Here is a 57671-nt window from a genome sequence, read left to right on the forward strand (position 1 = left end):
GATTTCAGTATCGATAATTGGCGATTGCTTGTTATTCAGCATGGCCACTTTTTCAGGGATGATATCGACCGCCACCACTTCATGGTGTTGGGACAGTAACATGGCGTTAGACAGACCGACATAGCCGGTACCTGCGATTGCTATTTTCACAGTAAACCTCTAATCAATAAATTATTAAATTTTGTAGTATGACTTATACCAGTCGACAAACGCCTGTACACCTTGTTCTATGGTAACGTGAGGGCGGTAGCCCGTTGCCTTAAAGAGGTCTTCGGTATCAGCCCATGTCGTGTAAACATCTCCGGCTTGCATCGGTAAAAAGTTTTTGATGGCTTCTTTGCCTAATGCTTTTTCCAGCGCTGAAATAAATTCAATTAATTTAACCGGCTGACCATTACCAATATTATAAATACGGTAAGGCGCACTGCTTTCAGCGGGAGAATCCGAACGGTTTTGCGGGTCTGCTTGTGGAATGATATCTGAAATACGGATCACTCCCTCGACAATATCATCAATGAAAGTGAAATCACGGCTCAGATCGCCGTTATTATAAACATCGATGGGTTCACCCGCTAAGATAGCCTTAGTGAACTTAAACAGTGCCATGTCCGGGCGACCCCATGGACCATAAACGGTGAAAAAGCGCAGTCCCGTCGTCGGCATCTGATAGAGATGTGAATAGGAGTGAGCCATCAATTCATTGGCTTTTTTGGTTGCCGCATACAATGAAATAGGATGGTCCGTTGGCATATCGGTGGTGAATGGCATTTTATCGGTCACACCATACACTGAGCTCGATGAGGCATATACCAAGTGCTTCACTTTTGCTTGGCGGCAGCCTTCTAAAATAGCCAAATGCCCATTGAGATTGCTGTCTGCATAGGCAAAAGGATTTTGTAATGAATAACGCACTCCAGCTTGCGCAGCAAGATGGATAACACGGTCAAAATTTTCTTGGGTACACAGCACCAACACTTTTTCGCGGTCTGTAATATCAAGAGGAATAAAACGGAACTGTGGATATTGCTCAAGAATATGCAATCGAGACTGTTTTAATCCCTGATCATAATAGGCATTCATATTATCGATACCGATAACTTCATGCCCACTTTCTAGCAGTCGTTGGCACAATCTAAATCCAATAAAACCGGCACTTCCCGTGACCAAATATTTCATATTCGTTATCTTCTTGCGTTAATCAAGTTGTGGCTTATCCGCATTCTAGCATTATTTATGCATGACTACTTTGCCGCATCTTTGTTGGCAACATTTAATACGTTGTAAATATAATGGCGATAACCATCCAATAACTGCTTATCTTCACAGTCATTCAGTTTACCATCACATAAGTGACGCATTTTAATGTTCGCTTCATAAAATGGCGAAATTTTCAGGTTTGCCCGCTCTAATAAAATGCCACCAAGGAAAGAGATATCGGTTAACTCACCCACGTTAATTGGTGTGGCAGCTTTAAGATTATCCCTGAGAGTAAACTGCGTAAGATAAGCTGGCGTAGGGAATGTCGATTTATACTGGTTTAAGCTAATTCCCGGTTGGTGATCCCCAAAATATAAGAACATCAGCGGACGCTGGCGTTTTTCCATGAAGGAGACAAAATCACGGATAGAGGCATCTGAGTGAACGATTTTCTCCATATAATGGCTAAATTCACCCGCAGCCTCTTTATTGTCTAATTTATCTTTGATGCCATAATCATCACTGTGCCCCTCTTTATAAGGGCCGTGCTCATACATGGTTAACGAGAAAATAAACACGGGCTTATCTGTTTCTTTCTCCAAAATTTCTTTCACGTACTTCAGCATATCTTCTGTGCTGATCGTCCATAAATTATCTTGTAATTTACCCGGATACCCCAACTCTTGAGGTTGGATAATGCGGTCTACACCGAGGGTTTCGTAAGCATGTCCAGAGTGATATGCCCCTTTATTAAAGGGTGTCAGTACCACGGTATAATAACCGTTGGCTTTCATCTCTTTAAACAAACCGTGGTTTAAATGGTCGACAACAAAATAGAAAACACCGCTTTTTTGTGAGCCAAAATCATCACTGTTTAAACCCGTTAATGCAGAAAACTCAGATAACCACGTTCCTCCACCAAAGGTTTGAACACGCATTGGGCTATGTGCAACAACGTTTGCATCTTGCTGGAACATAAATAATTCCGGCAATTTAACGCCTTCAGGTAAATCATAGACTTTGGGATCAACAGAGGATTCTTGCAGTAACAGAACGATATCTGGCTTTTCTGATTCGCCTTGATTGTTAAGAACCACATCCGTCGCTTTTTTCTCAAAATAGCTTGAGTCACCGACAAAATGAGGGGATTTATATTTGGCATTATTTGCCGACATCACTAAGTTAGTGACCGTACCACGCCCTTTTGGCAACGTTTGAGACCATCGATCGTAATAATGAGCACTGGCCCAATCGGCGCCAAAATAACCCGCAACCACCATGAGTATACTCACTACCCGAGAAATCCATCGTTTGCACGGTGTGGATAAACGCCAACTAATGATTCCGTTAATGATTAAGACGATAAATAACCCGATTACCGCCAAACCCGCTAACCAATAGTGACCTAAAGTGCCCAAGTTGGAGGTATCGGTCATCAAATTAATATCAGTGAAAAAAAGCTGCTCTTTGTAATAATGAACTTTTAACTGATTAAATATTTTGATAATGATAAATAGTGTACTGGTTACAATCACGGAGAATAGCCAGCGAGCTGTCAGGGTGAATAAGACACCAAAGATGATGGCGAAGACACTGACGGAAATCAGCGCTGGATATATTACGCTACTTTTTTCAAAAACAAGAAAAAGGGAGCCTATAAAAATGAGCGCCAGATAAATACTCGCAATGATCTTTTTATTCATTCGACTTACCAAAATTCCAATGTGATGTACTAAGTTGGATAACGTTAGGGTTGATAAAAACTGGCGGTATTATACTGGGGGAAACCACACAATTTACTCAACAAAAATGCCTTTGTCTCGTAAATAATGACCATCCTCTTTACGTCGAGTAAATCCACTTTTATCAAAAAACTCTAGAATTTGAATCGCTAATTTACGGCCGATCCCTAATTCATTACGGAAATCTGCTGCAAAAATAGCATCATGTTCGGCACAATAGCGCAGAATTAATGCAGCAAATTGGCGAATTTGTTCGCTGCTATAATAGCGGTCACGTACAATCGCAACAATCAGTCCCATCTGAGCCGCTTTTTTCAATGTTCGACGCGTAGTATCTTCATCCTGACCGATTTCTATTGCGATATCGCGAACCCACCAGGCTTCTGGCGTCGTAAACAGCCCTTCAATTTGCTGCCAAATTTGCTGCTGCTGGGCATCAAATACTAATCCATGTTGTGGCATATGCAGCCAACCACGGGTTTGCTTGATGGTTCCATCAGTAATCAAATCATTAATCAGTTTGAAAACCAAAGGCTCACTCATCGTTGGTAAAGCCATTCGTTTTAAGCGAGCCTTACCGACACCGATTTGGTCACTATGCACTTCATTAAAACTTTCAAGAGATTGAGTTAGCTTGTCTTTTGCAATCTGCGCTTTGAATTCCGATAAGACAACATCGCCCACTCGAACTACATTGACCTGAGCCAATAAACTTTCAAGTGCCGCCGATGTTAACTGACGCGCCCAACGATAACTGTTTAAGTCTAGCTCACCGCTGGGTAATTGCAGATTAAGCTGAGTAAGTTCATCATTCGCTGAACACAAATGTGCCAACCAATCGAGGAATTCAGGCTGTCTCTTTCCTCTTCGTGGAGAAACTAAGCGGATCACTCTTGCCCCCGCTAACGTTTGTCGAGCGCTAATATCACGAATAATTAATCGGTCATTATCCACCAGCCAGAGCGGTGTATCTAAGATTAACTCGGCAAGGACAGGGGTTTCACCAGACTCTGTCAATAACGAAACTCGCCCTGTGATATGGCTTGCGCCATGGTATAAATGCACAGGTTGCCAATGTTTTATCGGTAAGTCACATTCCAATTCCACAATCACACGAGTTGCAACAAACGCAGGTTGTTCGGCAAGCAGCCAATCTCCCCGCGTGATCGATTCTTTATCAATATTACCCGTTAAATTTAGTGCAACTCGGTCACCAGCCTGAGCAAACTCTGCCACTTGATTTTGGCGATGAATTCCTCTGACTCTGACGGGAGTTTCAGCGCCAGTCACCCACAATGATTCACCGATATTAACCCGACCCGCTAACGCCGTTCCGGTCACCACAACCCCTGCACCTTTAACATGGAAAATACGGTCAATGGCTAAACGGAAACGATGTTGGAGATTAACCTGATTGTCTTGTTGCTGGTGAAGTTGTTGAAGATAGTGGCGCAAAGTATCAATACCCAGCCCACTATTGGCAGACGTAATGAATAACGCCGATTCTGTCCAACCTTGGCGACGTAATTCGGACTGAATTTGTTGAGTCACCTCGTCTATCCGTGCCGTATCCACCCTATCTGCTTTGGTGAGGGTCACACTGATATTTTGGCAACCTGCAAGTCTTAAAATTGCAAGATGCTCAAGGGTTTGTGCCATTACGCCATCATCACAAGCCACCACCAGCAAAGCATGATTGATCCCACCGATACCCGCCAACATATTCGCGAGGAATTTTTCGTGTCCAGGAACATCAATAAAACCGATGGAGCTACCATCTGACTGCGGCCAATACGCATAGCCGAGGTCAATCGTCATTCCACGTTTTTTTTCTTCAGGAAGGTGTGCGGTATTCACACCCGTAATGGCCTGAATAAGGGAGGTTTTGCCATGGTCAACATGGCCAGCAGTTGCGAAAATCATGACAATAAAGCCTGTACTAATCCATGTTCATCATCGAGACAACGTAGGTCTAGCCACAGTTTGCCTTCTTTCAAACGGCCAATCACAGGCTGAGGTAACTGGCGCCAACGTGCCGCTAAGCGTTCCAAACCACTACCTTTGCCGTTTAAAGGTGCGAACGTAATGGCATAGCTTGGTAATCGGTCAATAGGTAATGAACCGCTTCCAATTTGAGATAAGCAAGATTCGACTTCAACAATGAAATGATCACCGTAGTAAGCCTGCATTTTGACTAAAATGTTTTCGGCACTGCGCCTGATCTCTTCTGGAGATCGCGTTAACCAACGCAAGGTCGGTAATTCTGTGGTTAATTTTTCAGGCGTTAAATAGAGTTTTAGCGTCGCTTCCAGCGCAGCTAGGATCATTTTATCTACACGTAAAGCGCGCTTTAGAGGGTGTTTTTGAATGGCATCAATCCATTTTTTCTTCCCTAAAATAATCCCTGCTTGGGGACCTCCGAGAAGCTTATCTCCAGAAATGGAAACTAAATCAATACCTTGTGATAAGTAAGTTTGCGGCATAGGCTCCGCAGGCAGGCCATAAGCGGTCATGTCGATCATCGAGCCGCTACCTAAATCAATCGCTGTCGGTAATTGGTACTTTTTACCCAGCTCCGCCAGCGCTTCACCATCCACTTCGGCGGTAAAGCCTTCAATGCTGTAGTTACTGGTATGAACCTTCATTAATAAGGCCGTATCCTCATTAATGGCTTTTTCATAATCCCGCAAATGAGTACGGTTAGTGGTACCAACTTCGACTAACTGGCATCCCGCTTGCTCCATCACATCCGGCACACGAAAAGCCCCGCCAATTTCGACTAACTCACCGCGGGAAACAATCACTTGCTGATTTGGTGCAACGGTCGCGAGTAAGAGTAAAACAGCGGCAGCATTGTTATTCACAATACACGCATCTTCCGCACCCGTCAGTTGACAGAGTAAGTCAGCAATCGCACGGTCACGATGTCCGCGCATTGCGCCATCCAGAGAGTATTCTAACGTCACGGGAGAACTCATGACCTGCGCCACGGCAGTAATCGCCGATTTGGACATGACAGAACGCCCCAGATTGGTATGCAAAACTGTACCCGTTAAATTGAATACATTTTTTAATGCGCTTTGTCCGAATGCATGATGTCGTCTGGATAATTCGGCTAACCAGTCATTATGCCAATCCGGTAATCGTCCTTCATCCGCAATACAAGTTCGAGCTTGTGCCTGCATTTCACGCAAACATTCCGTTACCCAGTGCAGACCCGACTGCTCGACCAAAATTTGGGCTTCATCGAATTGCAGTAACTTATCGATAGCGGGAAGTTGGCGATACAAAGTCGGTTCAGCCATAGTCTCTACTCTCTTTGCTTACTCTGTTACCGGTCGATTATTTTTCGCCGGGAAACAAAAATGGGTTAATGCTGCTACGAGCAAAACCTTCTTCTTCCATACGTGCATCTAAAATAATCGACGCTAAATCATCGGCGACCGGTTCAACTTTAGACTCTTTTTCTTGGTATAGCACTTTAAGATAGCTGCCACAATCGCCACAACTTTCTGCTTTTACAGCTGCATTTTCATCATCTAATGACCAATAATTGAGGTCACGAGTTTGCTCGCAGTTACTGCATTTCACACGTACCATATGCCACTCGGTTTCACACAAGGTGCAGTGTAAATAACGTAAGCCTTGGCTAGAACCAATTTGAACAATACTAGAGACCGGCATGCTGTTACATACTGGGCAAAAATGACGATGGTCACCATGTTCAGCACGGGCTTTACCTGGAATGTTTGCTGCCATTTGTGCCCAATAAACCGATAATGCCGCCCAAATAAACATTGATTTGTCTGCTGGGACTTTTTCAAAATGTTCATTTAGCAACGCCGTTGCCATCTCTTCCAATTCAGATTCAGAGGCTTTTTCTAGATTTTCTAATGCTGTACGCACTGAGTCAGGGACGATTGGCATTAACTCTGCGATGATCGAGCTTAATAATTTGTGCCAATGATTCGTACGAGGAAATGTTTTTGCATCTAACGGTGGCGTATTCGTTACGGTTGAACGCGCCAGTACTTCAGCCATGTCCATTTCTAATGGGTTGTCATGCTGCGCATTATTTTGTGCCGTTGCCACTTCCGCAGCAAAATTCAGATAATCTGCAAAAGGATGTTCACCCACGCCAAGTTCTTTTAATCGTTCCGCGCGACGTTGATAAAGGTTTTTTAAATTCGGGAACAGAACAGGTGGAATAAACCCAATTCCTTTTTCTTTCAATCTTTCTTGACCTAATTCTTCTTTAGGGACGATACGAATACCCATTGCTCTCTCTCTTTTATATTTTTTATAACCTAGTTCGAGAAACCGACGTGTCACATTTTCCCGAAAGTGGTAAAGAATAGACATAATCAGCGGTCAGAATAAAACAAAAGCGTCTGATAGGCTACCGCTGGACTCGATTATTCGAGGTAGGGTGCTTACGGGTAGATATTGTGATAACAAAGCCGCTTTGTGGCTGTTCTATTTAATCTAAAATCTATTCTCATCACTCCATTTTAGCGCATGAGAATACTAAACATTTAACATCAGTAACCCGAAGGAAATCAATCTATCATTGGCTTGTTAGGATTTTGTGCACAAAATGCAAATATCCTCTAGCCAAAAATGTAAAAAGCCCACAAACAGTGTTGTGGGCTTGATTCGTCAAAACAAAAACGCTTAGTTTTTATCTTGCTGCTCTTGTTGCTGTTTCTCTTTGGCAACAATTTCACGGTACCAACGTGGGTGGTGCTTTCTCGCCCAACCACGGGTTACCCATCCTTCCACCATCGCACGAACTGAGCCTTTCACCCAGATTGCCGCATAGGCATGTACGATAATCATCAGAATCAAACCAATCGCCGACAGTGAGTGAATGATAATCGCTGCACGGTACACTGGAATTGGGAAATAATCAGCAAAGAATGGACGCCACATAATCACGCCGCTCACGACCAAAGCCAGTAAGCAGATAGTGACAACCCAATACACCCCTTTTTGACCGAGGTTATATTGACCAACGTCGCCAGCTTCTTCGTTTTTCAGTACCTTACCGATATTTTTTGCCCACTTAATATCATCTTTATTGATGAAGTTATGGTGGAAATAACGGAAGAACATGAATACGAATAGCAAGAACATCGCCGTGCCCACAAAGGGATGCAAAATTCGAGACAATTGTGGCGTGCCTAAAATGTTCATGAACCAGTTCAAGGATGGGAAGAAAAAGCCCAATCCGCTGATAGCAGTGAACAAGAAGCAAATCACAACCGCCCAATGATTGATCCTTTCAATCGGCTTATGACGAATAATTTTGTCATTATCATCTGGCATCATTTCTGATCCTCCCCTTCTTTTGATTTTGAAGAGTCAGATGACGTTGCGTTATGCAAATCTTCTAAAGCTTCTTCTTCATCTTTTTTGGAGACGCGGTTCGGACCAATACCCACATAGTGGAAGATGGCCGCCGCAAATGTTGCAGCAAAACCAACCGCTGCCATCGGCTTCCAGATACCTTTCCAGAAGGTGACTGTTGGGCTGATGGTCGGATTTTCTGGTAGCCCATGATACAGCTGAGGTTTATCCGCATGGTGTAAAACGTACATAACGTGCGTACCGCCCACACCTTCAGGATCGTATAAACCTGCGTTTGCGTAACCGCGAGTTTTCAGCTCTTCAACACGGTCACCTGCCATGTTAATCATGTCTTCTTTGCTACCAAAGTGAATCGCACCTGTTGGGCATGTTTTCACACACGCAGGTTCTTGACCCACTTCAACACGGTCAACACACAGCGTACATTTGTATGCACGGTTATCGTCCTTGTTGATACGTGGTACGTCGAACGGGCAACCCGCGATACAGTAACCACAACCAATACAGTGTTCTGATTGGAAATCAACGATACCATTTTTGTACTGAACGATTGCGCCTTCTGCTGGACATGCTTTCAGGCAGCCAGGATCAGCACAGTGCATACAGCCATCTTTACGAATCAGCCATTCAAATCTATCGTTCTCTTCAACTTCAGAGAAACGCATAACTGTCCATGACTTGGCGGTTAAATCCGTCGGGTTATCATACACCCCAACGTTAGTACCGATTTTGTCGCGAATATCGTTCCATTCGGAACACGCAACCTGACAAGCTTTACAGCCAATACAGGTTGTGACGTCGATTAGCTTTGCAACTTCTTCCTTATAATCCCGCACCTGAGGTGCGGGAGTCAGGGAATTGGTGGCAGAGCGACGAATAATGTCCTGTGATTGCATTGACATAATTTATCTCCTTACACCTTTTCCACATTGACAAGGAATGATTTAAATTCCGGCGTCTGAGTATTCGCATCACCCACGTATGGCGTTAGCGTATTGGTAAGAAAGCCTTTAACTGCTAAACCTTCAAAGCCCCAGTGAATTGGAATACCGATAGTATCGATATCTTTACCATGCACCTTCAGCGTCTGAATACGTTTCGTGACAACGGCTTTCGCTTTGATGTAACCCCGTTTAGAGCTCACTTTAACCGTGTCGCCCTGCTCGATGCCTTTCTCTTTCGCTAAACGCTCACCGATTTCGATGAACTGCTGCGGCTGAATAATGGCATTTAACAGTGCATGCTTGGTCCAGTAGTGGAAATGCTCGGTCAAACGATAAGTAGTACCCACGTATGGGAACTCTGTCGCTTTACCCATTTGCGCCCAGTCATCTTTAAACACACGAGCCGCAGGGTTTGACACCACGCTTGGATGTAGAGGGTTAGTATCCAGCGGCGTTTCGATTGGTTCGTAATGCTCAGGGAATGGACCTTCCGCCATTTTATCCAGAGCAAACAAACGACCCATACCTTCAGGCTGCATGATAAATGGACCTACACCGCTACCCGGCGCCGCATTGCTGTAGTCAGGAATATCCATTCCTACCCACTTGCTACCATTCCATTCAAGAATTTGGCGCTTCGGATCCCATGGTTTACCCATTGGGTCAGCAGATGCACGGTTATAAATAACTCGGCGGTTCAATGGCCATGCCCATGCCCAACCTAATGTGTTACCCAGACCCGTTGGGTCAGAGTTATCACGGTTAGCCATTTGGTTACCTTTCGGTGTCCAGCTACCGGCGAAAATCCAGCAACCACTCGCCGTTGTACCATCATCGCGTAATTGAGCAAATGAGCTAAGCAGTTCGCCTTTTTTCACGATGATATTGCCATCAGCATCTTTTAAGTCTTCTAATGCATAACCGTTGCTTTCTTGAGCCACTTCTTCCGGTGTTGGATTATCACGATCGAAGTAGTTCCAAGTCATGCTCAGCACCTGTTCAGGAGCTGCGCCGCCTTCGGTTTCATACAGTTGACGCAGGCGATGATAGATACCTGACAGGATTTCACCATCACTGATAGCTTCGCCCGGGGCATCCGCACCTTTCCAGTGCCACTGTAACCAACGCGCTGAGTTAACAATTGAACCATTTTCTTCAGCAAAGCAGCAAGATGGCAGACGGAACACGGTAGTTTGGATCTCTTCCGGTTTCACATCATTCATTTCGCCATGGTTTTGCCAGAAGTTTGCAGTTTCTGTGTTCAGCGGGTCGATAGTAATTAAGAATTTCAGTTTAGAAAGTGACTTCGAGACTTTGTTCTTGTTCGGGAATGAGGCTAATGGGTTAAAGCCTTGGCAGATATAGCCATTAACTTCGCCCTTATCCATCATTTCGAAATAACGCAGTACGTCGTAACCCTGATCCCATTTAGGTAACAGGTCAAAGCCCCAGTTATTTTCTTTCTGCGCTTTGTCACCATAGAAAGTCTTCATCATGCTGACAAAGAATTTCGGGTAGTTACTCCAGTAGTTAACTTGTCCCGCTACCGTCGCTTTTGGCGTATTGGCCGCTAAGTAACTTTCTAGCGTAGTTTGTTTCTCTGACGGCAAAGTCAGATAACCTGGCAAACTTTGAGATAACAAACCTAGGTCAGTCAGGCCTTGGATATTGGAGTGACCACGCAGTGCGTTAACGCCACCGCCTAACATCCCCATGTTACCCAGTAGTAACTGGATCATCGCCATAGTACGAATATTTTGCGCACCAACGGTGTGTTGGGTCCAACCCAGTGCATACAAGAATGACGCTGTTTTGTCTTTTGCACTCGTTTCTGCAAGGTACTCACAGACTTGCAGGAAGTCTTTGATTGGCGTACCGCAAATGTTGTTAACCACTTCTGGGGTATAACGGCTGACGTGTTCTTTCAATAAGTTAAGGACACAACGCGGGTGTTTCAGAGTCGGATCGCGCAGCGCTAAGCCGTTCTCATCCATCTCGTAGTTCCACGTGGTCTTATCATATTGGCGTTTTTCAGCATCGTAACCTGTGAACAGACCGTCATCAAAACCGTAATCTTCACGGATAACTAAGCTGGCGTTAGTGTACGCCTCAACGTATTCACGTTGAATTTTCTCGTTATCTAGTAAGTATTTGATCACACCCGACAGGAACGCAATATCAGTACCAGAACGGATAGGCGTGTAAAAATCCGCCACAGCCGCAGTACGGGTAAAGCGAGGATCGATAACAATAAGTTTGGCTTTATTATGGATTTTTGCTTCCATCGCCCAGCGGAAACCAACTGGATGCGCTTCTGCGGCATTACCACCCATAACAACAACCAGGTTTGCGTTTTTAATGTCAACCCAGTGGTTGGTCATCGCACCGCGACCAAATGTTGGAGCAAGACTTGCTACCGTTGGTCCGTGTCAGACACGCGCTTGGTTATCCACGGCAAGCATGCCGAGGGCGCGACTAAATTTTTGGGTTACAAAACCTGTTTCATTACTTGCCGCTGATGCACACAGCATACCGGTGGTTAACCAACGGTTGACAGTTACACCATCTTTATTCTGTTTAATGAAGTTAGCATCACGATCTTCTTTCATTAACTTGGCGATGCGGTCGAAGGCTTCGTTCCAAGAAATGCGTTTCCACTCGTTAGTGCCTGGTTCGCGAACTTCTGGATATTTCAGGCGACTTTCACTGTGAATGAAGTCGATTAATCCTGCACCTTTAGGACAAAGTGCGCCACGGTTTACCGGATGATCCGGGTCCCCTTCAATATGAAAAATACTTTCTTTTGCATTTTTCGCGCCATCACCGAGGCTGTACATTAACAGCCCACAGCCGACAGAACAGTAGGTACAGGTATTTCGGGTCTCTTTCGCTCGCAGTAATTTATACTGGCGAGTCGATGCTAGTGCGGTGGCTGGAATAAAACCCAGTGCCGCTGCCGTTGTACCTGCCATACCGCCAGCGCAGATCTTAAAGAACTGCCTTCTGCTGACTTGCATGGGGGATCTCCTCATATACATTGCTCATGTTTACCTAACTTCGTTACATAAATTGAGGTAAACTGTTCTTATTCAACGTCATCCTTACGTATTCAGGTTCATTGCCTGATTAATGGTGTAAATTCTTTTTACCCATATCGAATATTATGTATCATTAGTGATAGGAATTCATCTAATGTATGAAACAAATACTACAAATAACCCCAAATTATCTAAAATGATCGGCGTTAATCACACAACCGTGCAACAAAAAAACAACCTAGGATTATTGGTTAATGATTATGTTGCAGAAGAAATTCCTGTTGCACTTGTATACAACGGAATATCTCACGTCGTAATGATGGCAACGCCAAAAGATTTGAGTGATTTTGCTGTCGGATTTTCATTATCCGAAGGAATTATACAATCCCGAGATGAAATCCGTGGAATTGATATTGTACAGGGCTGCCATCGAGGCATTGAAGTACAGATTGAATTATCCAACCGCCGTTTTATGGAACTCAAAGAGCGCAGACGTAACCTAACGGGCCGTACTGGCTGTGGTATTTGTGGCACAGAACAGCTCGACGAGATTTTCAAACCTCTCACACCGCTGCCATTCACTCAAACCTTCTCTCTATCATACCTCGATAATGCGCTTAATGAATTAAAAAAAGTCCAAGAAATTGGGGCATTAACAGGTTGTACCCATGCTGCCGCGTGGATTTCCCCTGAAGGTTTATTAGTCGGTGGTTGTGAAGATGTGGGTCGCCATGTGGCGCTTGATAAGCTATTGGGCATGAAAAGCCGCTCAGATTGGCAGCAAGGGGCAATTTTAGTTTCTAGCCGTGCCAGTTATGAAATGGTTCAAAAAGCGGCTAGCTGTGGTGCGGAGATTTTATTTGCGGTCTCTGCTGCAACAGCTCTTGCCATTGAGGTCGCCGAAAAAGCCAATTTGACGCTGGTCGGATTCTGCCGCCAAGGTAAAGCGACGGTGTTTACTCATCCGAGTCGGGTGAGGGATTAAATATTTAGGGTGTTAACTAGAAACACCCTACTAGTAACTATTTCTCATCCCACCCTTGAACAAAACCATCATCCAAGGTAATGCGCAGCCCATATCTATTTGATCCGGTTTTATTATATTTCCGTATCTCTCTATATCTTGTCTTCATTACTTTAGAAGAGATATCTAGTGGGCGCCCTAAAGAATCCAATAATTGTTCAGAGGTTTGCCCTATCCAAAAAGTACGTTTCATAATCATATTAACTACGGTTTCGTCACCATACTTATGCAACAAATATTCCCTTCTTTTTTTAGATGAGTACACATTCCAAACAACCATCACTACAAAACCTAAAGTAATTAATGCTATCCATTTCATATAACTAACCTCCACAATAGAATTGTCAATTTTTGATACGAAATTTTGAGTCGAATTTTAGCATATTATTTAAAATTAAATTCGTGCTTTAAAATATCTAAAAATTGAATTCTATTCTGGATAATGTAAATCACTATAATAAAATAAATCACTTTCCAATTTACATAATAACTTGAATTTATCATCAGGCTTATTAACTATTTCATATCAATAGATTAAAAAACAAAAATCATTAACATAATACAATCATCAACATCACTTTTAAATACAGACTTAAAATCTATTATTTATTATTTTATAACCAAGACCACTTATTATGATGAAAAAATAAGTGTAACCACGAAATAAAACCTCGATTTTCCACTTTATTTAGTTTTCAATTTATAATAAAAGCCCATAAAAAAACAATCTAGCATTGCTTTTTATTTAAAAAATCTAATATACTTTTTATGATATAAAAATATTGATACAAAAACGAAACTTTTAATTTCCATCAAAAAACAATTATTAATAAACTAACTTCTCAAAGAGGATAAAAATGAGCATTAACTTCGTTCTAACATCCCAAGATATGAACCAAGAAAAAAAAGAATTAATTAAAAAAATATTAAAAGTTGATGATGCAAGCATTCAAGATACATTGAATAAAATTGCAAAAGCTTCTTTTTTAGAATACCTATCCATGATAACTGAGACAGGGATGCCAAATCGTGCTGATGAAATTAGACAGAATAGATTGCTCCTTTTAATTCAACACTATTTCGGTGATAACCTTCCTACTGAAGCTGACATATCAACTATTTTTCAATTAACACAGAGCCAAAGTAAAACTCTACTTGCGAATACAGTATCTAGATTTAAACATACGTTAGACTCCTCATTAATCAATACAATGAAACGAGTCATTGAATCTGCCGAAAATTCAGATGAATTATACTTAGTAGTAATTAATTCTGATGTTGTAAAAGATGAGCTAAACAAACTAATCACTCAAAGAAAACCTACATTTAAGCCTATCACCAAGAAAAAAGGAAGCGCTAGTCAATTTGAAATTAGTGAAGACTCCTATGATTTACTTTGTGCGGAGTTAAATTTAAATGAAACTGAGTGATATTATAGCCATATCTGGGTTATTACTTACATTGATAACATTTTTATTTAATTTGGCATGGCCAAAAATAAATGATTCATTAACTCAAGATGAGTCAATCGCTGGCGAAAAAGCCAGGGCAAATTGTAAAACTAAAATTCGTAAAACATTATGGTCAATCGTCATTCCTATATTTATATCATTTTTAGCTTTATTTTATATTAATCTTCCTACTGTCATAAAAATATTTATCTCTAGTAAATTATCACTTTGGAGTTTCAACATTGAAAGTACCCTTTATGTTATGGTCGAATATGCTCTTTTAGCATTCATAATTTTCAATTTTTACTTAATTATAAAGCTATGCAAGAAAATAAAAAAATTCAAGTAATTATTATTATCCACTGTAGCCGGTAGTTATCATTCTACCTGCTACAGCAGGTAAATCCATCTCTACACGCAATACTGAGTAGAGACTTCGCAATCAGTATCATCAAAGATGCTTACTTACCAATACAGCAAATTAAAAACACAAATAAATCAAAATATTAGTCATTGGTTTCATCCACATCACCAAGCATCTCTGGGTTCTTAAGTAACTTTTTATCTGCGGATGCTAAACGCCGTTCTACCTTCTTCACATCTTCTGCAGGTGGTAATTGTTCTGGGTGAATACCTCGACTGATTAACGTTTGGCGCACTGCTTGATTGTTGGTTACATGCTCATTAGATATTTGCTCCTCGCGACTCATTTGTTGCGTACGAGCATTATGAATAGTAATTTCAGTAGCAAAATCTTTGGCTTTGAGGACAATCGTTGGCGCAAAATCAGCTAGTGGACGATTATCTGGCACCTCCCATTGGGTTTTCATTGCTTGGGTATTTTTACCAAATAAAGCCATGTCACCTTTGCTACGAATCAATGCAAAGTTTTGGTTTCCTCCCGTTTGTTCAAAGATAATGCTAGATAATTCTTTTTCTGTTGCAGAAAGTTTCTGCCGTGCCAGCACCCGTTCAGCCTCAAGTAAACGCAGCTCTATTAACTCTGCTTTACGAGTTTGCATTGCAAAGTAAGTTTGTGCGAACGCAATTTCTTGCTTACGAGGATCACCGTTCTGAGCAACCAGATAGCAGGCATAACGGGTTAACATAATATCATCTATTTCACGGTGGCTACCAGAACCTAGCTCAACCATTTTCCCGACGTCAGCAAAATGGTCTGAAATAGCATGACCACTAATTTCACATGCTGTTTTAGCCTTTGATATTACACTAACAAAATTATCCCATTTTCCATAGCCTAAGAGATGCTGTAGATCTCTCGCCAGCCAATATTCAACCCCATTTTCTATTTGCTGAGCATGGTCTTCAAAAGCCATTGTGAGTGCTTGAATTTGCTGTTGTTCCATATTGAAATTCCCTTATTCTGCCTAACTCAAATAGTACAGCCTAGATAAATAACCTATCACTTCGTCTTATTGGTTGACTAGTTAAATTCAATATATTTCAATCGTACACAAACAACTAAAAAATCAATTACTTCAAATTATTAGGTTATTTAAAATAAAACATCGTACTAATATTCTCACTTCCCAATACAGAAACTCGAGAAAATACGCCCTAACAAATCATCGGACGTAAATTCGCCCGTGATCTCGCTGAGTTCGAGCTGAGCTAAGCGTAACTCTTCAGCCAATAACTCACCGGAGCGAGCATTCACTAACTGGTCATAACCTTGTGCGAGGTGGGTTGCGGCATTATTCAGTGCTTGTAAGTGACGGCGGCGTGCTAAGAAGCCCCCCTCCGTATTGCCACTAAAACCCATGGTTTCTTTGAGATGATCGCGCAGCAAATCGATGCCTTTCTCTTCGCGAGCAGATAACCGGATTAATGGGTAACGCACATCTGCGACAAACTCAATCGACTCTCCGGTTTTATCCGCTTTATTACGAATGACAGTAACTGGCAACGTTTCTGGTAGGCGCGCCATAAATTCAGGCCAAATTTCTTGCGGCTCGGTGGCGTCTGTCGTCGTACTATCCACCATAAATAATACACGGTCAGCTTGTTCAATCTCGTTCCAAGCGCGTTCTATACCGATGCGCTCAACCTCATCACTGGCTTCGCGTAAGCCTGCGGTATCAATAATATGCAGTGGCATACCGTCGATATGAATATGCTCACGCAGTACGTCACGAGTGGTTCCTGCAATATCGGTGACAATCGCCGCTTCACGTCCCGCCAATGCATTCAACAAGCTGGATTTACCCGCATTTGGACGACCGGCAATCACCACTTTCATTCCTTCACGCAGTAAACTGCCTTGTCGAGCTTGAGAGCGAACCTGCTCCAAATCATCAACCACTTCATTCAGTTTGGCTTCAATTTTGCCGTCAGACAGGAAATCAATTTCCTCATCAGGAAAATCAATGGCAGCCTCGACATAGATACGCAAGTGAGTGAGTGCTTCCACTAATTGGTGGATATGGGATGAAAAAGCCCCTTGCAAAGAGTTCATTGCAGAACGAGCTGCTTGTTCAGAGCTGGCATCAATCAAATCGGCGATAGCTTCGGCCTGTGCCAAATCCAGTTTGTCATTTAAAAATGCGCGCTCAGAAAACTCGCCCGGATTCGCAATACGAATTGCGCCAATCGTCAAAATTCTTCTGAGTAGTAAATCGAGGATAACCGGACCACCGTGCCCTTGTAATTCAAGAACATCTTCACCCGTGAAAGAATTCGGTCCTGGGAAATAAATTGCAATCCCTTGGTCAAGAACAGAGCCATCCACATCACGAAATGGCAAATACTCGGCATAACGCGGCTTTGGTAACTTTCCAAGTACCGTTTCAGCCACTAAGGCTGCCTTTGGACCGGATACACGTAAAATTCCCACTCCACCACGACCGGGAGGTGTTGCCTGTGCGACGATAGTATCGTTGATTTGCATGATGTTTCTCTGTCTCTGCGTAAAAAAATTGAGGCGCTCCGAACTGGAACGCCTCAATGTTACTATAGAATCTGGCTTTGTGAAGCCTTCTAAACTCGTTAAGAATCTAGATTACTTTTTCTCTTTCTTATCGCGACTATGTAGACCACGTTTTTCCAGACCACGATAAATAATCTGCTGCTGGATAATGGTGACTAAGTTACTCACGATATAGTACAGAACCAGACCTGATGGGAACCACAGGAAGAACACGGTAAACACGACTGGCATGTATGTCATGATCTTCTGCTGCATTGGGTCAGTCACAGCTGTTGGTGACATTTTCTGGATAACAAACATCGTCACACCCATCAGAACTGGCAGGATGTAGTACGGGTCTTGTGCAGACAAGTCTTGGATCCAACCAAAGAATGGTGCATGACGCAGTTCAACAGAACCCATCAACATGTAGTAAAGTGCAAGGAAGATTGGCATTTGAATCAGCAGAGGTAAACAACCACCCAGTGGGTTTACTTTTTCTGCTTTGTACATCGCCATCATTTCTTGGCTCATACGTTGTTTGTCATCACCAATACGCTCACGCATTGCAGCCAATTTTGGTTGCAGTAAACGCATTTTCGCCATTGAGGTGTACTGCGCTTTAGTCAGCGGGTACATGATACCACGGACGATAAAGGTAATAACGATGATGGCAATACCCCAGTTACCCACAAAACCGTGAATGAATTTCAACAGTTTGAACAGTGGCTGAGAAATAAACCATAACCAACCGTAATCTACGGTTAAATCTAAGTGAGGAGCAACTTCTGCCATTTCTGACTGAATTTCAGGTCCAATCCACAGTGTCGATGAATAAGTACCTGCACCATTCGCCGCGATAGTGACTGGCTCGCTCTTATAACCAACGATAGCCGATTTTTTATCGAGATCAATGGTATAGAAAGTGCTTTGTTCTGTCGCTTCTGGAACCCACGCCGTTGCAAAATATTGTTGCAACATTGCGACCCAGCCGCCTTTCGTAGTCAGGCTTAAGTTTTTATCTTCGATGTCACTGAAACTATATTTTTTATAGTTGTTTTCATCAGAAGAATAAGCCGCACCACGGTATGTATGCAGAGCAAAGTTATTGCTTCCTGTATCACGCTGTTCTGGCAGTGCAATGGTCTGTTTTAACTGACCGAAGAAAGCAAGGCTCAGAGGCTGTGCTGTTGGGTTTTGAATACTGTATTCAACTTCAACAGTATATTTACCGCGCTTCAGAATATACGTTTTCTGATAGACAACACCGTTGTTATCGGTGAAAGACATCGGAACACGTAATTCATCTTGACCCGCTTGTAGCTCAAAGCTTGCCGAGTCTGCGGTATAAAGAGGACGTTGACCGTTATTGTTCGCTGGGTTGTCTGGACCATGAGGACCAATCAGACCACTTTGAGCCTGATAAACAAAACCTGGTGTGGTTTCTAATAAACGGAACGGGTCTGGTGAGTTCAAGGTTGCTGGATAGGCTAACAGATCAGCCTCATCAATATCACCACCGCGAGTATTGATGCGAACATCAAGTACGTCAGTTTTAACGGCAATAAGCTTACCTTGCTCACTATTTGTGACCGCTTGACCATCACTGTTTGGCATGTCCGTTTTTTGTTGCGAAGTTTGAACAGTTTTGGTTTCCTGAGCAACTTTATCGCTCTCCCAAGCCTGCCAAACCAAAAACGTCACGAACAACAAAGCGATGAGTAGAAGATTGCGTTGCGAATCCATCGTTATAATTCTCTATTATCATCAGTTTTTCTGGGTGGGACAGGATCATCTCCACCAGCGTGTAAAGGGTGGCATTTTAATACGCGTTTAGCAGTTAACCAACTACCTTTTAGCATACCAAACCTGCGCAATGCCTCAATTCCGTAATTAGAGCACGTAGGATTAAAACGACAGCGAGGCCCTAACAACGGGCTAATAGCCAGTTGGTAGCCTCTGATCAGCATGATCAGGATTTTTGAGCCAAGCGACGGTGACGACGCCATAACTTATCCAAGGATTCCGTGATCTGTTGATTGTCGAGATTAGCGACCCCTTTTCTTACCAATACCACAAAGTCCATAGGAGGCAACTCATGTTGATGCAAACGAAAGTATTCACGGGCTAATCGTTTAATACGATTGCGCTCATGAGCTCGTTTAACATTTTTTTTGGCGATGGTAAGACCGATGCGGGGATGCCCCAGCTCGTTAAGGCGACCAAGGATTGTTATCTCTGGGGAACTCGCCCTCTGCGGCTGTTTGAAGACATTGTCGAAATGCCTGGGAGTTAACAAACGTAACTCCCGGGTAAAAGCGAGCGTAACCACTGAGAGGGCTAGCTTTATTACTTAGATGAAACGGTCAGACGAGCGCGGCCTTTAGCACGACGGCGAGCCAGAACCTGACGACCATTTTTTGTAGCCATACGAGCACGAAAACCGTGTGAACGGTTGCGCTTCAGTACGGACGGTTGAAAAGTGCGTTTCATAACGATTTCTACCTAACTTTAAAATTTATTACTGATTCAGTAAACGCGTTTGGCAACCAGTGGAAACTGATTTACACCTGTGCCTCTGTCGCAACAATATGGAAAGAGGCAGGATTGTAATAAAACATAGGGGGTCACGTCAATGAAATGACGCAATCAAACCACTTTTTATTTAAAACCTGGCTGACCGGTTTGCCGATATATGCTGTGACAATCAATAAATGAGCGCATTTTTCGCCTTTTCTACAATACGTTTTACAGTTTAACCCTCAAATAACCCAAGAGTTTTTTGAGGCAGACCACAAAACGACACCATTATAGTGAGTCGTAAAAAGTCACATTCATGAAGTACACAGGGAGGAAGATTATACGGACTCCGCCCTAAAGCGCAAGGATCTTAATAAGATCCAAAAATATTTTTTGATCTTAGAGACAATTTCTATATATAGGCTAAAGTTATCCCCAGACATGTGGAAAATTTGATGTTGCCTGCGATCCTCCAGCGAAATTCTCCCCTACCAGAGTTGCCTTACCACATTTGCCTGTGGATAAAAAGCATAAAAACTGTGTAAAAGAATGGAGATCTTGAGTGATTTTTACGGTATGATCTCCTGTCATATTACTGATCAGTCGATCGGTGATATGTTGTGGATATATAGGGTGAGTTAATCTAAATACTTCTCTGATGCTTTATATACCTTAGTGACTTTCATAAAGTGACTGAGATAGTCGTCATCAGTAAAAATTCTTAGCAAAATCCGTAATTCTTGTTTCATTGACCTTGTTTAGGGGAGTCCAACGTGTCACTTTCGCTTTGGCAGCAATGTCTTGCCCGATTGCAGGATGAACTACCTGCCACAGAATTCAGTATGTGGATACGACCTCTTCAAGCTGAATTAAACGACAATACACTGGCACTTTATGCCCCGAATCGTTTCGTCCTTGACTGGGTAAGAGATAAGTACATCAATAATATCAACGAATTATTGAATGACTTTTGCGGTTCAGATGCCCCTGCTCTACACTTTGAAGTAGGGAATAAACCGTTAACGGTTGCGCCAGTGAGTACTCAAACACGCGCTAGCAATAATAATGCAATGCCGTCGTTCACGATGCCATCAGCCCCCGTAAAACCAAGTTGGGATAACTCCAACAAAGTACAACCCGATGTGGCTTATCGTTCAAATGTTAACCCTAAGCACACATTTGATAACTTTGTTGAGGGTAAATCAAACCAGCTAGCCCGTGCAGCCGCGAGGCAAGTCGCCGAAAACCCAGGCGGGGCTTATAATCCCCTGTTCCTTTATGGCGGAACTGGTTTAGGTAAAACTCACTTATTGCATGCGGTGGGTAATAGCATCATGCAGCACAAAGCTAACGCTCGTGTGGTGTATATGCATTCTGAACGATTTGTTCAAGATATGGTCAAAGCATTGCAGAATAATGCAATTGAAGAGTTTAAACGTTACTACCGTTCTGTTGATGCTTTACTTATCGATGATATTCAGTTTTTTGCTAACAAAGAGCGTTCACAAGAAGAGTTTTTTCATACATTCAACGCACTGCTGGAAGGCAATCAACAAATTATTTTGACTTCTGACCGCTATCCAAAAGAGATAAACGGGGTAGAAGATCGCTTGAAATCGCGTTTCGGCTGGGGTTTAACGGTCGCGATAGAACCACCTGAATTGGAAACCCGTGTTGCCATTTTGATGAAAAAAGCAGATGAAAACGAGATTCAACTTCCGGGTGAAGTCGCGTTTTTTATCGCAAAACGCTTACGTTCCAATGTGCGTGAGTTAGAAGGTGCATTAAACCGTGTTATCGCTAATGCGAATTTTACGGGTCGTGCAATTACGATCGATTTTGTTCGAGAGGCGTTGCGTGACTTGCTAGCACTGCAAGAAAAACTGGTAACTATTGATAATATTCAGAAAACTGTTGCTGAGTACTATAAGATTAAAGTCGCTGATTTACTTTCTAAGCGTCGTTCCCGCTCTGTCGCTCGTCCGCGTCAGATGGCAATGGCGCTGGCGAAAGAGCTGACAAACCATAGTTTACCGGAAATCGGGGATGCTTTTGGCGGTCGTGACCACACTACGGTGTTGCACGCTTGTCGTAAAATTGAACAGTTACGAGAAGAAAGCCATGACATCAAAGAAGATTTTTCTAACTTAATCAGAACATTATCATCTTAATTGCTATGAAATTTATTATAGAACGCGAGCAGTTATTAAAACCGTTACAACAGGTTAGTGGCCCTTTAGGTGGACGTCCAACGCTACCCATTTTAGGTAATCTTTTACTTCAAGTAAAAGAGGGAGCCCTGCAACTGACAGGAACCGACCTAGAAATGGAAATGATGGCCAATGTTCCTCTCACCCGAGAGCATGAAGTTGGTGCAACGACGGTGCCTGCACGCAAGTTTTTTGATATTTGGCGTGGCTTACCTGAAGGTTCTGAAATTCAAGTCGAATTGAATGATGACAGACTGCTGGTCCGTTCCGGTCGCAGCCGTTTCTCATTATCCACATTACCCGCAGCCGACTTCCCAAACTTAGACGATTGGCAAAGTGAAGTAGAATTTTCACTTCCGCAATCCATCTTAAAACGTCTAATTGAAGCAACTCAGTTTTCAATGGCGCACCAAGATGTCCGTTACTACCTCAACGGCATGCTGTTTGAAACTGAAGGTCAATTACTAAGAACCGTTTCTACGGATGGTCACCGCCTTGCGGTGTGTTCTATGGATATTGGTCAGGAATTACCCTCCCATTCAGTGATCGTCCCGCGTAAGGGCGTCATCGAATTAATGCGCCTGTTAGATGGTGGCGATGCGCCATTACAGCTGCAAATTGGGAGTAACAATATTCGTGCGCATGTTGGCGATTTTATCTTTACGTCAAAATTAGTGGATGGTCGCTTCCCTGACTACCGCCGAGTATTGCCTAAAAATCCGGACAAAACATTAGAAGCCCGTTGTGATTTATTGAAACAGGCTTTTTCTCGCGCGGCGATTTTATCCAATGAAAAATTCCGTGGCGTCCGTTTATTCTTTAGTGAAAATCAATTACGCATTACGGCAAATAACCCTGAGCAAGAAGAAGCGGAAGAAATTGTTGATGTCAGCTACCAAGGTGGCGAGATGGAAATTGGCTTTAACGTCAGTTATATCCTCGACGTCCTCAATACGCTGAAAAGTGAAAATGTAACGCTCTTTTTAACCGATGCAGTTTCCAGTGTCCAAATTGAAGACTCGGCGAGTCGATCTGCGGTGTATGTTGTTATGCCAATGCGTTTGTAATTAGTCAGTATGATTCTTTCGCGTTTATTGATCCGCGATTTTCGTAATATTGAAGACGCCGATCTCTCCCTTGCAACGGGGTTCAATTTTCTTATTGGTCCTAATGGGAGTGGCAAAACCAGTATACTGGAAGCTATATACACTCTGGGTCATGGGCGAGCATTTCGCAGTATTCAAGCGAATAGAGTTATCCGCCATGACCAAGAACAATTTATTCTGCATGGTAAACTGGGACACTTAGATAGCGATCGCAAAGCGCTATCACTTGGTTTGAGTAAAAACCGCGAAGGTGATAGCAAAGTCAGAATCGATGGTACCGATGGGCATAAAATTGCGGAACTTGCAAAATTATTACCCATGCAGTTGATAACCCCAGAAGGGTTCACACTGCTAAATGGTGGTCCAAAATACCGACGAGCATTTATTGATTGGGGCTGCTTTCATAATGAAGCCTTGTTCTTTTCTACTTGGTCGGACTTAAAACGTTTGTTAAAGCAGCGAAATGCGGCTTTACGACAAGTGACTCGTTATGAGCAAATCCGCCATTGGGATCAGCAACTCGCACCGATCTCAGAACAAATAAGCCAGTGGCGTGGCGAATATATTGCAGGTATAGCTGAAAACATTGAGCAAACCTGCCAACAGTTTTTACCCGAATTTTCACTTTCAGTATCTTTCCAACGTGGTTGGGATAAAGAAATTGATTATTCAGAACAGTTAGAGCGGCAATTTGAGCGCGATAGAACGCTAACCTATACGTCCTCTGGACCACATAAAGCTGATTTGCGTATTCGAGCTGATGGTATCCCCGTCGAAGATATGCTTTCACGCGGTCAGCTGAAATTGTTAATGTGCGCATTACGATTAGCGCAGGGTGAGTATCTCACCCAACAGAGCGGGCAACGATGCCTGTATCTACTGGATGATTTTGCTTCAGAACTTGATTCTGGTCGCCGGCAGCTTTTAGCGACTCGTCTCAAGGCTACGCAAGCACAAGTGTTTGTAAGTGCTATTACACCAGCGCAAGTCAATGATATGATTGACGCCAACAGTAAGATGTTTAGTGTAGAGCAAGGCAAAATAGAAGTTCAACCTCAGGAATAGAAAGAGCAGGAAACGTTGATGTCGAATACATATGACTCCTCAAGTATCAAGGTATTAAAAGGACTGGATGCGGTGCGCAAGCGCCCGGGCATGTATATCGGTGATACCGACGATGGAACCGGTCTTCATCACATGGTCTTCGAGGTTGTGGACAACGCTATCGACGAAGCCTTAGCCGGTTTCTGTGACGACATCGTCATCACTATCCATGCCGATAACTCCGTCTCCGTACAGGATGATGGACGTGGTATTCCAACCGGTATCCACGAAGAAGAAGGTGTCTCCGCGGCAGAAGTTATCATGACAGTTCTGCACGCTGGCGGTAAATTTGACGACAACTCCTACAAAGTTTCCGGCGGTTTGCACGGTGTAGGTGTTTCTGTGGTTAACGCCTTATCTGAAAAACTTGAATTAGTGATCCGCCGTGATGGCAAAGTTCACGAGCAAATCTACAAACACGGCGAGCCACAAGGTCCTCTGACTGTCGTTGGCGAAACAGACCAAACCGGAACTCGCGTCCGTTTCTGGCCAAGCATGGATACCTTCAAAGGTATCACTGAATTCGAATACGAAATTCTAGCGAAACGCCTACGTGAACTTTCATTCCTGAACTCTGGTGTTTCTATCCGCTTAATTGATAAGCGTGATGGCAAAGAAGATCACTTCCATTATGACGGTGGTATCAAGGCATTCGTTGAATACCTGAGCCGTAACAAAACCCCAATTCATCCATCGGTATTCTATTTCTCGACAGAGAAAGACGGTATCGGCGTAGAAGTTGCCATGCAATGGAACGATGGTTTCCAAGAGAATGTTTACTGCTTTACCAACAACATTCCTCAGCGTGATGGCGGTACTCACCTTGCTGGTTTCCGTGCAGCTATGACCCGTACCCTGAACAACTACATGGAAAAAGAAGGCTATCAGAAGAAAACTAAAGTCAGTGCTACCGGTGACGATGCCCGTGAAGGCTTGATTGCGGTTATTTCTGTGAAAGTTCCAGATCCTAAATTCTCATCCCAGACCAAAGAAAAACTGGTTTCTTCCGAAGTGAAAACTGCGGTAGAAACACTGATGAATGAGAAATTGGTTGAGTATTTATTGGAAAATCCAAGCGACGCAAAAATCGTCGTGGGTAAAATTATTGATGCAGCACGTGCCCGTGAAGCGGCGCGTAAAGCACGTGAAATGACTCGCCGTAAAGGTGCATTAGATTTAGCCGGCCTACCAGGTAAATTAGCAGATTGCCAAGAGCGTGACCCAGCATTATCTGAACTGTACTTAGTGGAAGGGGACTCTGCGGGCGGCTCGGCAAAACAAGGTCGTAACCGTAAGAACCAAGCCATTTTGCCACTGAAAGGTAAAATCCTGAACGTGGAAAAAGCGCGCTTCGATAAAATGCTCTCTTCACAAGAAGTGGCAACGCTGATCACCGCTTTAGGTTGTGGTATCGGTCGCGATGAATATAACCCAGACAAACTGCGCTATCACAGCATTATCATTATGACGGATGCTGACGTCGATGGTTCGCACATCCGTACGTTACTGTTGACGTTCTTCTATCGCCAAATGCCTGAAATCGTTGAACGTGGTCATATCTATATTGCTCAGCCACCACTGTATAAAGTGAAGCGCGGAAAACAAGAACAATATATTAAAGACGATGAAGCGATGGATGATTATCTGATCTCTATCGCATTAGATGGCGCGGAGCTGCATTTAAGTGCCGACGCACCAGCGATGAAAGGTGAACAGCTAGAGAAGCTGGTTATTGAATATAATGCAGCACACCGTATTATTCGCCGTCTTGAGCGTATCTACCCACCAGCGCTTCTTAATAGCTTAGTGTATCAATCGACATTAACTGAAGATGCTCTGAAAGATAAAGCACAAGTTGAAGAATGGGCAAGTACTCTGGTTAAACGCTTAGAAGAGAATGAACAAGCGGGCAGCTCTTACAGCTATATCATTCACGAAAATCGTGAACGTCAGCTGTTTGAACCAACCATTCGTATTCGTACCCATGGTGTAGATAGCGACTATAACCTCGATTTCGACTTTGTACATGGTAGCGAATATCGCCGTATCACCGAGTTAGGTGACATCATCGGTGGGTTAATTGAAGAAGGCGCCTATATTCAACGCGGTGAACGTCGCCAAAATATCGACAACTTTGAACAAGCGTTAGATTGGTTAAGTCGTGAATCTCGTCGTGGTTTAGCAGTGCAGCGTTATAAAGGTCTTGGTGAAATGAACCCAGAACAACTTTGGGAAACCACTATGAACCCGGATACTCGCCGTATGATGCGCGTGACCGTTAAAGATGCGATTGCAACTGACCAGTTATTCACAACTCTGATGGGGGATGCGGTAGAACCTCGTCGTGCCTTCATTGAAGAGAACGCACTGAAAGCAGCAAATATCGATATCTAATCAATCTGATTTTTAGATATAAAATAACCCTATATTTCGATATAGGGTTATTTTTTTTGTTTAATTTTAAGTATCTATTTATTATTAATTACAATTAAAATTTCAATTAAATAAAATGACTAACTAAACTTAATTAACAGAATAAAGAATGAAAATAAAGTTTGTCTTATTTTACTTTTGATTTATAGAAAATTAAAATTACTGCATTAAGATGAAATAGGTTTTATCCTCTCTATAAATCTATAGGTCTATAATGAACAGAATAACTCCCGCTGTATCGCTCAGTCTATTTGCTTTATTTAACGCCCAAATTACCTTGGCAAACTCAGATTATATTGATGCCAGTAAATCTATCATTGATCAGCGAAATCAGCGATTTGACGAACTAAGAAATCAGGTAATCCCGCCGTATCCAACCCCACAGTCCCAAGCTGCACAATGGGATAAAGACGTTAGCCAGCAGGTAATGCAATTAACAGGAAAACGCAAAAAGAGTGCGGAAAAAGATAAACAAAGCACGCCAGAATATATTTTTAATATTTACCGGGAATACGTATTTAATCAAAAAGGATTTAATTATAATGATTTTAAAGAAATTAAAGCCTATAACCGTTTAGAACATTTATTCCATTTAGCTACCTTTGCAAATGACCCAATTCAAAATCGAATTCGCTCAATAGATTTTATTCTCAAAGACTATTATTTACGTGGTCGCCCAAATCAAGTACTCGATCATAAAGGCGAATATCTCCCAAACTATATCGGTATTACAGGCTCTTCTTACCCAAGTGGACATACTTGGAATGGATTTAAACAAGCCGCTATATTTGCCACGATTTATCCAGAAAAAGGCACTCAATTCTTTGATAGAGCCATAGGCTATGGAGAAAGCCGCGTGATTGTCGGTGCGCATTTCCCAACCGATACCATAACCTCTCGCGCCGCCAATTATTATCTTCTCGCTCATTTACTGAAAGAAGATAAAACAGCCAATGCCATGATTAACTTGGCCAAAGAAGTGCGCCAAGATCTACAAAACCAATGCACCATCAGTAATAAAAAATGCAAACCACCGGTAGGCTCTCTCCCCTCTTTTAATGAAAACCTAGGTTATTACGCTAAGCAAAGTGAGCAGCCATCTCCGGCACTTCAAGTTGATCAAGTTCCTGCTGACGCCGCGTATTTGCTACGCTCCCGCTTTGCCTATCTTAACAAATCCCAGTGGCAGCAAATTATTGCAGGCACTGCCTATCCCACAAACTCTTTAGCGGGCTGGGGAGTTAAACAAAATCAACCAGAAAGCCACTGGGGGCTGATTAACTTACCCAAAGCCTACAAAGGTCCCACACATCTTGCTGAAGATTGGGTCGTCAATCAGCGGGTAACTCAAGACGATGTTGCTAACGTCGGCATAGCCGATACTTGGAGCAATAATATTGAGGGCAAAGGGCGCTTAATTAAACAAGGGGAAGGGACCTTAACCTTAACAGGTACTAACCGTTTTGCAGGGCTGGATATACAGCAAGGTCGTGTGATTTTAACGCAAGAAAACCACTTAACAGGCCCCATCAACATCAATGGTGGAGAGCTTAACGTCAAACATATTCTGCATGTGCCAGTCGACGTTACTAATGGTACATTACAGCTCAGTCACAGCATCAGAAATACGGTGACATTAAACCAAGGAGCCCGATTTATTGCTTCTGGCTCGGTTGATGACTTAGTGGTTAACAGTGGCGCTATCTTAACCCCTGGAGATAATACTAAAGACCCAACACGGCGTATAACAGTGAATAATACGGCCACCTTCCAACCCGGTAGTGAATTCCATGTGGATCTTCAAACAACAGACACACAAGAATTTGATGCCCTACAGTCTAGTGATACGGTGGTCATCAACGGCGGTAAGGTCAAAGTGTTCTTCGCTGAAAAATCACCGCCATTCAATGAACGTATACCGAATGAAGATGAAATTCAGAATCGATTTCGCACCGAATATACAATTATTAGTGCTAAAAAAATCCAAGGGAAATTTGATGGTGTAGAACCAAACTACCTGTTCATCGGTACAACATTAGATTACGGTGAAGATCCTCGCTCGCCCACAACGAAACTGGTTACACTCAACGTCGGACGTAGCGACCTTGCATTCGATACATTTGCAAAAACGCCAAACCAAACTGCCGTTGCACACGCCCTTGAAAATCTCTCTCTTAGCAACACCCTGTATGAACGCTTAGTTCTCAGCAAAACCACCGTAGGGGTTAACGACCTTCTTCGTACCCTATCTCCACAAATTCATATCGATACCCTGGCTAGCCAGTTGAATAACCATCGCCAATATCACGGCGCGCTACTGCAACAAACTCGTATATCGGAAAATATCGTCAAAGAGCGTGGAGATAACCGCAGCAATATGTGGGTAAATATTCCCTACCATTGGGATAGAACCCAAAGTGATGGAAACGCTTCCGGTTTTACAAACAGCAATTATGGCGTGTTCTTAGGGGCTGATAAGCATTTCTTTAATGATGACTTTATCTTTGGAATAAGCTCTGGTTTTACCAAAAATTCCGTATCAGGCGGTGTCGGTCATAGCCATAGCAATAATTATTATTTAGCGGCTTATGGCTCTCTGCGATTAGCGCCAATAACCCTCCGTGCAGGGCTGGGGCACACATGGCACACCATCAAAACAGAGAGAACGGTCACCTCATCCATTTATTCCGATCACAATACCGCTGATTATAAAGGCAAAACCAACCACCTGTTTATGGAAGCCGCTTACCCGTGGAAATCTTCCATCATCAATGCCGAACCGTTTGTTAACTTCGCTTTTACTAACGCTGAAAGTCACGGATTCCGTGAAAATGGGGAAAAAGCCTCACTAGTGACCGGTCGCCAATCCCTTGATGCCACGACCACAACTCTGGGATTACGTTTAGATAACCAATGGAAAGTGGGCAATACATCCTCAATCGATGTACACGGGGAACTCGGCTGGCAGCATCAATATGACAAGCGGGAGCGTGAAATGGCATTTCGATTCACCCACCGCAACCTGCTTGCACCACCGCTTAACTATTACGGCGTTAACGCACCACGGGATGGCATGGCAATCAAACTGGGGTCCAGCCTTCAGCTGACAGACAATACCAAACTGTCCATGGATTACAGCCAATTTACTGCCAAGGGGTATTTAGAAAATAATCTTGATGCCAAGCTGTTAGTGTCGTTTTAATCTATTTGATTAAAACAACGGCGTCTTAGCTTCTTCACTAAGACGCCGTTTATCTGAAAATATAACGTGTTTATAACATAATGAATTTCAAATCTGATTTAGATTGCTTCTTTTGATTACTATAGAAATTCTCATGAGAACTGATTCCTAGTAAATAAAGTTCTAATTTCCCTGCAACCCATGAATAGCCTAATAATACTAGCTGTGTATTTAGTTTAAATTTATGAACGCTAAGGTGAGAAAGATCCCCTTTTTTGAGCTCACCAATTAACGGATTTTCAATAATTTTATCAATCTCATTTTCTACTATGCGCAACTCATTTTCTGACAATTTATCACATGATTTTCTAAAGCGGTTTGTTTGGAAAACCTCAACTACGTTTTGTTTTACGGACATATCGAGAAACCTTATTATTTTCGATTTCCGCCTGCGCCAATAACATTTCCTCAATGAAGCTATACGGCAAATCAGGGTTATCTTCAGCAATACGACCTATTTTAGCCCAATGCTCAATTTGCTTCGGAACACTACGACTTTTCGCTTCAGCATGGATCCTCGCATCCGCTACAAATTCATCATCAAGTCTGACTGAAATAGCCATATTTTCCTCTCATTATTAATTAAGTTAAGCGATGTTAACTTTTCACTCTTCTAGTTTTGAATACTGCAACATTACATTGGATATAAATTCATCATTCACACACAATGCGACAATTGATCGCATAACGCAACATAAAAACAAAAAAACCTGCACATCAAAAAATGTACAGGCTCAAAAATAATGACGCTATTTAAACTACAGCAGAATTCTCAACATACGGCGCAGAGGCTCCGCAGCCCCCCACAGTAACTGGTCACCCACAGTAAACGCTGACAGATACTCCGGTCCCATATTCAGTTTACGTAGACGACCCACTGGCGTATTCAGAGTGCCCGTCACTGCCGCAGGTGTTAGCTCACGCATCGTAATTTCACGGTCATTGGGTACCACTTTCACCCACTCATTATGGGATGCCAGTAATTGCTCGACGTCATTCAGTGGGATATCTTTTTTCAGTTTCAATGTGAATGCTTGGCTATGGCAACGCAATGCTCCCACACGAACACATAAGCCATCAACAGGAATAATATTGCTTCCTGTTGCGAGAATTTTGTTGGTTTCTGCCTGGCCTTTCCACTCTTCGCGACTTTGACCATTTTCAAGGGCTTTATCAATCCATGGGATCAAACTGCCTGCTAAAGGAACACCAAACGCATCTGTTGGCATTGAACCACTGCGTGTAAAATCAGTGACTTTCTTTTCAATCTCTAAAATCGCGGAGGCTGGGTTTTGTAGCTCTTTCGCAACTTGAGCATGCAGAGATCCCATTTGTGACAGTAGCTCGCGCATATTTCTTGCACCCGCCCCTGATGCCGCTTGGTAAGTTGCGACAGACGCCCACTCAACCAAATCATTTGCGAATAAACCACCAAGAGACATCAGCATTAAACTCACCGTACAGTTACCGCCGACAAAGGTCTTAATGCCTTTATTTAAGCCGTCTTGGATATGCTGGTGGTTTACAGGGTCAAGAATGATAATCGCATCGTCTTTCATACGTAATGCAGAAGCCGCATCAATCCAGAAGCCTTTCCAGCCTGCTCCACGTAATTTTGGATAGACTTCATTGGTGTAATCACCACCTTGGCAACTGATAATAATATCTAATGCGCTCAATGCATCGATATCAAACGCATCTTGCAATGTGCTGCGGTGGCCACCGAAAACAGGTGCTTCTTCACCTTGCTGGGAGGTAGTAAAAAAAACAGGATGAATAACGTTAAAATCCCCTTCTTCCACCATTCTTTGCATCAATACTGAGCCAACCATTCCACGCCAGCCGATAAACCCTACATTTTTCATTCTTTTCACCCTGTCTGTTTGCGTTCTTTACCCCAAAAATTTCCACATTCGACTCCATGAGTGAAGTTTCTATTGCATCATCACCATCAAAGAAGTCGAAACTGGAAATTTTTTGTGAGTATTAAACGTGACAAAATATGAACCAGTGTGCAAGTGAATTTCATCACTAATAGTAAGAAGATTAGTAATGACGCTAATAATACGAATAAATATATGATTTAGTGATTTCCATATTGGAAAATGCTATTTTCCAATTAATCCATACGCTATCTCATTTATCCCGATTAAAATTAGGGTGTTAATTCTCATAAAGCAGCTTATCTCATGACCAAATATGTCCTTTTTAGTTTCTGGATAGTGCTAATCTATCCTCTCGGCGTCGATCTCCATTTAACTGGTATTCCTTATATTGCTGCGGATCTGAACGCAACCGAAAGCCAGCTTCATGTAGCCTTTTCTATTTATCTCGCTGGAATGGCATCCACAATGCTGGTTGCAGGATGGTGTGCTGACCATATCGGCCGTAAACCTGTCGTATTAGTAGGCGCAACGGTATTTGCTATTTCCTCCATCATGGCGGGAAATTCCACATCGATTGATGTTTTCCTGATGGCGCGATTCCTACAAGGCATCGGTGCTGGCTTCTGTTATGTGGTGACTTTCGCGATTTTACGTGATGTTCTTAGTCCACAAAGACGAACAAAAGTATTGGCGGCAATGAATGGCGTGACCTGTATTGCACCGGTACTCGCTCCTGTGATTGGATTTGCGATTTTGCTCGCCTACCATTGGTCAATGATGTTTTACTTTATGGCAGCCTATGCGGTCATCAGTATTATTGTCTGCTTAGTGTTGATAAAAGAAACCAAACCTGTAGCTCGACAAGAAACCGATGAATCCACATCTCAACCAGAAACGCCTGAAAAAATCTTCAATCATTTCTTTGTCACTCGTTTAATTGTTTCGTGCTTTGGGATGGCAGTGATCCTGACTTATGTGAACGTCGCCCCGATTATTTTGATGGGCAATCTTGGCTTCACGACGGGACAGTATTCTACCGCAATGACCGCATTGGCGATGGTGAGCATGGGAACCTCGTTCCTAATGCCGAAATTAATCTCACAATTTAATAGCCAATCCCTGTTAAATACCGCGCTCGGCTTATTCCTGTTCAATGCTGTGATATTGTCCGTATACCTGTTTGCTTACCCAAATTTGGTGCTACTCTTTATTGTATTCGCTTTCTGTGGAATGGGTTTCTCGATGCAGTTCGGGATTATCATGAGCCAAGCATTATCCCCATTTGCCAGAAAAGCCGGCATTGCTAGCTCCATTCTCGCCATTTCTCAACTCAGCTTTGCCTCTGTATATATTTGGGTGATGGGAGCGATAGGCACCCCATCAATCAGTATGTTATTGATAATCTTGCTTGCCGCTGGGGTGATTGGCATGGCGTTACTGAGAATGCCAACGGCGCAAGCCAGCCAGAAGGTCGTTACATGTGAATAAACAATTGCATCGCTTAGATTTGAACTTACTGGTTATTCTGCAATATCTGATGGAAGAACGCAGTGTGAGTCTTGCCGCTAAGCGCCTTGCGATTACCCCATCCTCGGTGAGTAAATCATTGGCAAAACTACGCCAATGGTTTGATGACCCATTATTTATTCGTAGCCCGCAAGGGCTACTCCCTACCCCATTGATGCACCGCATTGAAAAATCATTACCTGAGTTTTTAAATTTATCCCACTATATTGCCGAGATCCGCGATACCGAAAAACCACGAGGCATGACGTTTCGGCTCATGATGGAAGCACCATTAAACCTCATTATGCTCCATGATTTATCCCTCAATATTCTCAACCAATATCCAGAGTCGGAAGTCATTGTACGGGATTGGGATTATAACTCGTTGGCGGCGCTGATTGCGGGGGATGCAGACATCGGATTAGTGGGGCGTGAAAGCTTTCATTTGTCAAAAGAGTCGATTAACCATTTACCGGATATTCTTAATTTCGAAGTATTATTTACCGATAGACCCCTCGCGTTTATTCGCAGTGACCATCCCATTTTGCAAGAGGAATGGACATTGGCAAATTATTTAAAATATCCCCATATTAGTACTGAATTTGGTAACCGCATTCCATGGGCATTGGATGATTTACTCGAGACCATGGGGCTTCATCGCCAAATTCATTTATCCTTCTCGACCTTTGAGCAATCACTGTTAATGGCTTCTCGCCCTGAACACAACCTTATCACCAGCTCTCCGGGTTATTGCCAACACTATGTTAATGATTTCAATCTTGATTTAGTCTGCCGTCCACTACCTGTAGATGATATTTTATATCAACAACTTGAAATTCCATTTTTAATGCTATGGCATAAGCGCAACTCCTATAATTCCAAAACCCTCTGGTTAAGAGAGCAAATCAAGAGCAGTATTCTTGAGTTTGTGAATACATAAAAAATGCCATGGCAAGGAGTATGAATTACCATGGCAAAAGCAAGGAACACTGAGATACAAAAATAACGGAGGACTACCCTTGAACAGCTTTAAAGCGGGGGTTGGTTTTGCAAATCACATAAATTCGACCGCGACGACGTACCACTTGGCAATCAGGGTGACGCTGTTTGGCGGTTTTTAATGAACTCAGTACTTTCATTGTAACTTCCTTTAAATGTAATGTTATAATATAACAATAAACTAATTAAATTCGTCTCGCAATCCTTTTATGGGAAACTTTTTGTATAATTAGAACATTGCACACTCTCAGTCATTATTTCTCAAATAGATAGGTATCTATTCGAGTCTTAGACCTATAAGAGGAAGATCTAATGTATTACGGCTTTGACATGGGCGGCACCAAAATTGAGTTGGCGGTATTCGACCACGATTTGAATCCTGTTTGGCAAAAACGTGTTCCAACCCCCAAAGATGACTATCAGGCATTATTGAATGTATTTAGTGAGTTAACAGCCGAAGCGGATGCCAAATTCAGTTGCCAAGGCAAAGTGGGCGTTGGTGTTCCCGGAATTGTGAACCACGCTGACGGAATTGTGTTTACTACCAATGTGCCCGCCGCAAAATATAAGCCCCTCGTCCACGATCTGGCTAAAACCTTAAAGCGCCCCGTCAAAGTAGAAAATGATGCTAACTGTTTTGCCTTATCGGAAGCATGGGATCCTGATTTTAAGCGCTATCCAAGTGTGCTTGGTATTATTTTAGGTACTGGCGTCGGCGGTGGTTTCGTCATCAATGGCAAAGTGCTGTCCGGTAAAAACGGTATTGCAGGCGAAATTGGGCACATGAATATGAGTGTCAGAGCAGCAAAACTCTTGGGAGATACCGTTCCTGAAGTTCTTTGTGGCTGTGGGCAAACGGCTTGCTTTGAGACATATCTATCCGGCCCCGGATTTGAGCGTATTTATACCGCTTTTACGGGTGAAAAATGCCCTGCCATTGAAATTATCCAACGCTATCAGCAGGGTGATTTACACGCTAAACAACATGTTGAGCGCTATATGGCGGTGCTGGCAATGTTTATGGGACAAGTGATCACGGTATTTGATCCTGATTTAGTGGTATTTGGTGGCGGTTTATCACAATTTGATGATATCTATCGCTTATTACCTGAAATTCTACCGCAATACCTGTATGGGATCGCCAAATTACCCGCTATCGAAAAAGCTCGTTATGGGAATTCGGGTGGCGCACGAGGTGCAGCTTTCCTCAATTTAGTCGATTAACATCGGACATCAATAATGCAAACTTGGCTAAGCCCACGGATTAAATTACTGATAGCATTAGTGGGCTTACTGGTCATCATTCAGGTAGCCAATAGCCTCAGCGGTAATACACTGGTAGGTTTTGGTATTATTCCAAGAACCCTAAATGGGTTAGTAGGCATTATTTTTGCTCCATTTATCCACGGAGATTGGGAACATTTACTTAGTAATCTCCCTCCGCTTCTAATCCTCAGCGCATTACTACTCCACGACTCTATCAAGGCTTACGCCCGAGCCTCTGCATTTATTATTCTGGTTGGGGGATTAATGGTATGGATCATCGGAAGAAATGCCGTTCACATTGGTGCGAGCGGCTGGATTTTTGGGCTTTGGGGTTTGTTAATCGCCCAAGGTTTTCTACGCCGTAAACTGCTCGATATTATTATTGCTCTGCTAGTTTTGTTCTATTTCGGCGCGATGGCGAGTGGTTTATTACCCGTCCATCAACGAATATCGACTGAATCCCATATTGCAGGTGCATTTTCTGGCATTCTGTACGCATGGTTAATTCATAAAAAATTTAGAATTAAAGCCTCTTAGCCGCTAAAGTTACTCGATAAACACAGCGCCCAGCACCATCCAAAAGATACTGTTCCCGTTCAATATGAGCTTCCTCACCGATGACTTCACGAAATAGCGCTAGCTCAGAACGACAAAAGTTTTGGCACGCGGTTGCAGCAGCACAAATTGGGCAATGGTTTTCGATAAATAACCAGCTATCGCCATCTTGTTCAACTTTAGCCATATAGCCTTCTTCACTGCGAACTTCGGCTAACTCCGCCAAACGTTGTGCTAACGGTAAGTTTTCACAGCGCGCTAAATATTTAGTTCGGCTTTCTGCTTCACGCTGCTCGATCAGTTTCTCAAGCCCATCATCACCAAAAATAGTTCGCACTGAATCAATCAGCTGTAATGCCAGCTGAGCATGGGTATCTGGAAATCGCTGATGCCCTAATTCGGTGAGCACCCAATTTTGCCGTGGGCGGCCAGCTCCTGATTGAGCGGCGCACTGTACCCCTTCCACCAGCCCCAACGAAGTCAGCTTCTGTACATGTTGGCGAGCCGCTTCTCCGGTTAAATTCAGGTCATTTGCAATCACAGAGGTGGAGATTGGTCCTTTAGTTTTAATACAAAACAGGACTTTATCCACTGCCTGAGTAAGATTTAAATTATCAAAGTAATTACTTGCTTTATTCATAGTGTGATTTTATTATCCAAGACAATACTTGGATAATACCTTTTTACCTCTCTTTCGTCTAGCAGGCCTATATATGAGCGAACAACCCTCAACATTACCCCAAGGCACATGGGCCGACTTACTCAGTGGCACCAATGCATTACTTACTATAGCCCTGACCGGTGGCGTTGCATTACATGCTATCAATATTTATATCGTCACAACCATTTTACCCAGTGTGGTTAATGATATTGGCGGGCTCGAATATTACGCATGGAATACCACATTATTCGTTGCTACATCCATTATTGGCTCTGCATTATCAAGCAAAATATTAGACAGCTTCGGTCCCAAATTAGCTTACCTCAGTGCATTAACGCTTTTCTCACTTGGATCAATTTGGTGTGCCTCTTCGCCCTCCATGCTGATATTACTGGGAGGACGAGCACTGCAAGGATTCGGTGGCGGTATTTTATTCGCATTGAGTTATGCCCTAATCCGTATCGTATTCACGCCTAATTTATGGTCTCGTGCCATGGGTGTCGTTTCAGGAATGTGGGGTATTGCGACTCTTTGCGGCCCCGCAATTGGCGGAATTTTTGCACAAGGGGGTCATTGGCGCTGGTCGTTCTGGGCGCTACTGCCTGTCGCGATCATTCTGGCTCTCATTGTTATCAATCAGTTACCCGGGAAAAAAGCCCAGCAACCACAAACAGCTAAAATTCCATTCCTAGCCATTTCATTGTTGGTTATTTCAGTCCTCGTTATCTCCATTGGTAGTTTGTCAGACAGTTTACTGACTAATCTAGGGGGATTACTGGTCGGCATTGCACTGTTAATTACCATTGCCATGATCGATGGAAAACGCGGTAAACGCCTATTACCCACGGGGGCTTATTCGTTAAAAACACAGCTCGGGGTCATCTTCCTGACCATGTGTTTGTTAGTCGGCGGAATGACCACCGAAATTTATGTGCCTTACTTTTTACAGACCATTCACCAGTTTTCTCCATTAATTGCAGGCTATCTGACGGCGGTTATGGCTGCTGGCTGGACGATAGGGGCGCTACTGAGTGCCAATAAAACAGGCTCCATAGTCCTCCATATTCTCAAAATTGGTCCGGTCATCATATTTGTCTCATTGGTTATTTTAGCGATACTCACACCAAACTTAGCATTAGTGAACTCAATACCTTTATTTGTTCTCTACTTATTGGCCATGACAGGAGTCGGCTTAGGAATTGGTGTTTGTTGGCCACATTTGGTTCTACGGGTATTCAATGCTGCGCCAGAAGGGGAAGAGAACTTAGCTTCATCCTCAATTATTACCATTCAACTATATGCAACGGCACTGTCTGCTGCACTTGTCGGCGTGGTCGTCAATAACAGTGGTTTAATGAGTCCGGGTGGATTAGTTGGAGCGCAACAGGCTTCAGTCTGGTTATTTGCCCTATTTGCTATCAGCCCATTACTTGCCGCTATATTAATCCGCAAAGTGAAGTAAACGAAAAAGGGAGCCATTTGGCTCCCAATATTTATTTAGCTTGCGGCTATTTTCTTATTACGAAAGAAAAATGGCAGGATGATTAAGCTTAATGCTAAAACCACTGTCGTTGTCACCATCACCGATAAAAATGCATGGTCGAACGCGATATTAGCCTGACCGATCAGAATATTTGCGCTATCTGATGGTAATTTCTCTGCGACAATCAATGCCTCATCGAGGCTATCATAGGCTTTATCAGCCACTGAGAATCCTTCAGGTAATGCGAGTTTAATGGTATACATCGCCGTCATTAATCCGCCCATAAAGGTTACGCCGAGAACACTGCCTAATTCATAAGCCACTTCCTCAATTGAGGCCGCCATTCCGGCTTTATCATCAGGGGCATTCAACATAATGGTGGTTGATGCGGTGGTAAAAATCGCCCCGAGTCCAAAACCTATAAAAAATAAGAATGACAGTAATACGGCTCCGGTGGAAGTTTCAAACACCCAAGTCAGACCAACCACACCAATTAGCGTACAAGCAAAACCGAAAATCATCATCGATCTATCGCCAATTTTATGCAAATACATCCCCGCGAGTGGTGCAGCTAATACGGAAGCGAGTGGGATCGGAATGATGTACAACGCGGCTTCAAACGGGGTATATCCCAACACTAATTGCAAACGCTGGCTTAATAACAGCTCCACGCCCACAATCACCACTACGGATAAAATCGCCATGATAATTCCCGCACAAAATCGCGGATTAGCCATCAAGCGTAAATCCATCATTGGCATCTCAGCGGTAAGCTGACGGCGGACAAATATAATCAGAGAGACCACACCCACAGCTCCCGATATCACCATAGCCATCCAATCGATATTCAGTTTTCCCAGCTCTTTCAGTGAGTAAATGACACCTACTAATCCCACTAAAACCATTATTGAACCAATAAAATCAATTGGTTGATGGGATTGCCCTGCAATTTTAGGAATTAAACGCAGCGCAAATGGGATCACCAGTAAAACGACCGGAACATTGATGAGAAATACCGATCCCCACCAGAAATGGTTGAGTAATATGCCGCCAACCAGTGGGCCTATCGCTGCACCACCAGATGCGACGGCAGACCAAATACCGATGGCTAATGCCCGCTCTTTAGGATCTAAGAAAACTTGGCGAACGATTGCCAAAGTTGCAGGCATGCTGATTGCCGCCCCAACGGCCAAGAATCCTCGAGATAGAATTAAGCTGAATGCGGTTGGGGAGAATGCCGCACACAGGGACGCCAGTGCAAACAACGGCAATCCCAGTAAGAACATGCGCTTATGACCCACTTTATCACTCAACATTCCCGCCGCAGGTAATAACCCAGCAACAACCAGCGGATACGCATTCATAATCCAGAGTTTTTCAGACGAACTTGCACCCAAGTCATGAGTTAGCTTAGGTAGTGCGGTGTATAGCACTGTGACGTCGATGACGATAAGAAATAGAACACTCGACACTAATAGTAAGATAATCCAACGTTTATAATCTGCTATCATAAAATCTTCTCAATCTGTTTAGTCGATCACCGTGATAGATGATCGTGCTACAATATAATTCCATACGTGCGTATTGAAAAGAGGTTTTTCTAAATGGGACGTCAACGAAAAATCGATCGTGATAAAGTGCTAGAAGCCGCCGAAGAGATCGTTATCCATCAAGGTGCCACTGCACTGACTATCGATGCCGTCGCCAAAGCGATGGGAATTTCTAAAGGTGGAGTCCAATACTGCTTTGGCAATAAAGAGGCACTGATCGATGCAATGTTTGAGCGTTGGAGCCAGTCTTATGATGAGATTTTTAACCGAGCCGTTGAGCAGGATAATTCTCCAGAAGGTCTGGTTATTGCTCATGTAAAAGCCACTGCCGATCATGATAAAACCAGTATTGCCAAAGGTGCGGCATTAATGGCATCTTTGCTACAAACCCCTGAATATTTAGAAAGTACCCGAAAGTGGTATCGTGAACGGATTGAGAATTTAGATTTATCCACAGAAAGCGGTAAGCGAGCCCGAATGATGTTTTTATCCGCCGAAGGCGCTTTTATACTGCGTTATTTTGGATTAATGGAAATTAATGACGAAGAATGGCAGTCAATCTTTGTCGATATGATGACCGTATTTAAAAAGTAACTTTTTTCGCTTAGAGAGGCATATACGCCCATATGCCTCTTATTCATCATCTCTACTCTTGAGCGTTTATCTTGCGGATATGTTTATAGATCGTCGCCGAACTGATGCCTAACTCAACAGAAACTATTTTATGTGCCGCAGGGAATTCAAACATTCCACAGTCATGCAGCTCCTTAATGATTTCATAGTTCTTATTTTTGCTTGGGATATTTTTATTGGAATAAACCGTATTTTTGATCGGTTCAAGGTGGTCCATAATTAATTTGTTAATATCCTGAGAAAAATTTTCATTCTTTGAATTCTGGCTACTGCTCATTAAATCAACCATCGCGTTCATTGGCATATCCAATGCCCAGTTCATGCACACCATACCAATGGGTTGATTTTCTAAGTTAACAATCAATGTTGAGGAGGAACGGAAAGGTCGAATACTTTTAGTATTAAAATAGACATCCCACGACGAATGATTTTTTTTAAAGCCTGCCAATTTTTCCAATGCAATGTTTGTTACCGGTGCCCCTAGGGTTCTTCCGGTTAAATGTCCATTCGCTATGTGAATGACTGAGCTGTGTAAATCTTCAAAACTATGTAGAACAACTTCGCAATATGGCCCCAAAAACTCACCAAGGCACTCAATCATCGGAACATAAGACTGTAAAAGTTTACGATCTTGCTCCGTAAATACATGATTTATACTCGTTTCCATATTTGTTAGCCTGCTGCCAAAAGTTTTATTAATCTTAGATAATTAAGTCAACTATTTCAATCCTAAAAACCAAAACACCTCACTGAGTAAACTATTTTTTTACTTAATCAAATATTAGACGCCTATCACGGTGTTGGATTTTTCCATGTGGTTAAATGCTGATCATCAAGTCGTGTCATTAAAGGAGTGAAAAATGATCATCTCAACAACCAATGCCCCAAAAGCTATCGGCCCTTATTCTCAAGCAAGACAAGTTGGCAACACGGTCTATATTTCTGGCTGCTGCCCTTTTCACCATGAAGATGGCTCGATTGTTGGAACGGATATTACTGAGCAAACACATCAAGTGATGAAAAATTTGCAGGCTATCGTTGAAGCCGCTGGATTGACAATGAATGACATTGTGAAAACCACCTGCTTTATCAGTGATATGAATAACTTTGTGACATTTAATGGGATCTACCAGTCTTATTTCTCTGAAGGCATCTACCCAGCTCGTTCATGTGTGGAAGTTTCTCGTCTACCAAAAGATGTGTTGATTGAAGTTGAGGCTGTCGTTGTAAAACAATAATAACAAGGCGGATGTATGAATAAGTGGATAAGACTTAGTTTTCTCATTCTTGGTGCTGGAACCATTTTCAAGTTATCCAGCATGAAAGATGTTTTCTATGTTCCTATGCAGCAAGATTGGGGACTAACTAATGCCCAAATTGGTTTTGGTTTTACTGTTTACACCATTGTCCAAACCATTGGTCTATTTTCATCGTTATATATTGCGGATAGATTTTCGAAAAAAATCCTTCTACCCGTGGGCTTAATTGGTGTTGGACTCTGTGGGGCATACTTATCCACTCTTCCTCCATTTACAGGTTATCTGATTGCGTTTGCCATCATGGCATTATTTGCAGATGTGATTTACTGGCCTGTACTACTTAAAGCCGTCCGTTTGCTGGGTGATAAAAAAGAGCAAGGGCGTCTGTTTGGTTTCCTAGAGGCAGGTCGTGGCGTTGTCGACGTCATTATTGCTTCCGGTGCACTCTATGTTTTCGTCCTGTTTGGTGAAGGTAAAGCCGGCATGCAAGCGGGATTAATGTTCTACACCATCGTGACGGTACTTATCGGTGTCATCACCTATTTCATCGTAACCGATGATGATAAAAAAGTGGTTGAAAACGCCTCAGAAGCTAACAAACAAGTTATTGAAGGGATAAAAAGTGTCATCAAATGTCCTAACTTGTGGTTAGCCTCGATGACTATCTTCTTTATCTATGCATCATACTGTGGATTGACTTACTTCATTCCATTCTTGAAAGATATCTATGCGCTACCAATTGCGTTGATTGGGGCTTACGGAATTATTAACCAATATGCACTGAAGATGGTTGGTGGTCCAATTGGTGGATTCTTATCCGATAAAGTTTTTAAATCACCGACTAAATTCTTACAGTTCACCTGTTTATTATCCGCGGTTGCAATGGGTCTGTTTATGCTACTGCCCCATGAAACAATGAACGTTTATTTAGGCATGGCGGCAACCTTAGGATTCGGGGCGATTATTTTCTGCCAACGCGCTATCTTCTTCGCACCAATGGAAGAAATTGGAACTAAACGTGAATATGCCGGATCGGCAATGGCATTCGCTTGTATTCTTGGCTATATGCCGGCCATGTTCGCCTACGCTATCTATGGTTCTTTCTTAGATAACTACCCAGGAATTACCGGTTATAACTTTGTTTTTAGCATGATGATCATGTTCAGTTTACTCGGTTTTGTGACAGCTAAAATCTTAACTAAACGCATCAAACAACGCGAAGCTGACACTGCCACAGCGAATGAATAGACTTGAAATCACAGGTGAAAAAAATGACTAATATTGAAGCCCAAAAAATTATTGAACGAATTGATTCAATGCCGCTGTATCTTCATGCTTATGCATTCCATTTAAACATGAGAAAAGAGCGAATTTTACCCGATGATTTATTAGAGATAGCGAAAAAGCTTTATTTAACTGGCGCTAAAATCCATGTTGAAGATGGCGAAACTCAAGCACTGAAAACTATGAGTGACGAGCAATTAGAGGCATTTGGACAAAAAGCCAAAGAGTATAATCTCGACCTTAAAATTGAAACTAGCTCATCCGCAGCTAGCGCTATTGATGAAGCGGTACATATTGCGTTGAAAACCGGGGCAAGTTCTATTCGCTTTTACCCTCGCTATGAAGGCAACCTGCAAGACGTACTTCAAAAGGTCAAAGGAGATATCCAATACATCAAAGATACTCACGAACATACCGGTTTAAAATTTGTCATCGAACAACATGAAGACTTGAAAAGTCATGAGCTAAATCAGTTAGTTGAAGAAGCGGATTTTCCTAACTTTTCCCTACTGTTTGATTTTGGCAACATGTTCAACGCCAATGAACTGCCATTAGATGCTTTCGATAAAATGAAAGATAATATTACTCAGGTTCATATGAAAGATGCGGTTCGTGTTCCTGAAGGCAAAGGTTTTGGTCATAAAGCCAGCCTGTCTGGTGAAGGTGAAGTCCCATTCAAAACATTGTTGAAAAAACTGATTTGTTTAGGTGACGAAAAGCCGCAAGTGGTCTCTTTTGGGTTAGAGGAAGAAGTGGATTATTACGCTCCTGCATTTCGTTTTGATGATGAAGGCGATAACCCGTGGATCCCATACCGCGGTGCAAGTGAAACCCCAATGCCAACTAAAGGGCTTGATGCCCGACTAGAAAAAGAGATGAATGACGCCATAAACCAACTCGCTTTTGTGCGAAATATTGCTGAAGAATTAAAACAAGAAGCGATCGCCGTTCTCAATAAATAGCGATATTTCCACTCAATAAAAAATCCGATTTCGTGATAAACGTTATCGGATTTTTTTATGTGAAAATAGATAGAATTTGTCAGCTATTTTTTATCGTAAACACTCGGTACAAATACGTTTCTTTCGATCATTTTCTCGATTTGTTTATTCAAAATGGTTTCGCGATAGTGTTTATGATTTCCTTGCGGCTCATGTAAATAGGTATTTTTCGGGTAGATTGGGTTTTCATAAATTAGCTGAGCACATTCGGTACGAATATCTTTCAACCAGTTACTCACCGAGGCATTAGAGCGGTGATAACGCATGGCTTCAATATCAATCACCCCATACACATAGGTTGAGCCGTTGGTATCTTCTTGTTTACCAACAATTTTACCCTTGTAATCCACAATCAATGAACGCCCACCACCGCAATCAATTGGCGCTTGCGTGGTTGGGAACATATACATTGAACCGATGTTAGGTGCGACCACGTAGAAGTTATTCTCCAATGCTCGAGCACGGTTAGAAATTTCAAATAGATCATTTTCAGTGAAGGGTGTCGGTAGAGAAGCTCGATAGACAACTTCCGCTCCATTCAATGCTAGACCGCGCCCATTTTCGGGGAAGTTGCCTTCCATCGCCATCATGATCCCTAAACGACCAATTTCAGTGTCAACGACAGGCCAAAAAGATTGTAATGAGCGCCCATATTTTTTTATCCATTCATCGTAGAGATCATGGGGAGAAGCGGAGCGTTCACAAGGTAATAACGATGACATTTTGTGATGCTTAAGAATGATGTTTCCCTTTGGATCAATAACGAAACCAACGTTAAACATAATACCCGGCCAGTCTGGGTCACGGGTTTTTGCCTGAGCCATGATGAACACATTCTGTGATTTGGCCAGCTCCCCTAATCGGTCAGTTTCAGGCCCCGGTATATCAATAGCGCCATCATTTAAGAATTCTGCAATAGGTAAATCTAGCGCTTCATCATTAAAACCTTGTAAAGCCCCTTCAGGGAGAACTAATAATCGAACAGGAAGATCCAACGACGATAACCATAACGCGCCATGGGATAGTTCCTCAAGATGGTCGATATTTTTCATAATATCGCTACGCGTTTTTATTCCCCAAGTGGTCGGAACTAAACCCACAACACCGTATGGCTTGATCATAATTATTCTCCGATTTTATTTTCGCATGGTCTGCATTGCATCATTCAAAAACTAAACTCATCGAATATTATGTATGTGTTAATTTTATGTCAAACAAATATTAAATTAACCATATCGAATGATAAATCATGATATTCACCTGCTTAATTCGCACTATTAAAATAATTATTTATATATTAACAAAATACCAACTGCTTTATTTTTAATAAATATCACCTTACGTTACAGTTAAAAATAAATCAATATTATCAATATGTTGATTGTTTTATCTATATTTTAATTACTAATCTAAATTAATTAAGGAAATTATTTCTATTTTATAAATTAAATTAATAAGACATCAAATCTTAAATTTAATTAATGAAATAACCCAAAACAAAAGCTGCAAAGAATATCCATTAAATGCATTTATTGTACATTTCATTAACATTTCTATTGTGATTTAACCTAAAAAAGTAAAGTGTATTTGCGGCTTCCCAGATTTTAAAAAATAGATTTTCAGATTTAAAAAAATATAAGTACTTGCCATTAAAAATATCAGTCGAATTACGATTAGAGAGTGATTTATGACAATACAAACATCTGAAATTACATCTGTATCCTCCAAGCGTACTACCTTTAAAGTGATGTTAGTTTGCTGGTTAAGCATCCTATTTGAAGGTTATGACGTCGGTGTCATGGGGGCAGTTTTACCAACGCTGTCTGAATATAAAGAGTGGAATTTAACACCAATAGAATTAGGCGCACTCAGTAGCTATACCTTAGTCGGTATGTTTTTTGGCGCATTTATTATCGGTACATTAAGTGAGTTATACGGTCGACGACGCATGCTGTTAATTTGTGTCACGCTATTTTCAACCACCATGCTAGCAACCGCTTTAGCGCCAACACCTTGGTTTTTTGGTCTGATGCGTTTTATTGGAGGGATTGGGCTAGGCGGTGTCATTCCCGTTGCCGCCGCACTAACCATCGAATATTCACCAACTGAAAAACGTTCATTTAACTATGCCATTATGTACTCAGGTTACTCACTCGGTATTCTATGTGCAGCACTAGTCGCCATTGCCATACTGAGCCAATTTGGTTGGCGGGGCGTGATGATTGTGGGGTCATTGCCTTTATTACTTATCTGGCCAATGGCTCGATTACTTCCTGAATCCATTGAATATCTCAATAACCGAGGACAACACGATAAAGCGAAAAAGCTCGCTGAAAAACTCGAAGTGGCTTATCACGAACCCATAAAAAATGAAAAACAATCATCACGGAGTTTAAAAGAAGTCGTCGCCATCATTTTTTCAAAAGACTATCTCCGTGCAACCTGCTGCTTTTGGGTTGCACTATTTTGTGGTGGATTCATTGTTTATGGTTTAAATACGTGGTTGCCGTCAATCATGCGCAAAGAAGGCTACGATCTCGGCTCGAGTTTAACCTTCTTAGTGGTATTTAGTTTATCGTCGGCATTAGGCGGATTATTCCTCGGAAAAGTTGCTGATAGATGTGGAGCCAGAGGTACGGTTGCCTTTTTCTTCATGCTCGGTGCACTTGGCATCGGTTTGATGGTCTTCAAGCAAAGTATCTATATGAACTATCTGCTGGTGGGCATTGCAGGCATCGGATGCATCTCCGCGCCGCTAATTTTGACGGGCTATGTCGCTCATTTCTATCCATCAAGTGTTAGGGCATCAGCGACGGGTTGGACGATGAGTATTTCTCGTATTGGTGCTATGTCAGGGCCGATGTTTGGTGCTTATATTGCGAGTTTAGGTGTTGCCAGCAGCTGGAACTTTGCGGCATTTTCTGCGGTTACGATTATTGGCGGCATTGCCGTGATGCTATTACCAAGTAAACGGCTTTAGAGAGTAAACCGATGATCCCCTCTCGATAACAGAGGGGATTTCTCGATGATTCTTATTTCCAGAAACGTGCTATTTGAGTACGCAATGCCTCCGCCGTTGATTTACCTTTCTCACCAACCAATGCCCGTCCCGCGATAAATGCCTTCGCTTTAATACCTTCAAATAAATGAATATCTTCTGGAACGATGCCCCCGGTGATAGACAGTTCGAGTCCTAAATCTGAAAGCTGGCGCATTTTAGTCAAATCATCAGAAGCCCAGCCAATACCTGCCAGTTCTGCATCTCTAGAGCGGTGATAAATAGCTTGTTTTATCCCTAAATCTACCCATTTTTTAGCGTCATCTAGCGTCCAATTACCATACAGTTCAATTTGAATTTCTCTATCAAATTCGTCGGCAATTTTTTTGCATGCTTCAATGGTCGCAATGTGTGCAGCGGCAGAAACTGTAATCCAATCAGCTCCAGCCTCAAATGCCATACGCGATAAAATTGCGCCGCCATCCGTGGTTTTCATATCGCAGACAATGATATGCGATGGATGATTCTTACGCAGTGTTGAGACGGCTTTCATTCCTTCTGCAAACGCTAAAATAGTACCAATTTCGATGATATCGACAAAAGATTCCACATTATTAGCAACATGAATTGCATCACTAAGATTAGTTTGGTCTAACGCGATTTGAATAAGAGGCTGAGTCATCTGATTATCCTAATTTTTTATTTATAAAATGGCGATACCGAATGGGCACTTACGCTAATGCAGCATCAATAACCTGATAAACATCTTCAGCACTCATGCAGCGACGAATTTTATCGAGGTCGATACCGGTTTCACTCTCTTCATCATCAAGAACTTGAGTGACTTCCATTAGCCCTTCCATATGTTCATCTGACGAGCTTCCCGCTAACGTAATTAACACATCGACGGGCTCATCCTCCCCATCAAAGAAAATAGGATTTTTCAGTGTGACAAGGGCAAATGCCGTTTTTAATACCCCATTTTCAGGGCGAGCATGAGGTAACGCTAAATTAGGGGCAATACAAATATAAGGACCCAACTCTTTCACACTACGAATAATTTCATCATGGTAATCTGATAAAATCGCTCCAGACGCAATCAACATATCCGTACCAATTTTAATCGCATCCTGCCAGTTATCCGCTGAAGCTTGTAGCTGTATAGAATTATTATCTATCAGTGATTGTTTAAAACCCATGGCATTGTTCTCCTTGGTTCATAGATATCAAACTGAATGATATCTATGACTAATTTAGTTATTAATTTTATTTAGAACCGCTAAAGTTATTATGAATAATTGCCAGTAACTCATCACCGAATGAATGGGGATTGAGCATGTTCTGTACACCCAGTACGAATTTACCTTCTCCCGCATCCATTTCAGAAGAAAGGTGTTTTGATGACACTATAATGTCGGTATTAGCGAGTTTTGATTTGTAATCAGAAACAGCACATGAATCCATAACATGCGGGATCCCTTTACCTTCAAGATATTTAGCAATTTTCATCTTCATCATCATCGATGAGCCTTGCCCATTGCCACATACGGCAAGAATACTGACGGGTCTGATAGTGTTTACTTGTGGAGTATCTTGAGTAACAGAGGCGGTGTCGACGGTAGCGTCAGATTGCGTTGAAGATATAACTTCCATGGCAGCTTGCGCATCTTCTTCGGCACGTAATCTTTTTGATGCGAAATACATATAGACAAAAGATAAACCAATTATGACAAAGAAGAAGTATTTGGAGAATGAGAGTCCTTGCATCACAGGCGGGAAAACTAATGCCCAATCAGCCATTCCCATCCAACCACTAAAATCCGTTCCTTGTCGACTAAACAATGAAATTGCCCATGCAGACCCAAACACCTCAATAATTCCCATGACAAAACAGATTTTCATGACCGCTTTCCAACCACCAAAATGGTTGGCAAACACGCCAATAGTGGCGTTGGAGAAGAACATAGGAATAAAGCCAGGAATAATCATGATCGGGGAGCTAAATGCCAACATGGTTAGCACCGCAGCAAATTGCCCTAATGCCCCCCACATAAAGCCGAATACCATGGCGTTTGGCGAAAAGGCGTAGATAGCGGCACAGTCAATGGCTAAAACAGCATTAGGAATAACCCGTTCAGAAATCCCTTTAAATGCTTCAGATAACTCAGCCACAAACATCCGCACCCCCGTCACAATGATTTGAATTGCCACGGCGAATTTCAAACCCGTTTCCAGAATGTAGATACTCCAATGCGTCTTACCTGCCATTTCTTGCAAATTAGTCAGACCAAAAGAGAGCAAAATAATACCGAAAAATACGGTCATTACGATGGCAGTGGCAGCTATACTGTCATGAAAAATGTGTAGCCACTTCGGTAATTTTAAGTTATCAACACTGTCATTTTTATCACCGAGTTTATGCGCTACTTTGGTAGCAACCCATGAAGCAAATTGCTGCTGGTGACCGATAGAAAATCCAGCTCCACCAGTAACCGCCTCTGTAGGTTTAAACATAATATTGGATGAAATTCCCCAATATAACGCCATCAATACCGCGGAATAGATAATGGTTTCCCACATGCTGGTACCCAGCACGAAATAGAATACGGCGATTAACCCCGCTTGCTGGAACATAATATGCCCAGTCAACATGATGGTTCGGATCCCCGTAATACGTCGAAAGAGAACCAATAATATATTGATCGCCAGGGCGATAAGAACGGTGTAACCCACCCACGAATAATTATCCCCCATGGTTTCCATGGTGGCCATCATTGAGGTATAGGGGTCAATAACTGAACCGGTAAGATGATGATATTCAGACATTTTTGCAATGACTGGTTTAAAGCTGGAAACGAGAGTATCGGCTCCAACCTGCACTAACATAAAGCCGACAATTGTTTTGATCGTTCCTTTCAGGATGGTTGTTCCATCTCTTTTTAGAAGCCAGTAGCCAATTAATGTCACCAATCCCAGTAATAAAGGGGCTTTCGTCATCACTTGGCTGTAAAAAATATAGAATGAGTTGTACAGAAAATCCATATTTTTACCCCTAAACCAAATTTAGTTTGAATTATTATCTAATTTAAAAATACATTACCCTGATCCCATACAAGCATTCTCACGCTATAATCAAACTGCTCATCAATTTAATCACTAAAATGCACACAGGAATCACAAGCAATCACCAAATGCTCACTTATGATTATTTTAATTGCTACTTTTTGACCAGTAAAAAACCATACTTTTGTTGTGCTGATCACAACAAATATAGTAAAAATGATATTTTACAATAAGTTATTTATTTTATTTAGCATGGTAATTTTTAAATTTAGCTAGTTGACAATTTTCACAATGATCATATAGAATCAAATTCAATCATTTTGAATCACAACTTGTCATCGCTAAATACTGAAAATGATTATACAGAAATAAGGCGCTAGACATGAATGAGACACAAAGACATTATGAAATTTTGTCTTTACTGAAAAAAAATCAAATCATTAACGTATCTTTTATTACTGACCATTTTAATATTTCCCCAGCAACAGCACGTCGAGATATCGCAAAACTCGATGAGCAAGGAAAACTAAAAAAAATACGTAATGGCGCAGAGCGCATTGAAGAAAAAAGAAATAAATGGTCACCATTGAATAGCACTGACCATTATGAAGAAAAATCACAGATTGCCGTCAAAGCTGCTGAGCTTTGTCAGCCGGGAGATAGCGTTGTCGTCAACTGTGGTTCAACCGCCTTTCTTCTTGGGCAACAACTGTGTGGCAAAGGTGTACAAATAGTGACGAACTATTTCCCGCTAGCCAGTTATTTAATTGAAGAAGAACATGAAGATGTGGTGCTCATTGGTGGGCAATATAATCGCACACAAGGTATTTTCTTGAACCCAGCGCTTAGTACATTAATGGGGTATGCCGGAAACTGGATGTTTACGTCAGGAAAAGGGCTCACGGAAACTGGGCTATACAAAACAGATATGCTGACTGCGGTCGCTGAACAACAAATGTTAGATCGCATAGATAAATTAGTTGTCGTCGTGGATAGCTCTAAAGTGGGAAACCGAACAGGTATGTTATTTTGCCCCACCAATAAAATTGACTATCTGATCACAGGTAAAAACGCCGACCCTAAAATTATCCAAGCCATCGAAGCACAAGGCACTCACGTCATTCTCGTATAATTAGATTTAATTATCTAATTCAATGAATTAACAAATTTATTCTGTATTTCGCCTTATTTCTATAAATAAGGCGCTAATCCCTTACATTTGAAATTCTGGATAGGAAAGGTGTTGCTATGAGTAAAGTAAATGAAATTACCCGTGAATCTTGGATTTTAAGCACGTTTCCAGAATGGGGAACTTGGCTCAATGAAGAGATCGAAAAAACCGTTGTAGAACCAAACACATTCTCAATGTGGTGGCTCGGATGTACTGGTATTTGGTTGAAAAGCGAAGGTAACACTAATATTTCTATCGATTTTTGGTGTGGTACAGGTAAAAAAACCCAGAAAAATCCATTAATGAATCAGCAACACCAAATGATGAGAATGGGGGGAGTTGAAGCATTACAGCCTAATTTGCGCACCTCAATTTTCCCATTGGATCCCTTTGCTATCAAGAATGTCGATGCGATTTTAGCCTCCCATGACCATGCTGATCACATTGATGTTAACGTGGCAGCTGCTGTTCTACAAAACTGTGGTGACCATGTGAAATTTATTGGTCCACAAGCCTGTGTAAACCTATGGACAGGTTGGGGCGTACCGGAAGATCGCTGCATTGTGGCCAAAGTGGGTGATGTCATTGAAGTGGGCGATATGAAAATCCGTGTTCTGGATTCTTTTGACCGAACTGCACTCGTGACGCTACCAAAAGGCGTTTCGTCTTATGATAAAGAGATTTTAGATGGTATGGATGAGCGCGCGGTGAACTACTTGATTGAAACCACAGGCGGTTCAGTTTATCACTCTGGAGATTCCCACTATTCAAACTATTATGCCGCACATGGCAATCGCTATAATATCGATGTGGCATTATTGTCATTCGGAGAAAATCCTCGCGGAGTCACCGATAAAATGACCTCTTCCGATATCTTACGCGCCGCAGAATCTTTAGACTGCACCACCGTCATTCCATTCCATCATGACATTTGGGCTAACTTCCAAAATGATCCTCGTGAAATTGAAGTCTTGTGGAACATGAAAAAAGAGCGCTTACAATATAAATTTGCCCCATTCTTCTGGCAAGTTGGCGGCAAATATACTTACCCAACCGATAAAGGACGCATGCATTATCAGCATTTCAGAGGCTTCCAAGATATCTTTAAAAATGAACCAGAACTACCATATAAAGCCTTCTTGTAAGATTTTTTGCATCGTTTCATTGCGCTTTTTCGACCTGATAATCAACATTATCAGGTCTTTTTCTATCAAAAAATGCCCTAAAAAATATTTTCAATTCCCTGCATCCAAATTCATTTCCTTGTCGTCTCTCTTATTGATACCCATACAACAAGGAAATAATAATGAACATTCGCATCGCAGCCACTCTGTTAAGCCTGTTTGCCTTTTCAGCAACAGCCTCCGATATTTCAACTCAGCAAACCACACTAGGTCAGGTTTATACCAATAACCAAGGTATGACGCTCTATTACTTTGATAATGATAAACCTGATCAATCCGTTTGCTATGATGATTGCGCCAAACTCTGGCCACCATTATTAGTAAACGATGAAACGTCATCCCTGCCCGGTTTAAATAAAATCCAACGTAAAGATGGAAAAATGCAGTGGGCAATGAACCACCAACCTCTCTATTTGTGGAGTAAAGATAAAAAACCCGGTGATATTACCGGTGCAGGCGTTAAAAATATTTGGTCAATTTCTCGAGCAGACAGCATACCCGTCAATGTATATAGCACCAATAACGGTAAGGTTTTAACCAATAAAGCGAAGATGTCTCTCTACACCTTCACTAAAGACAGTGATGGACTATCATCATGTAATGGTGATTGCGCGATTAAGTGGCCACCATTAGCGGCACAACAAGGTGATGTAGCCAGTGCTCCATTTAGCGTTGTCTCTCGCCAAGATGGTACCTATCAATGGGCTTACCAAGGCAAGCCATTGTATACATGGATAAACGATAAGAAACCGGGCGATATCACAGGCGATAAAGTGGCAAATGCTTGGAACTTGGTTGTTTTGCCATAACGTTATGAGGTGAACGTGAGCGCAGAAAGCAATGAGCTAGAAACATTATTTTCGCAGATAAAACTGGGAGATCAGCACGCTTTTGAGCGATTTTATAGCCTAACAAATCGTAAGTTATATGGGCTGTTGGTCAATATCGTCGCCGATCGAGACATCGCGGCGGATCTCCTGCATGAAGGATATCTCAAGATCTGGTTCTCTGCATCGAGCCATTATGTGATATCGCCTTGGGCATGGTGCTGTCAGTTAATGCGTAATTTAGCGATAGATCATGTTAGAAAACAGGGGCGAATGCCGAAGTTTGAAGATATAGATCTCTCTTTAGAAATTGCTATTGATGATCCTGTTACTGAAGCTTCACAGCAGCTTGACCGCTGTTTTCTCGCGCTCACAACCGAAAAACAGCAAGCCATAAAGCTTGCTTATATTCATGGTTATTCTCATGAAGAAATCGTGAAGCGCCTTGCTCATCCTCTTGGCACTATCAAATCATGGATACGACGAGGCTTAAAGGAGCTAAAACAATGCATAAGCGCCTAACACCGCTTCGTTATAGCAACCCAGCCATACGCGAACATTTGGTGAGCCAGTATGTGCTCGGCACATTATCAACCAACGCCAGAAAGCGCTTAGAATCCTTGATGGCTAGCGATACCTCTTGGACTGAATTAGTCACACAGTGGCATGCATACCTTTATAGGCTAGAACCAATGGCAGTAGATAAGCCACCAGCATGGGTATGGAAAGATATCAAATCGGTGATCAGTAAAAAAGAAAAAATACCGTTTTATCACCGTGTTTGGCGATACAAATGGTCACTCATCCCATGGGTGTGTTCTCTCTTTTTGTTCGTTTTTTCCAGCGTGATGTTACTGCAACCAACCCCTCAAGTTGCTACGCCGAGCTATATCGCCACCATGTCATCTCAAGAGAGAAATGACCATTTTGTACTGATGGCATACAAAGGGGATAAACCCGGAAAATCACGCCTTCAGTTGGAATGGAACAGCCAATATCCGTTACCGGAAGGTCATATGGGAAATGCGATGATTTGGGCTAAGAATAAGGTAACAGGAGAAATTTCACTACTGGGACGTTTTGATGAATTGCAGTCCACTCGCTTACTCACCCCAACTGAATGGAAAATGATCAAAAATAGTAGCGAGCTTTTGATCACCGAAAATAGTGAACCAAACAGCACGCTCTTATTTAAAGGAGCATGTATTGAGTTACTAAGTTCCACTTAATACCGCCATGCTTCATTGAAAAAGGTCAGCATTTTTTACAATGCCGACCTTTTTTCACTAAGGGATCACACCCAGTAATTTAAACCAAAAATAATCGAGGGGAACAAGTAAAACAAAGGTCAAAATAAACAGAATGAGGCATAGGCGGATCCCATCCATTAGCGGCACTCTTCCCATTCCCATCGCGACGATAATCGGTGAAGCTTGATAAGGCAGCAGCGGTGTTGAGTAGCCAATCACTTGGATCATTAAAACGGCAATTAACGGTAAGCCCGTCGCCGTAGAAAGCGATTCGGCTAATGGTGTATACAATGCAGGAACGCCGTTAGCTGTGACCACAAAGTTTAATCCGCTGGTTAACCCAACTAGGCTACCGAAATCCATAAATGGGCTATTCGGGTCTAATGGCAACATTTTCTGCAAGTAAGTGCCTACCACCATGCCTACATTTGAGTAACTAACCAACGTAGCAAGGCTTAAGATCCCCGCCACATAAATACAGGTGCGGATATTGACCGCTTTTACAAATTCATCGTTTGTGACGAAGCCCACTTTCGGCAATAAACAGAAACACGCAGCCACCAGCCCAACCCAAGCGGGCGATATTCCATGCGTGGTATCTGTAATCCAAAAAAGTAAGGTTATCGCCAATACAATACCGAGTTTTTTCTCATTACGGGTCATTGGCGGTAAGCTTTTCTGCTCACCAATAGGCTGTAATTTTGCTGGAAAAAGGAAGTAGATGCACAAAACCACCAGCGCCCCTTTTAGCAGCCCCAAAATCGGCATATGGAGAAATAAGTAATTTAGATAGGATAATTTGATGCCGTAAGTGGTTTCTATGGCGCCAGCCATCACTAAATTGGGAACGTTTGCTGGTAAAACCGTGGCAGAAAGTTGGAAAGTGCCAAACCCCACCGCCAACGCTAAACCAATTCGCCCTCGGCTACCACTGACTAACCCCACTTTGTCCGCAATCGCCATCACGATCGGCATTAGTAGCGCAATTCGCCCCATATTTGACGGCATAATAAAGGCTAATCCATACGCCAGAATGACCACGCCAATAATCAATTTTAACCATGAACTGGTGAAACGCCCTGAGATATGTTGGGCAATACGCTCTGCCAACCCCACTTTATTGATGGCAAATCCCAGAATAAACCCACTAAGAACAAGCCAAAAGGCTTCTGAGGTGAATCCCGAAAACAGAATGTTGGTAGGTGCCAGATGTAAACATGCAGCAGCTGTAAAAAACAGCAATGCGACTAAATACTCAGGCAATTTGCCTGTCGCCCAAAACCCTATTGTGATTGCGATGACAACTGCACTGAGCCATTCAAATTCTGCCATCTACTTCGCCCTATTATAATTTTTAGCGGTCAAATTTATTGCTTAATACTACACCAAACAATTTAAGGAGCACTAAAAATTGGTAGGGAATATATAAATACGTAATTAATTAAATATCGTCAGATTTTTATCAATTAACCTGATATTTTTTGTGGCTTATTAGCCCTATTTTAGGTGGGAAAAGCAATAAAAAACCGATATAACTGATTAGGTTATATCGGCTATATATTTAACTTTTTATATCAGCGTGCGATTACTCTACCGTCACCGATTTTGCCAAGTTACGTGGCTGATCGACGTCTGTACCTTTGATTAAAGCAACATGGTAAGACAGTAATTGCAGTGGCACCGTATAGAAAATTGGTGCGATTAACTCTTCCACATGTGGCAGAGAAATAATCTTCATATTTTCACTTGCTACAAAGCCAGCATCTTGGTCAGCGAACACATACAGCAAACCGCCACGAGCACGAACTTCTTCAATGTTAGATTTTAATTTTTCTAACAGTTCGTTGTTCGGTGCGATGATAATTACTGGCATATCCGCATCAATCAGTGCTAATGGGCCGTGTTTTAACTCACCTGCCGCATAAGCTTCCGCATGGATATAAGAGATCTCTTTCAGTTTTAACGCACCTTCGACCGCGATCGGGAATTGTTCCCCGCGACCTAAGAATAGTGCGTGATTTTTATCAGAGAAATCCTCTGCTAAAGCTTCGATCACTTTATCCTGTGACAGCATGCTTTCAATGCGAGCAGGTAGAGCATGCAGGGCATGAGCAATACTTTCTTCCAGTTCAGGTTTAGCGCCTTTTAAACGTCCCATGTATGCCACCAGCATTAATAGAACGGTTAATTGAGTGGTAAACGCTTTCGTCGAAGCAACGCCAATTTCAGCACCCGCTTTGGTCATCAGTGCAAATTCAGATTCGCGAACTAATGAAGAGCCGCCCACGTTACAAATTGCCAACGATGTTAAGTAACCTAACTCTTTAGACAGGCGTAAAGCCGCTAAAGTATCTGCCGTTTCCCCTGATTGGGAAATGGTGATCATCAAACTACCTTTACGGTGAGCCGGTTTACGATAGCGATATTCAGACGCAATTTCCACGTCGCAAGGGATACCTGCTAAAGATTCAAACCAGTAACGCGCAACCATGCCCGCGTTAAAGGATGTCCCACAAGCGACAATTTGGATATGGTCAACTTGAGACAAAATTTCACTGGCTTTAGGACCTAACTCACTGAGGTCGATACCGTTATCTTGGCTAAAACGCCCTTCAAGCGTGTTTTTAATTGCCATCGGTTGTTCATAGATCTCTTTTTGCATGTAATGGCGGTAAGCGCCTTTATCACCCGCATCGTACTGAACACTCGATTCAATTTGCTCGCGCTCAACCGCATTACCCTGCTTATCAAAAATACGCACAGTGCGACGAGTGACTTCAGCAATATCC

At 42.4% G+C, this 57671-nt stretch carries 51 protein-coding genes and 1 pseudogene (1 of these 52 running past the window's edge); 23 read left to right on the forward strand and 29 right to left on the reverse strand.

Going from position 1 to position 57671, the window contains the following annotated elements; translation table 11 throughout:
• The 9 genes and pseudogenes from PR761_RS15410 to fdnG all read right to left on the reverse strand — a co-directional run.
• Positions 1–150: pseudogene (locus PR761_RS15410) on the reverse strand (UDP-glucose 6-dehydrogenase); the annotation flags it as partial.
• Positions 151–174: 24 nt separating this feature from the next.
• Complete coding sequence (locus tag PR761_RS15415) at positions 175–1176, reverse strand: NAD-dependent epimerase (protein ID WP_112837512.1); 1002 nt, start codon at positions 1174–1176, stop codon at positions 175–177.
• A 65-nt stretch (positions 1177–1241) separates the two neighbouring features.
• A complete protein-coding gene (locus tag PR761_RS15420) occupies positions 1242–2900 on the reverse strand; it encodes an LTA synthase family protein (protein WP_126437440.1) in 1659 nt (552 codons plus the stop codon).
• A 93-nt stretch (positions 2901–2993) separates the two neighbouring features.
• The gene (gene selB, locus PR761_RS15425) at positions 2994–4862 is read right to left on the reverse strand and encodes a selenocysteine-specific translation elongation factor (protein WP_126437441.1); all 1869 of its coding nucleotides are present in this window, start codon (positions 4860–4862) and stop codon (positions 2994–2996) included.
• A complete protein-coding gene (gene selA / locus PR761_RS15430) occupies positions 4859–6244 on the reverse strand; it encodes an L-seryl-tRNA(Sec) selenium transferase (RefSeq protein ID WP_126437442.1) in 1386 nt (461 codons plus the stop codon). Before selA ends, selB begins: the two co-directional genes overlap by 4 nt.
• A 37-nt stretch (positions 6245–6281) precedes the next feature.
• A complete protein-coding gene (gene fdhE, locus PR761_RS15435; RefSeq protein ID WP_039855856.1) occupies positions 6282–7217 on the reverse strand; it encodes a formate dehydrogenase accessory protein FdhE in 936 nt (311 codons plus the stop codon).
• Between the two features lie 396 nt (positions 7218–7613).
• The gene (gene fdoI, locus PR761_RS15440; protein ID WP_006816161.1) at positions 7614–8270 is read right to left on the reverse strand and encodes a formate dehydrogenase cytochrome b556 subunit; all 657 of its coding nucleotides are present in this window, start codon (positions 8268–8270) and stop codon (positions 7614–7616) included.
• Entirely contained in the window at positions 8267–9211 is a 945-nt protein-coding gene (gene fdxH / locus PR761_RS15445) for a formate dehydrogenase subunit beta (RefSeq protein WP_039855853.1), read from the reverse strand. The genes fdoI and fdxH overlap by 4 nt, the downstream gene beginning before the upstream one ends.
• An 11-nt stretch (positions 9212–9222) precedes the next feature.
• Positions 9223–12270 (reverse strand): formate dehydrogenase-N subunit alpha, encoded by a 3048-nt coding sequence (gene fdnG / locus PR761_RS15450; RefSeq protein WP_112837516.1) that lies wholly within the window; start codon positions 12268–12270, stop codon positions 9223–9225.
• A gap of 175 nt (positions 12271–12445) precedes the next feature.
• Between fdnG and fdhD the strand changes: the two genes are divergently transcribed.
• Positions 12446–13276 carry a formate dehydrogenase accessory sulfurtransferase FdhD gene (gene fdhD, locus PR761_RS15455; RefSeq protein ID WP_006816157.1) on the forward strand — a complete coding sequence of 277 codons (831 nt, stop codon included), beginning with the start codon at positions 12446–12448 and terminating at the stop codon, positions 13274–13276.
• 37 nt (positions 13277–13313) lie between these two features.
• On the opposite strand, the gene PR761_RS15460 is transcribed toward fdhD, so the two are convergent.
• The gene (locus PR761_RS15460) at positions 13314–13634 is read right to left on the reverse strand and encodes a DUF2845 domain-containing protein (RefSeq protein WP_115164819.1); all 321 of its coding nucleotides are present in this window, start codon (positions 13632–13634) and stop codon (positions 13314–13316) included.
• A gap of 538 nt (positions 13635–14172) precedes the next feature.
• Between PR761_RS15460 and PR761_RS15465 the strand changes: the two genes are divergently transcribed.
• Both PR761_RS15465 and PR761_RS15470 read left to right on the forward strand, forming a co-directional pair.
• Complete coding sequence (locus PR761_RS15465) at positions 14173–14745, forward strand: hypothetical protein (protein ID WP_115164820.1); 573 nt, start codon at positions 14173–14175, stop codon at positions 14743–14745.
• Complete coding sequence (locus tag PR761_RS15470) at positions 14732–15115, forward strand: hypothetical protein (RefSeq protein WP_115164821.1); 384 nt, start codon at positions 14732–14734, stop codon at positions 15113–15115. The genes PR761_RS15465 and PR761_RS15470 overlap by 14 nt, the downstream gene beginning before the upstream one ends.
• Positions 15116–15272: 157 nt before the next feature.
• On the opposite strand, the gene dinD is transcribed toward PR761_RS15470, so the two are convergent.
• From dinD to rpmH, 6 genes are all read right to left on the reverse strand, one after another.
• The gene (dinD, locus tag PR761_RS15475) at positions 15273–16133 is read right to left on the reverse strand and encodes a DNA damage-inducible protein D (protein ID WP_115164822.1); all 861 of its coding nucleotides are present in this window, start codon (positions 16131–16133) and stop codon (positions 15273–15275) included.
• 176 nt (positions 16134–16309) lie between these two features.
• Complete coding sequence (gene mnmE, locus PR761_RS15480; protein WP_112837517.1) at positions 16310–17674, reverse strand: tRNA uridine-5-carboxymethylaminomethyl(34) synthesis GTPase MnmE; 1365 nt, start codon at positions 17672–17674, stop codon at positions 16310–16312.
• 111 nt (positions 17675–17785) lie between these two features.
• Positions 17786–19438, reverse strand: coding sequence for a membrane protein insertase YidC (gene yidC / locus PR761_RS15485; protein WP_006816153.1), 1653 nt, complete (start codon positions 19436–19438; stop codon positions 17786–17788).
• Between the two features lie 2 nt (positions 19439–19440).
• Positions 19441–19701, reverse strand: coding sequence for a membrane protein insertion efficiency factor YidD (gene yidD / locus PR761_RS15490; RefSeq protein ID WP_036959180.1), 261 nt, complete (start codon positions 19699–19701; stop codon positions 19441–19443).
• Entirely contained in the window at positions 19665–20024 is a 360-nt protein-coding gene (gene rnpA, locus PR761_RS15495) for a ribonuclease P protein component (protein WP_006816151.1), read from the reverse strand. Before rnpA ends, yidD begins: the two co-directional genes overlap by 37 nt.
• 17 nt (positions 20025–20041) lie before the next feature.
• Positions 20042–20185, reverse strand: coding sequence for a 50S ribosomal protein L34 (rpmH, locus tag PR761_RS15500; RefSeq protein ID WP_004906236.1), 144 nt, complete (start codon positions 20183–20185; stop codon positions 20042–20044).
• Between the two features lie 800 nt (positions 20186–20985).
• Here rpmH and dnaA point away from each other — a divergent pair.
• The 5 genes from dnaA (at position 20986) to PR761_RS15525 (ending at position 30267) form a co-directional block, all read left to right on the forward strand.
• On the forward strand, positions 20986–22383 hold the full coding sequence (dnaA, locus tag PR761_RS15505; RefSeq protein WP_272519369.1) for a chromosomal replication initiator protein DnaA: 1398 nt from the start codon (positions 20986–20988) through the stop codon (positions 22381–22383).
• A 5-nt stretch (positions 22384–22388) separates the two neighbouring features.
• Positions 22389–23489, forward strand: a complete 1101-nt coding sequence (dnaN, locus tag PR761_RS15510) for a DNA polymerase III subunit beta (RefSeq protein WP_006816149.1) — start codon at positions 22389–22391, stop codon at positions 23487–23489.
• Positions 23490–23498: 9 nt separating this feature from the next.
• Positions 23499–24593 carry a DNA replication/repair protein RecF gene (gene recF / locus PR761_RS15515; protein WP_112835789.1) on the forward strand — a complete coding sequence of 365 codons (1095 nt, stop codon included), beginning with the start codon at positions 23499–23501 and terminating at the stop codon, positions 24591–24593.
• Between the two features lie 18 nt (positions 24594–24611).
• Positions 24612–27026, forward strand: coding sequence for a DNA topoisomerase (ATP-hydrolyzing) subunit B (gene gyrB, locus PR761_RS15520; RefSeq protein WP_006816147.1), 2415 nt, complete (start codon positions 24612–24614; stop codon positions 27024–27026).
• A 253-nt stretch (positions 27027–27279) separates the two neighbouring features.
• Positions 27280–30267 carry an autotransporter domain-containing protein gene (locus PR761_RS15525; protein WP_126436141.1) on the forward strand — a complete coding sequence of 996 codons (2988 nt, stop codon included), beginning with the start codon at positions 27280–27282 and terminating at the stop codon, positions 30265–30267.
• Between the two features lie 70 nt (positions 30268–30337).
• Here PR761_RS15525 and PR761_RS15530 read toward each other — a convergent pair whose 3' ends face one another.
• The 3 genes from PR761_RS15530 to asd form a co-directional block, all read right to left on the reverse strand.
• Positions 30338–30664 (reverse strand): type II toxin-antitoxin system RelE/ParE family toxin, encoded by a 327-nt coding sequence (locus PR761_RS15530; RefSeq protein WP_126436142.1) that lies wholly within the window; start codon positions 30662–30664, stop codon positions 30338–30340.
• Entirely contained in the window at positions 30639–30869 is a 231-nt protein-coding gene (locus PR761_RS15535; protein ID WP_006816144.1) for a ParD-like family protein, read from the reverse strand. The genes PR761_RS15530 and PR761_RS15535 overlap by 26 nt, the downstream gene beginning before the upstream one ends.
• Positions 30870–31064: 195 nt before the next feature.
• Positions 31065–32171 carry an aspartate-semialdehyde dehydrogenase gene (asd, locus tag PR761_RS15540; RefSeq protein ID WP_006816143.1) on the reverse strand — a complete coding sequence of 369 codons (1107 nt, stop codon included), beginning with the start codon at positions 32169–32171 and terminating at the stop codon, positions 31065–31067.
• A gap of 324 nt (positions 32172–32495) precedes the next feature.
• Here asd and PR761_RS15545 point away from each other — a divergent pair, with 324 nt between their 5' ends.
• Both PR761_RS15545 and yidZ read left to right on the forward strand, forming a co-directional pair.
• Entirely contained in the window at positions 32496–33680 is a 1185-nt protein-coding gene (locus PR761_RS15545; RefSeq protein ID WP_006816142.1) for an MdtL family multidrug efflux MFS transporter, read from the forward strand.
• Positions 33673–34638, forward strand: coding sequence for an HTH-type transcriptional regulator YidZ (yidZ, locus tag PR761_RS15550; RefSeq protein WP_126457857.1), 966 nt, complete (start codon positions 33673–33675; stop codon positions 34636–34638). The genes PR761_RS15545 and yidZ overlap by 8 nt, the downstream gene beginning before the upstream one ends.
• Before the next feature lie 73 nt (positions 34639–34711).
• On the opposite strand, the gene ykgO is transcribed toward yidZ, so the two are convergent.
• Positions 34712–34837, reverse strand: coding sequence for a type B 50S ribosomal protein L36 (gene ykgO / locus PR761_RS15555; RefSeq protein WP_006660624.1), 126 nt, complete (start codon positions 34835–34837; stop codon positions 34712–34714).
• A gap of 172 nt (positions 34838–35009) precedes the next feature.
• On the opposite strand from ykgO, the gene nagK reads away from it, so the two are divergent.
• Both nagK and PR761_RS15565 read left to right on the forward strand, forming a co-directional pair.
• Complete coding sequence (gene nagK / locus PR761_RS15560; protein WP_154610836.1) at positions 35010–35921, forward strand: N-acetylglucosamine kinase; 912 nt, start codon at positions 35010–35012, stop codon at positions 35919–35921.
• 15 nt (positions 35922–35936) lie between these two features.
• Positions 35937–36500, forward strand: coding sequence for a rhomboid family intramembrane serine protease (locus PR761_RS15565; RefSeq protein ID WP_126436145.1), 564 nt, complete (start codon positions 35937–35939; stop codon positions 36498–36500).
• Here PR761_RS15565 and PR761_RS15570 read toward each other — a convergent pair.
• Positions 36487–37158 carry a helix-turn-helix transcriptional regulator gene (locus PR761_RS15570; protein WP_154610835.1) on the reverse strand — a complete coding sequence of 224 codons (672 nt, stop codon included), beginning with the start codon at positions 37156–37158 and terminating at the stop codon, positions 36487–36489. The genes PR761_RS15565 and PR761_RS15570 overlap by 14 nt on opposite strands.
• Before the next feature lie 73 nt (positions 37159–37231).
• Between PR761_RS15570 and PR761_RS15575 the strand changes: the two genes are divergently transcribed.
• Entirely contained in the window at positions 37232–38641 is a 1410-nt protein-coding gene (locus PR761_RS15575; protein ID WP_126436147.1) for an MFS transporter, read from the forward strand.
• 35 nt (positions 38642–38676) lie between these two features.
• Here the strand turns inward: PR761_RS15575 and PR761_RS15580 are convergent, their stop codons facing one another.
• On the reverse strand, positions 38677–40173 hold the full coding sequence (locus PR761_RS15580) for an MFS transporter (protein ID WP_006816136.1): 1497 nt from the start codon (positions 40171–40173) through the stop codon (positions 38677–38679).
• Positions 40174–40266: 93 nt separating this feature from the next.
• Between PR761_RS15580 and PR761_RS15585 the strand changes: the two genes are divergently transcribed.
• On the forward strand, positions 40267–40806 hold the full coding sequence (locus tag PR761_RS15585; RefSeq protein WP_154610834.1) for a TetR/AcrR family transcriptional regulator: 540 nt from the start codon (positions 40267–40269) through the stop codon (positions 40804–40806).
• A gap of 52 nt (positions 40807–40858) precedes the next feature.
• Here PR761_RS15585 and PR761_RS15590 read toward each other — a convergent pair whose 3' ends face one another.
• A complete protein-coding gene (locus tag PR761_RS15590; RefSeq protein WP_006816134.1) occupies positions 40859–41512 on the reverse strand; it encodes a helix-turn-helix transcriptional regulator in 654 nt (217 codons plus the stop codon).
• Positions 41513–41705: 193 nt separating this feature from the next.
• Between PR761_RS15590 and PR761_RS15595 the strand changes: the two genes are divergently transcribed.
• The 3 genes from PR761_RS15595 to PR761_RS15605 are packed head-to-tail and all read left to right on the forward strand — an operon-like array spanning position 41706 to position 44350.
• Positions 41706–42083 (forward strand): RidA family protein, encoded by a 378-nt coding sequence (locus PR761_RS15595; RefSeq protein ID WP_006816133.1) that lies wholly within the window; start codon positions 41706–41708, stop codon positions 42081–42083.
• A 15-nt stretch (positions 42084–42098) separates the two neighbouring features.
• A complete protein-coding gene (locus tag PR761_RS15600; RefSeq protein WP_006816132.1) occupies positions 42099–43352 on the forward strand; it encodes an MFS transporter in 1254 nt (417 codons plus the stop codon).
• 23 nt (positions 43353–43375) lie between these two features.
• Positions 43376–44350 (forward strand): sugar phosphate isomerase/epimerase family protein, encoded by a 975-nt coding sequence (locus PR761_RS15605; RefSeq protein ID WP_154610833.1) that lies wholly within the window; start codon positions 43376–43378, stop codon positions 44348–44350.
• An 83-nt stretch (positions 44351–44433) separates the two neighbouring features.
• Here PR761_RS15605 and PR761_RS15610 read toward each other — a convergent pair whose 3' ends face one another.
• Entirely contained in the window at positions 44434–45510 is a 1077-nt protein-coding gene (locus PR761_RS15610) for a nitrilase-related carbon-nitrogen hydrolase (RefSeq protein ID WP_112835800.1), read from the reverse strand.
• Between the two features lie 566 nt (positions 45511–46076).
• Here PR761_RS15610 and PR761_RS15615 point away from each other — a divergent pair.
• A complete protein-coding gene (locus tag PR761_RS15615; RefSeq protein WP_039855842.1) occupies positions 46077–47369 on the forward strand; it encodes an MFS transporter in 1293 nt (430 codons plus the stop codon).
• Positions 47370–47421: 52 nt separating this feature from the next.
• On the opposite strand, the gene PR761_RS15620 is transcribed toward PR761_RS15615, so the two are convergent.
• From PR761_RS15620 to PR761_RS15630, 3 genes are all read right to left on the reverse strand, one after another.
• Entirely contained in the window at positions 47422–48069 is a 648-nt protein-coding gene (locus tag PR761_RS15620; RefSeq protein WP_006816128.1) for a 3-keto-L-gulonate-6-phosphate decarboxylase UlaD, read from the reverse strand.
• A 49-nt stretch (positions 48070–48118) separates the two neighbouring features.
• Entirely contained in the window at positions 48119–48586 is a 468-nt protein-coding gene (locus tag PR761_RS15625) for a PTS sugar transporter subunit IIA (RefSeq protein ID WP_006816127.1), read from the reverse strand.
• Positions 48587–48653: 67 nt separating this feature from the next.
• Positions 48654–50429 carry a PTS ascorbate-specific subunit IIBC gene (locus PR761_RS15630; RefSeq protein ID WP_006816126.1) on the reverse strand — a complete coding sequence of 592 codons (1776 nt, stop codon included), beginning with the start codon at positions 50427–50429 and terminating at the stop codon, positions 48654–48656.
• A 403-nt stretch (positions 50430–50832) separates the two neighbouring features.
• Between PR761_RS15630 and ulaR the strand changes: the two genes are divergently transcribed.
• The 5 genes from ulaR to PR761_RS15655 all read left to right on the forward strand — a co-directional run bounded on the left by ulaR (position 50833) and on the right by PR761_RS15655 (position 54861).
• Complete coding sequence (gene ulaR, locus PR761_RS15635) at positions 50833–51582, forward strand: HTH-type transcriptional regulator UlaR (RefSeq protein ID WP_006816125.1); 750 nt, start codon at positions 50833–50835, stop codon at positions 51580–51582.
• A gap of 116 nt (positions 51583–51698) precedes the next feature.
• A complete protein-coding gene (gene ulaG, locus PR761_RS15640; protein ID WP_006816124.1) occupies positions 51699–52766 on the forward strand; it encodes an L-ascorbate 6-phosphate lactonase in 1068 nt (355 codons plus the stop codon).
• Positions 52767–52927: 161 nt separating this feature from the next.
• A complete protein-coding gene (locus PR761_RS15645) occupies positions 52928–53614 on the forward strand; it encodes a lipoprotein (protein ID WP_006816123.1) in 687 nt (228 codons plus the stop codon).
• 15 nt (positions 53615–53629) lie between these two features.
• Positions 53630–54154 carry a sigma-70 family RNA polymerase sigma factor gene (locus tag PR761_RS15650; protein WP_039855840.1) on the forward strand — a complete coding sequence of 175 codons (525 nt, stop codon included), beginning with the start codon at positions 53630–53632 and terminating at the stop codon, positions 54152–54154.
• Entirely contained in the window at positions 54139–54861 is a 723-nt protein-coding gene (locus tag PR761_RS15655) for a hypothetical protein (RefSeq protein WP_039855839.1), read from the forward strand. The genes PR761_RS15650 and PR761_RS15655 overlap by 16 nt, the downstream gene beginning before the upstream one ends.
• A gap of 57 nt (positions 54862–54918) precedes the next feature.
• Here PR761_RS15655 and PR761_RS15660 read toward each other — a convergent pair whose 3' ends face one another.
• Both PR761_RS15660 and glmS read right to left on the reverse strand, forming a co-directional pair.
• Positions 54919–56214, reverse strand: coding sequence for an SLC13 family permease (locus tag PR761_RS15660; protein WP_154610832.1), 1296 nt, complete (start codon positions 56212–56214; stop codon positions 54919–54921).
• A gap of 253 nt (positions 56215–56467) precedes the next feature.
• On the reverse strand, positions 56468–57671 hold the 3' portion of the coding sequence (glmS, locus tag PR761_RS15665; RefSeq protein ID WP_006816119.1) for a glutamine--fructose-6-phosphate transaminase (isomerizing). 629 nt of this gene lie beyond the right edge of the window; the window shows 1204 of its 1833 coding nt (coding positions 630–1833); its start codon lies off the right edge, out of view; it ends in the stop codon at positions 56468–56470.

The organism is Providencia sp. PROV210, from assembly GCF_028479445.1.
Taxonomy (GTDB): domain Bacteria; phylum Pseudomonadota; class Gammaproteobacteria; order Enterobacterales; family Enterobacteriaceae; genus Providencia; species Providencia rustigianii.

Excerpts from the sequence above, each read along its gene's own strand:
- PR761_RS15415 (WP_112837512.1), bottom strand. The coding sequence starts at position 1,176 with ATGAAATATTTGGTCACGGGAAGTGCCGGTTTTATTGGATTTAGATTG.
- PR761_RS15420 (WP_126437440.1), bottom strand. The coding sequence starts at position 2,900 with ATGAATAAAAAGATCATTGCGAGTATTTATCTGGCGCTCATTTTTATA.
- selB (WP_126437441.1), bottom strand. The coding sequence starts at position 4,862 with ATGATTTTCGCAACTGCTGGCCATGTTGACCATGGCAAAACCTCCCTT.
- selA (WP_126437442.1), bottom strand. The coding sequence starts at position 6,244 with ATGGCTGAACCGACTTTGTATCGCCAACTTCCCGCTATCGATAAGTTA.
- fdhE (WP_039855856.1), bottom strand. The coding sequence starts at position 7,217 with ATGGGTATTCGTATCGTCCCTAAAGAAGAATTAGGTCAAGAAAGATTG.
- fdoI (WP_006816161.1), bottom strand. The coding sequence starts at position 8,270 with ATGATGCCAGATGATAATGACAAAATTATTCGTCATAAGCCGATTGAA.
- fdxH (WP_039855853.1), bottom strand. The coding sequence starts at position 9,211 with ATGTCAATGCAATCACAGGACATTATTCGTCGCTCTGCCACCAATTCC.
- fdhD (WP_006816157.1), top strand. The coding sequence starts at position 12,446 with ATGTATGAAACAAATACTACAAATAACCCCAAATTATCTAAAATGATC.
- PR761_RS15460 (WP_115164819.1), bottom strand. The coding sequence starts at position 13,634 with ATGAAATGGATAGCATTAATTACTTTAGGTTTTGTAGTGATGGTTGTT.
- PR761_RS15465 (WP_115164820.1), top strand. The coding sequence starts at position 14,173 with ATGAGCATTAACTTCGTTCTAACATCCCAAGATATGAACCAAGAAAAA.
- PR761_RS15470 (WP_115164821.1), top strand. The coding sequence starts at position 14,732 with ATGAAACTGAGTGATATTATAGCCATATCTGGGTTATTACTTACATTG.
- dinD (WP_115164822.1), bottom strand. The coding sequence starts at position 16,133 with ATGGAACAACAGCAAATTCAAGCACTCACAATGGCTTTTGAAGACCAT.
- mnmE (WP_112837517.1), bottom strand. The coding sequence starts at position 17,674 with ATGCAAATCAACGATACTATCGTCGCACAGGCAACACCTCCCGGTCGT.
- yidC (WP_006816153.1), bottom strand. The coding sequence starts at position 19,438 with ATGGATTCGCAACGCAATCTTCTACTCATCGCTTTGTTGTTCGTGACG.
- yidD (WP_036959180.1), bottom strand. The coding sequence starts at position 19,701 with ATGGCGTCGTCACCGTCGCTTGGCTCAAAAATCCTGATCATGCTGATC.
- rpmH (WP_004906236.1), bottom strand. The coding sequence starts at position 20,185 with ATGAAACGCACTTTTCAACCGTCCGTACTGAAGCGCAACCGTTCACAC.
- dnaN (WP_006816149.1), top strand. The coding sequence starts at position 22,389 with ATGAAATTTATTATAGAACGCGAGCAGTTATTAAAACCGTTACAACAG.
- recF (WP_112835789.1), top strand. The coding sequence starts at position 23,499 with ATGATTCTTTCGCGTTTATTGATCCGCGATTTTCGTAATATTGAAGAC.
- gyrB (WP_006816147.1), top strand. The coding sequence starts at position 24,612 with ATGTCGAATACATATGACTCCTCAAGTATCAAGGTATTAAAAGGACTG.
- PR761_RS15525 (WP_126436141.1), top strand. The coding sequence starts at position 27,280 with ATGAACAGAATAACTCCCGCTGTATCGCTCAGTCTATTTGCTTTATTT.
- PR761_RS15530 (WP_126436142.1), bottom strand. The coding sequence starts at position 30,664 with ATGTCCGTAAAACAAAACGTAGTTGAGGTTTTCCAAACAAACCGCTTT.
- PR761_RS15535 (WP_006816144.1), bottom strand. The coding sequence starts at position 30,869 with ATGGCTATTTCAGTCAGACTTGATGATGAATTTGTAGCGGATGCGAGG.
- asd (WP_006816143.1), bottom strand. The coding sequence starts at position 32,171 with ATGAAAAATGTAGGGTTTATCGGCTGGCGTGGAATGGTTGGCTCAGTA.
- PR761_RS15545 (WP_006816142.1), top strand. The coding sequence starts at position 32,496 with ATGACCAAATATGTCCTTTTTAGTTTCTGGATAGTGCTAATCTATCCT.
- ykgO (WP_006660624.1), bottom strand. The coding sequence starts at position 34,837 with ATGAAAGTACTGAGTTCATTAAAAACCGCCAAACAGCGTCACCCTGAT.
- nagK (WP_154610836.1), top strand. The coding sequence starts at position 35,010 with ATGTATTACGGCTTTGACATGGGCGGCACCAAAATTGAGTTGGCGGTA.
- PR761_RS15565 (WP_126436145.1), top strand. The coding sequence starts at position 35,937 with ATGCAAACTTGGCTAAGCCCACGGATTAAATTACTGATAGCATTAGTG.
- PR761_RS15570 (WP_154610835.1), bottom strand. The coding sequence starts at position 37,158 with ATGAATAAAGCAAGTAATTACTTTGATAATTTAAATCTTACTCAGGCA.
- PR761_RS15575 (WP_126436147.1), top strand. The coding sequence starts at position 37,232 with ATGAGCGAACAACCCTCAACATTACCCCAAGGCACATGGGCCGACTTA.
- PR761_RS15580 (WP_006816136.1), bottom strand. The coding sequence starts at position 40,173 with ATGATAGCAGATTATAAACGTTGGATTATCTTACTATTAGTGTCGAGT.
- PR761_RS15585 (WP_154610834.1), top strand. The coding sequence starts at position 40,267 with ATGGGACGTCAACGAAAAATCGATCGTGATAAAGTGCTAGAAGCCGCC.
- PR761_RS15590 (WP_006816134.1), bottom strand. The coding sequence starts at position 41,512 with ATGGAAACGAGTATAAATCATGTATTTACGGAGCAAGATCGTAAACTT.
- PR761_RS15595 (WP_006816133.1), top strand. The coding sequence starts at position 41,706 with ATGATCATCTCAACAACCAATGCCCCAAAAGCTATCGGCCCTTATTCT.
- PR761_RS15600 (WP_006816132.1), top strand. The coding sequence starts at position 42,099 with ATGAATAAGTGGATAAGACTTAGTTTTCTCATTCTTGGTGCTGGAACC.
- PR761_RS15605 (WP_154610833.1), top strand. The coding sequence starts at position 43,376 with ATGACTAATATTGAAGCCCAAAAAATTATTGAACGAATTGATTCAATG.
- PR761_RS15610 (WP_112835800.1), bottom strand. The coding sequence starts at position 45,510 with ATGATCAAGCCATACGGTGTTGTGGGTTTAGTTCCGACCACTTGGGGA.
- PR761_RS15615 (WP_039855842.1), top strand. The coding sequence starts at position 46,077 with ATGACAATACAAACATCTGAAATTACATCTGTATCCTCCAAGCGTACT.
- PR761_RS15620 (WP_006816128.1), bottom strand. The coding sequence starts at position 48,069 with ATGACTCAGCCTCTTATTCAAATCGCGTTAGACCAAACTAATCTTAGT.
- PR761_RS15625 (WP_006816127.1), bottom strand. The coding sequence starts at position 48,586 with ATGGGTTTTAAACAATCACTGATAGATAATAATTCTATACAGCTACAA.
- PR761_RS15630 (WP_006816126.1), bottom strand. The coding sequence starts at position 50,429 with ATGGATTTTCTGTACAACTCATTCTATATTTTTTACAGCCAAGTGATG.
- ulaR (WP_006816125.1), top strand. The coding sequence starts at position 50,833 with ATGAATGAGACACAAAGACATTATGAAATTTTGTCTTTACTGAAAAAA.
- ulaG (WP_006816124.1), top strand. The coding sequence starts at position 51,699 with ATGAGTAAAGTAAATGAAATTACCCGTGAATCTTGGATTTTAAGCACG.
- PR761_RS15645 (WP_006816123.1), top strand. The coding sequence starts at position 52,928 with ATGAACATTCGCATCGCAGCCACTCTGTTAAGCCTGTTTGCCTTTTCA.
- PR761_RS15655 (WP_039855839.1), top strand. The coding sequence starts at position 54,139 with ATGCATAAGCGCCTAACACCGCTTCGTTATAGCAACCCAGCCATACGC.
- PR761_RS15660 (WP_154610832.1), bottom strand. The coding sequence starts at position 56,214 with ATGGCAGAATTTGAATGGCTCAGTGCAGTTGTCATCGCAATCACAATA.